This is a genomic window from Limnohabitans sp. Rim47 (genome assembly GCF_001517545.1).
Lineage (GTDB): Bacteria > Pseudomonadota > Gammaproteobacteria > Burkholderiales > Burkholderiaceae_C > Limnohabitans_A.
Map to the genome: position 1 here is coordinate 170,787 of NZ_FBYA01000005.1, position 55,255 is coordinate 226,041.

A 55,255-nucleotide genomic window follows, 5' to 3' on the forward strand; every position below is an offset into this window, starting at 1 on the left:
AGGCAGTGCGCACACGGTTTTCGATGAAGCCATACAAGCTCTCGTCTTTCACAATGCCGCCCTTGCCCACCTGACCGGGCTGCAATTCAAACTGGGGTTTCACCAGCATGAGCAACTGTCCTGTGGGTTTGAGCAAATGCACGACGCCAGGCAATACCAAGGTGAGCGAGATGAACGAGACGTCGCCCACCATCAGGTCAAAACCTTCCAGTGCGTCGGGTACGCGCTCGTCTCCGGGCTCCAGCTCGCGGGCGTTCACACCCTCAATGCACACCACACGTTCGTCTTCGCGAATGCGCGGATGCACCTGGGCATGGCCGACATCAATGCCGACCACCTGCGCAGCGCCTTGCTGCAGCAAGCAATCGGTGAAACCGCCTGTACTTTGCCCCACATCCAGACACCGCAAGCCTTCCACCTGAGCGCCCGTGACCTTCAAAGCCCCTTCCAGCTTGAGACCACCGCGAGAGACGTAGCGCGATTCGGCGTCATCAAGCAACTCCAGAGCAGCACTTTCGGGCACCTCGTCGCGGTTTTTCACAATGGCGCGCCACGTCCCGTCGGGCTGCTGCCACTGGACGCCCCCGGCGATCAGTCGCTGTGCCTGAGAACGAGAAGCGGCCAGGCCGCGCTCGACGAGAAGTTGATCAATGCGCATGAAGTGTGGTTCTGACGATGAGGTTCAAGTGAACAAGAGAAGTGATTGGAGGAAGCAGTTCATTGCGCATGTGGGAGGCCGCCCCTGCAGGCGAATGCTGGCCGGGCTACAGCTGGCATTCGCGAGCGGGGGCTCGTTCCCACAGGAAACACGGCCATTGCTCGCAATGGCATCACACCCATCAATAGCGGTAAGTGTCTGCTTTGTAAGGGCCGTTTTTGGACACGCCAATGTAGGCGGCTTGTTCGTCACTCAACTCGGTCAGCATCGCGCCGACTTTGGTGAGGTGCAAACGGGCCACTTTTTCGTCCAAGTGCTTGGGCAGCACATAGACCTTGCCGGCTTCGTACTGGTCTTGCTTGGTGAACAGTTCGATCTGGGCGATCGTTTGGTTGGCAAACGACGACGACATCACGAAGCTGGGGTGGCCGGTAGCGCAACCCAGGTTCACCAAGCGGCCTTTGGCCAACAAGGTGATCTTTTTGCCATCAGGGAAAATGACGTGGTCAACTTGGGGCTTGATTTCGTCCCACTGGCACTTCTCCAAGGACGCGACGTCGATCTCGTTGTCAAAGTGACCGATGTTGCAAACGATGGCTTCGTCCTTCATGGCGGCCATGTGCTCGTAGCGGATCACGTTTTTGTTGCCGGTGGCCGACACAAAAATGTCGCACTTGTCAGCGGCGTATTCCATGGTCACGACTTTGTAGCCTTCCATCGCGGCTTGCAGCGCGTTGATCGGGTCGATCTCGGTCACCCAGACTTGGGCGCTCAAAGCGCGCAGGGCTTGGGCAGAACCCTTGCCCACGTCGCCGTAACCGGCCACGCACGCCACTTTGCCGGCGATCATCACGTCGGTGGCGCGTTTGATGGAGTCCACCAAGGATTCGCGGCAGCCGTACAGGTTGTCGAACTTGCTCTTGGTCACCGAATCGTTCACGTTGATGGCACGGAACATCAGGCTGCCTTTGGCGGCCATTTCGTTCAGGCGCAGCACGCCGGTGGTGGTCTCTTCGGTCACGCCAATGATCTGAGCGCCCTTGCGGCTGTACCAGGTCGGGTCCACCGCCAGCTTGGCCTTGATGGCGTTGAACAGACAGGTTTCTTCTTCGCTCGTGGGGTTGGCGATCAAAGAAGCGTCGGTTTCAGCGCGCTTGCCCAAGTGCATCAACAAAGTGGCATCGCCGCCGTCGTCCAAAATCATGTTGGGACCTTCGCCTTCGGTATTGGCGGCACCGAAGTCGAAAATACGGTGGGTGTAGTCCCAGTAGTCGGCCAAGGTTTCGCCTTTGATGGCGAACACCGGCGTGCCGGCAGCGGCGATGGCGGCGGCGGCGTGGTCCTGGGTCGAAAAGATGTTGCAAGAAGCCCAGCGCACATTCGCACCCAGCGCTTGCAGGGTTTCAATCAGCACAGCCGTCTGAATGGTCATGTGCAAGGAACCGGTGATGCGGGCGCCTTTCAAGGGCTGGGCCTTATTGAACTCTTGGCGGATGGCCATCAGACCGGGCATTTCAGTTTCAGCGATCTTGATTTCTTTGCGACCCCAATCGGCCAAACCGATGTCGGCAATCACGCAATCGGCGTTGATGGTGGTGTTCAAACGTGCATTCATGTGAAAAGCTCCAAAGCAATGTGAATGAGCCACACGCGTGGATGAAGGCACTGAATGGGAAAAAACAGGCTCACCGCACGTCGAGTGGATGAGCGTCGTTGCTGTTGAAGTGTTCCGAGCCTCACGCCCCGCTGCCGGCTTTGTTCAAAGCCAGGGGGCGCTGCAACGCTCCTCGGAAGAGACGATTATACGAAGAAAGCTCATCCGCACGAAGTCAGCCGGTAAAATCACCCCTCCGCCAGCCCGCCAAGGCTTGGCCACCACGGGGGCAGCTTTGCCACCCGCACGACATCAGGACCCCTTGTGACTTACGCCAACGAGACCCGGCGCCGCCGGACTTTTGCCATCATTTCCCACCCCGATGCGGGTAAAACCACGCTGACCGAAAAACTGCTGTTGTTCTCGGGTGCGATCCAGATCGCCGGCTCGGTCAAGGCCCGCAAGGCCTCGCGCCATGCCACCAGCGACTGGATGGAAATCGAAAAGCAGCGTGGCATCTCGGTGGCCTCGTCGGTCATGCAAATGCTGTACCGCGACCACGTGATCAACCTGCTCGACACGCCCGGCCACAAAGACTTCTCGGAAGACACCTACCGCGTGCTGACCGCCGTGGACTCGGCTCTGATGGTGATCGACGCGGCCAATGGTGTGGAAGCCCAAACCCGCCGCCTGATCGAAGTCTGCCGTCAACGCGACACGCCCATCATCACCTTTGTGAACAAGATGGACCGCGAAGTGCGCGACCCGCTCGACATCCTGGACGAAGTCGAGCGCGAGCTGGGCATGCCCTGCGTGCCCATGACCTGGCCTGTGGGCCAAGGCAAATCGTTTGGCGGCATCATCAACCTGCGCACGCAAGCCATGACGGTGTTCGACTCTGGCTCTGAACGCCTGCCGCAAGACTTCGAAACCATCCCGCTGACCGAACAAGCCCAACTGGCCGAGCGCTTTGGCCTGGAGTGGCAAACCGCCATGGACAGCATGGAGCTGGCCACCGGCGCATCGCCCGCGTTTGACGAAGCGGCCTTTTTGGCGGGCAAGCAAACGCCCGTGTTCTTTGGCTCCGGTGTGAACAACTTCGGCGTGATGGAAGTGCTCGACGCCCTGGTCGATCTGGCACCACCACCGCGCCCCCGCACCAGCAACCTGTTGGTCAACAAGCAGCCCGTCGTCAAAGAAATCCAACCCGAAGACAGCGCGTTTTCCGGCGTGGTGTTCAAGGTGCAAGCCAATATGGACGCCAACCACCGCGATCGCATCGCCTTTGTGCGCATGGCGTCTGGCAAATACACCCCCGGCATGAAACTCAAAGTGCAACGCACAGGCAAAGAGCTGCGCCCCACCAGCGTGGTTACCTTCCTCTCGCAACGGCGCGAGGCGGTGGACGAAGCCTATGCGGGTGACATCATCGGATTCACCACCCATGGCGGCGTGCAGCTGGGTGACACCATCACCGATGGCGCGAATTTGCAATTCACCGGCCTGCCGTTTTTTGCGCCTGAGCTCTTCATGACCGTGATTTTGAAGAATCCGCTGCGCACCAAACAACTGCAAACCGGCCTCGACCAATTGGGCGAAGAAGGCGCGATCCAGGTCTTCAAGCCAGAGATCGGCGGCCCCATGCTGCTGGGCGCGGTCGGACAGCTGCAATTTGAGGTGGTGCAACACCGCCTGAAAGCCGAATACGACTGCGACGTGCGCCTGGAAGGCTGCCAGTACACCGGCGCACGCTGGATCACCGCCGACACCCCAGCCGAGCTGCGCGAGTTCACCAACGCCTACCCCCAACGTATGTCACTCGACGCCGCGGGCACGCTGGCCTACTTGTGCACCAGCCCCTACGACGTGCGCCTGGCGCAAGAGCGCTTCCCCAAAATCCATTTCCATCCGCTGCGCGAGCACGCGGGGCTGGCCTTGGGCAGCGCGGGCTGACCACGGACATGCAGCTGCTGCGCCACTGGTCACCCGGCCACATCGTCGGTGTTTTCACCGATATCGACGACACGTTGACCACAGACGGGGCGATCACTTCTGACGCACTGCAAGCGCTGGCTGATCTGAAAGCGACTGGCCTGCAGGTGGTACCGATCACCGGGCGGCCTGTGGGCTGGAGCGAACCGTTTGCAAAAAGCTGGCCAGTGGATGCCATCGTGGCCGAGAATGGCGCGGTCGGGCTGCGCCATTCAGCCGAACAGGGTTTGCACAAGATTTACCAACAGGATGCGGCCACACGCAGCGCCAACTTCGACCGCATGCAGGCTGTGCTGGCGCACATTGAGCGCACGGTGAGCGGGGCTTGCCGCTCACAAGACAGCGCAGGCCGAGAAACCGACATCGCCATCGACCACAGCGAGTTCACGCACCTGCCACAACACGCCATCGACGAAGTGGTGCGCCTGATGCAAGCCGCAGGCATGACCGCCACGGTGAGCAGCATCCACATCAATGGCTGGTTTGGCACACACAGCAAACTCACCGGGGCACGCTGGATCGTGCGTGAACTCTGGGGCCGTGATCTGGATGCCGAAATCGACCGCTGGGTTTATGTGGGAGACTCGACCAATGACCAAGTGATGTTTGAACACTTTCCACACACTGTGGGCGTGGCCAACATCCGACGCTTTGAAGCGCAACTCACGCACCCGCCGCGCTTCATCACCCCCAGCGAACGCGGTGCAGGCTTTGCCGAACTGGCCCGCCACCTGCTGACGGGTCTGACCTGAACAACCGCACCTTCGTGGCCATTTGCGCGAAACCTAAAAACAAACACCGACTGGACCTGCGCATGAACGCCCCCACCCTTTTGACTTGGTCTGAAAAAGACACCCCACGCTCAGCCCTGTGGCGCTCCGACCAGGTGCTGCCCAAAACCGTGGTGCTGGCCGACGACACCATGACCGCCGACACGGCCTATCGCCTGGCCTGTGCCGGCACCGGTTTGCTCTGGCGCAGTGACTTTCAAAATGCACGGCAAATGCTGCAGGCGCTGACACGGCGCATCGACAAGCCCAAAAAGGTTCGCGCCAAAAAGCAAGACCCGAATGCACCCGTGATCCCGGGTGCGGTGTTCCACACCCACCGCCAGGCACAAGCCCAGCGCACCCGCATCCTGAGCCAGGTCCTGATAGAGCTGAATGGCGACTATGGCATTGACCTGCGCCGTGCACCCGATGCCAAAGCCGCCTGTGTGCAGGCATTTGGCCCAGCCGATGGACAAGCCTCGGTGGTTTCACTGCGCAGCTTGCAAGGCGTCATCGGTGCGTTTGAGTGGCGCAAAAACGGTGTCGAAGTGCCCGCCATGGGCGAGGCCTTGCGCATCTACCCACATTACGGCGTGTTCTCGCCGGTGCGTGGCGAATACGTCGAATTGGTGGCCAACGCACCCATGCCCGAAGCCTTTCAAGCCCACCCGGTGGCCTTTGACATTGGCGTGGGCACAGGCGTCTTGACCGCTGTGTTGGCACGGCGCGGTGCCACCCACGTGGTGGGCACCGACATGTCAGAGCGCGCCTTGGCTTGCGCCCTAGACAACTTGCAGCGCCTGGGTCTGCAAAATCAAGTGGTCTTGCAGCAAACCCATTTGTTCCCGGACGGTCAAGCCTCCGTGGTGGTTTGCAACCCGCCCTGGCTGCCTGCCCGCCCCACCACGCTGCTGGAGCAAGCGGTGTACGACGAAGGCAGCCAGATGCTTAAAGGTTTTTTAAGCGGCCTGCCCGCGCAACTGTGCACGGGCGGCGAAGGCTGGTTGATCTTGTCGGATCTGGCCGAACACCTGGGCCTGCGCACCCGCGAAGCCCTGTTGGGCTGGATCGCAGACGCGGGCCTGGAGGTATTGGGCCGCATGGACGTGAAGCCTGTACATGCCAAAGCCCAAGACGCCAGCGACCCGCTGCACGCCGCCCGCTCAGCCGAAGTGACTTCGCTGTGGCGACTGGGCGTGGCGGGCTGATCACACCCGCGCCAACACAGGCCGCAAGGCCACCCCGGTGTGGGTGCCCAAATGCACCAAGGCCTCTGGCGTCATGGCGGCCACAATGCGGCCTCCGGCGTTACCGCCTTCAGGCCCCAGGTCAATCACCCAGTCGGCCTCGGCGATCACATCCAGATCGTGCTCGATCACGATCACGCTGTGCCCGGCATTGACCAAACGGTGCAGCACGCTGATGAGCTTGTCCACATCGGCCATGTGCAGACCCACGGTGGGTTCGTCCAGCACATACAGGGTGTGCGGCGCTTTGTTGCCGCGCTTGCCCACTTCGTCGCGCACCTTGGTCAGCTCGGTCACCAGCTTGATGCGCTGGGCCTCGCCCCCACTCAAAGTGGGTGATGGCTGGCCCAAGGTGAGGTAGCCCAAGCCCACGTCTTTGAGCAACTGCAAAGGGTGCGCGATGCTGGGCATGGAGGCAAAAAAGTCTACCGCTTCATCGACCTCCATTTGCAGCACATCGCCAATGCTTTTGCCACGCCAAGTCACGGCCAGCGTCTCGGGGTTGAAACGTGCGCCACGGCAGGTTTCGCAAGGCACTTTCACATCGGGCAAAAAGCTCATCTCAATCGTGCGCAGGCCCTGCCCCTCACAGCTCGGGCAGCGGCCTTCGCCGGTGTTGAAGCTGAAACGCCCGGCAGCATAGCCCCGCGCTTTGGCCTCCAGGGTTTCGGCAAACAGTTTGCGAATGGTGTCCCAAAAACCAATGTAGGTGGCCAGGCAAGAGCGCGGCGTTTTGCCAATCGGCGTCTGGTCCACTTCGAGCACGCGGTCAATCGTCTCAAAGCCTTGCACATCGCTGCACGCGGTCAACGCCACACGATGGCCAGCGTCTTGCGCGGTGCGGCCCGCAAAGGTCGAACGCTGGCTGACCAGCGCTTGCACATTGGCCAGCAACACGTCTCGCGCCAGTGTGGACTTGCCAGAGCCACTCACCCCCGTCACGGCCACCAAACGCTTGAGCGGCACTTGCACATCGACTTGGCGCAAGTTGTGCAGATTGGCGCCCGTCAAGGTGAGCCATTGCAAATCCACACCCCCCACAGCTTCTTTGTGGGGTGGTGGCGTGGGCGACGATTTTGGCGTACCCCCGACGTATGAGGAGCCCGCGCCATCGCCCCACAAAGAAGCATCCACCACACGTCGCAACTGCATAGGATGCTTCATCGCATGCAACAAATAACGGCCGGTTTGCGAATCGGCGGCGGCGGTGATGTCGGCCACCGAGCCTTCGGCCACCAATCGGCCTCCGCGCTTGCCCGCGCTAGGGCCGATGTCAATGATGTGGTCAGCCCGGCGGATGGTGTCTTCGTCATGCTCCACCACCACCAAGGTGTTGCCCTTGTCGCCCAGCTTGTGCAAGGCGTTGAGCAAAATCTGGTTATCGCGAGCGTGCAGGCCGATGGTCGGCTCGTCCAGAACGTAGCAAACGCCTTGCAAATTGCTGCCCAACTGCGCGGCCAGACGGATGCGCTGCGCCTCGCCACCCGACAAGGTGGGCGCACCCCGGTCCAGCGTGAGGTAACCCAAGCCCACTTCTTCCAAAAATTCGAGTCGACTCTTGATCTCGGGCACCAGATCGCGAGCGATGTCGGCATCGCGTCCGACAAGCTGCAATTGCCCCACCCAAATCCGCACATCACTGACCGACAAGCTGGCGATGTCGGTGATGCGCCAGCCCTGACCAGGTGCAACGCCCAGGCGCACGGCACGCGCGGTGGCATTCAAGCGAGTACCTTCGCAGCTGGGACAAGCCACATCGGCCAAATCCTCGATTTCCGGCTCTGCAAAGGTTTGCTCTCGGCCTTTGTCTTTGTCGTCACGCACCGAGTCGTCAAACACCTTGCGCTCGTCTTTGCTCAGCTTGACGCCCGTGCCCACACAGTCAGGGCACCAGCCGTGCTTGCTGTTGTACGAAAACAGGCGCGGGTCGAGTTCGGTATACGAGGTGGCGCACGCCGGGCAGGCGCGCAAGGTCGAGAACACGCGGTGCTGGCCGATGCGGGCGGTGGAATGGCCCTCAAACATGGCTTCACGCAAGCCGTCCAGATCGCTCAGTACGTGCACCACGCCTTTGCCATGCTCCAGCGCTTTGCTCAAGGCCTGGCGCAGCGTCGTCTCGTTCGCCGGCAGCACATCCAGGCTGGCCACGGGCAGCTCGATGTTGTGCTCTTTGAAACGGTCAATGCGCGGAAAACCCTGTGTGGGCAAAAAGTCGCCATCGACGCGCAAATGCGTGTAGCCACGCGGACGCGCCCAGTCGGCCAGCTCGGTGTAAACACCTTTGCGGTTGTTGACCAGCGGCGCCAGCAGGCCAATGTGCTGACCACGGAACCGTGTCATCAGCTGCGCAATGATGCTGTCGGGCGTTTGCGGCTGCACCGGGGTGTTGTCGTGCACGCAATGCTGGATGCCCAGCTTCACATACAACAAGCGCAAGAAATGCCAGACCTCGGTGGTGGTGCCGACGGTGGATTTTCGCCCACCGCGCGACAGCCGCTGCTCGATCGCCACGGTGGGCGGGATGCCATAAACCGCGTCCACCTCGGGGCGGCCTGCGGGCTGCACGATGCTGCGCGCATAGGCATTCAGGCTTTCCAGATAGCGGCGCTGGCCTTCGTTGAACAAGATGTCAAACGCCAAGGTGGATTTGCCCGAACCGCTCACACCGGTGACCACGTTGAACTTGCCGCGCGGAATGTTCACGCTGAGGTTTTTGAGGTTGTGTTCTTTCGCGTTGACGATCTGGATGTTGTTGTTCAACACCGGTGCGCGTTTGGCAGGCATTGCGGTAGACCCTGTGCCATCGCGACCCCGAACACTCGCCAGCGAAGTTGGGGTGTCAGAGGGTGACGATTTTGGCGTACCCCCGCCGTATGAGGAAATCGCTGACACCGCAGCCTCGCCCCCACGAACACCCGACCGCCCAGCCAGAACATCGAACTCGCCCCCATCAGAACCCAAACGCTCAGCCACCCCCAACACCTCCCCCATCGACTCGGCGTACTCGCGCAGCGCCAGCCCGGTGTGCGATGTGGCGTGTTGGCGCACCTCTTCTGGCGTGCCTTCGGCCACGACAAGGCCCCCGGCATCACCGCCCTCTGGCCCCAAATCGATCAGCCAATCACTGGCACGAATCACATCCAGGTTGTGCTCGATGACGATGAGCGAATGCCCCGCTTCGAGCAGTTTGCGCAAAGCCCGCATGAGCTTGGCGATGTCGTCAAAGTGCAGCCCCGTGGTCGGCTCGTCGAACAAAAACAGCGTGCCCTTGCGTGCCAGACTTTGGCGGCTTTTGGAAGCACTCTTGGCCGCTTCGGCCAAGAAACCAGCGAGCTTGAGGCGCTGCGCCTCGCCGCCCGACAAGGTGGGCACGGGCTGGCCCAATTTCACATATTCCAAACCCACATCCACGATGGGTTGCAGGGCACGGATCACGTCGCGGTCTTGCGCGAACAAGGCGGCAGCTTCACTCACCGTGAGGTCGAGCACATCGGCCACGTTCAGGTGGCGCGCTTGCGCCTGGCCCAAAGCCTGGCGCTCCACGGTGATCTCCAAAATCTCAGGTCGGTAGCGTTGGCCATCGCAATCGGGGCAGCGCAAATACACATCGCTCAAGAACTGCATCTCGACGTGCTCAAAACCCGAGCCGCCGCAAGTGGGGCAGCGGCCATCGCCGCCGTTGAAGCTGAACTTGCTGGCGGTGTAGCCACGTTGGCGCGACAGCGGTGCGGTGGCAAAAATTTCACGAATCGCGTCCCACGCGCCCACATAGCTCACCGGGTTGGAGCGAGCTGTTTTGCCAATGGGCGACTGGTCCACAAACACCACATCGCTCAGGTGGTCAGCACCCAACAGGCGCTCGTGTGCGCCGGGGGTTTCGGTGGCTTTGCCAAAGTGGCGCATCAGCGCCGGAGCCAGCACATCCTGGATCAAACTCGACTTGCCCGAACCGCTGACGCCCGTGATGGTGACCAAGCGTTGCAGCGGAAAGTCAACGCTGATGTTTTGCAGGTTGTGCTCGCGTGCGCCTTCCAAAATCAAACGCGGTGTGCTGTCAGTCACCATGCGCTTGAAGCCCAGGCCCACTTGTTTGCGCCCGCCCAAATAGGCGCCCGTGAGTGTGTCGGCGTGGCGCAGGTCGGCGGTGGTGCCGTCGAACACGATCTGGCCACCGCGCTCGCCGGGGCCAGGCCCCATGTCGATCATGCGGTCGGCAGCCATCATCACCGCCGGGTCGTGCTCGACCACCACCAAGGTGTTGCCCGCATCGCGCAGGCGGTGCATGGCTTGGGTGATACGGTTCATGTCACGCGGGTGCAGGCCGATGCTGGGCTCATCGAGCACAAACAAGGTGTTGACCAGCGAGGTGCCCAAGGCCGTGGTCAGGTTGATGCGTTGCACCTCGCCGCCACTGAGCGTGCGGCTTTGGCGGTCGAGTGTGAGGTAGCCGATGCCCACGTCGCACAGGTATTTCAGGCGGGTGGTGATTTCTTCAAGCAAGAGTTGCAGGGCTTTTTGTTCTGCGCTTTTGCCTTGGGTTTTGGCCTGGCCGGCTTCGGTGGCCACTTCGGCGTTGCGTTCTGTGTCAGAGCGGGGGGCGGGCTCCTCATGAGGCGGGGGTACGCCAAAATCGTCGCCCGCCCCCCGCTCTGACGCAGACCTTGTCGTGGATCGGGCGCTCAGTGCCCTCTCTGTCGCCGTTGCTGTTGCTGCCTGTGCTTGTGCGCCCCCCACGGCTTCGGCCGGGGATGGGCTGGGTGACGATTTTGGCGTACCCCCGACGTATGAGGAGCCCAGCCCATCCCCGGCCGAAGCCTCATCAGCCGCCGATGACGCATGCCCAGACGCCGACAGCCGGTCAAAAAACAAACGCAGCCGATCGAGCGGCATGATCATCATGTCGTGCAAGCTCAGGCCCGGCAGGGCTTCGAGTTGCGCACGCGTCCACTTCACCCCGGTGGGCATGAAGCGCTTTTCAACAGGCAGCACCCCGTCGGCGTCAGAGTGGTTGCCAATGCGCCACAGCAAGCTCTCGGTCTTCAGCCGTGCGCCTTGGCAACTGGGGCATTCGGTGTAGCTGCGGTATTTCGACAACAGCACACGGATGTGCATCTTGTAGGCCTTGCTTTCCAGGTACTCAAAAAACCGCTTGATGCCATACCACTGCTGGTTCCATTTGCCTTTGTATTCGGGCGAGCCCTTGATGACCCAGTCTTTCTGACTGGCGGTCAACTTGTCCCAGGCTGTGTCACGCGGGATGCCTGCCGTTTCGGCGTGGCGCATCAGGTCGTCTTGGCATTCTTTCCAAGCCGGGGTCTGGATGGTCTTGATCGCACCGGCCCGCAGCGTGAGTTTTTCGTTGGGAATGACCAAACCGTAGTCGACACCGATCACGCGGCCAAAACCCCGGCAAGTCTCGCAGGCCCCCACCGCAGAGTTGAAAGAGAACATCGACGGGATCGGGTCGGTGTAACGCTGATCGCTTTCGGGGCAATGCAAGCCTGTAGAAAAACGCCACAGGTCGAACGTCGCTTCAGAAGTCGCCGAAGACAAGCTGGGGTCTGACCCCGATTTTTTTTCGACGTAAACGTTGAGGCGGCCACCCCGTTTGAGGGCCACCTCAATGGCTTCCACCACACGGGCTTTTTCGGCCTTGCCCAAACGAAAACGGTCAGCGATCACGTCCAGCACTTTGCGCGGGCCGTTGGGTGTGGCCACCTCGCGCTCGGCCTGCACCTTGGTAAAACCGCTGGCCGACAACCACTGTTCGACCTGCTCGGCACTGGTGTTGGCGGGCAACTCGACCGGAAAGGTCAGGTAAAGGCGCGGGTCTTGGGCCTGCGCGGCACGCGCTGCCAGCTCGGCATAAATGGTTTCAGGCGTGTCATGCCGAACGGCTTGTGCAGTGTCCTTGTCAAACAACTGGCCAAGACGTGCAAACAACAACTTGAGGTGGTCGTTCAGCTCGGTCATGGTGCCCACGGTCGAGCGCGAGCTGCGCACCGGGTTGGTCTGGTCAATCGCAATGGCGGGCGGCACGCCTTCGACCTTGTCCACCGCGGGTTTGTCCATCCGATCCAAAAACTGCCGCGCATAGGCGCTGAAGGTCTCTACATAACGTCGCTGGCCTTCGGCATACAAGGTGTCAAAAACCAGACTCGACTTGCCCGAACCGCTGGGTCCGGTGACCACGGTCAATTCACCCGTGCGGATGTCAAGATCGATGTTTTTGAGGTTGTGCTGACGGGCACCACGGATGCGGATGAGACCTTGGGGCATGCTTGGCTTTATTCGGTGAAGGCCAAACATTCTAGGTCGCGGACCGTGACATGTCTGATGCCCAAAAGAAAAGCCACGCGACTGCGTGGCTTTGGGTCTTGGCACCCAACCGAAGTCAAGTGCCTGCAGTCAGCAGTGCTTACTTGGCAGCGCTGGCTTCAGCAGCAGGGGCTGCAGCGGGTGCGGGCGCGGCAGCAGGTGCATCGGCTTTGGCTGGCTCTGAGTGCACTGCGTCAGCGCCGTGCTTTTCGCCACTCATGTCCAACTTGTCACCGCCCTTGCTGATCACGTAAATGCCCAAGGCAGCAAAGATCACGAATCCAACAGCAATTTTCCACATAGTTCAACTCCAATAATGAAAAAGGCCCTCCACAGAGGGAAGGCCCAGAATGTAGCACCCGAGTCACCCCGGGATGCTTACAAGATCGATCAGTCGTCGGCGTAGATGTCGACGTCTTTGGTTTCCTTGATGAACAAGCCACCAATCACGACGGTTGCACCGGCGATGATGATGGGGTACCACAAGCCGTTGTACATGTTACCGGTCTGGGCCACGATCGCGAAAGCAGTCGTAGGCAACAGGCCACCAAACCAGCCGTTACCAATGTGGTAAGGCAAGGACATGGAGGTGTAACGGATGCGGGTTGGGAACATCTCGACCAGCATGGCGGCGATAGGACCGTAGACCATGGTCACCAACAACACCAAGTAAGTGAGGATGATGATGACGGTGACCTTGTCGAACTTGGCCATATCGGCTTTGACGGGGTAGTTCGCGCCTTTCAGTGCGGCACCCAGGTTCGAAGCCAGCAAAGTCGCACCAGCGGTCTTCTCGTTGCTCAGGTCTTTGACAGACTTGTCAGCAGCGGCGATGGCCTTGGCATCTTTGGGTTCAGCAGCATTCAAAGCAGCCAGCTTTTCCTCAGCCTTGGCCTTGGCAGCAGCAACATCTTCAGCTGTGTACTTGACGTTCACCACGGTCTCGCCGACCTTGATGATGGCGGGTGTACCGGCAGGTGCCACTTCGTTGGAGTAGCTCACCGAAGCGCCAGCCAAACGTTGCTTGGCGATGTCGCAAGACGATGTGAACTTCTTGGTGCCTGTGGGGTTGAACTGGAACGAGCACTCGGCTGGATCAGCAATCACCACCACTTGCGATGCGGCTTGAGCAGCATACAGGTCTGGGTTAGCAGCCTTGGTCAATGCCTTGAACACAGGGAAGTAGGTCAAAGCAGCCAACAAGCAACCGGCCAAGATGATCGGCTTGCGGCCAATCTTGTCAGACAGGGCGCCAAAGATGACGAAAAACGGTGTGCCGATGATCAAAGAGATCGCCACCATGATGTTGGCGGTTGCGCCGTCCACTTTCAACGCTTGTGTCAAGAAGAACAAAGCGTAGAACTGACCCGAGTACCAGACCACAGCTTGACCCGCAGTCAAACCGACCAGGGCCAAGATCACGATCTTCAGGTTTTTCCACTGACCGAAAGACTCGGACAGAGGGGCTTTGGAGGTCTTGCCTTCGGCTTTCATTTTCACGAAAGCAGGCGATTCGTTCATGCTCAAGCGAATGAAGACCGAAATGATCAACATGATGATCGAGACGATGAATGGAACGCGCCAGCCCCATTCTGCGAAGGCGTCTTCACCGATGATGGTCCGTGTGCCCAGAATCACCATCAAGGACAGGAACAAGCCCAAAGTCGCTGTGGTCTGGATCCAGGCCGTGTAGGCGCCGCGTTTGCCGTGAGGGGCATGCTCGGCCACGTAAGTGGCAGCACCACCGTACTCACCACCCAAAGCCAGGCCTTGCAGCAAGCGCAGGCAGATCAGGATGACGGGAGCGGCAACGCCAATGCTGGCGTAGTTGGGCAAGATGCCCACGATGAAGGTAGAGGCACCCATGATCAGGATCGTGACCAGGAAGGTGTACTTGCGGCCGATCATGTCGCCCAGACGGCCGAAGAAGATCGCGCCGAAAGGACGCACGATGAAGCCGGCAGCAAACGCCAACAACGCGAAGATGAAGGCAGAACCTTCATCCAAGCCGCTGAAGAACTGCTTGGCAATGATCGCGGCCAACGAGCCGTACAGGTAAAAGTCGTACCACTCAAAAACGGTACCCAGAGAAGAGGCAAAAATTACCTTCTTCTCTTCCGCCGACATCGGACGGGGTTCAGTTGTAGCCATGAAGCTGTCTCCAAAAAAGAGTCCCCGACACGGAGACTTGGTGGCGATTCTTGGGTGCAGCACTTGCCCGCATCTGACAGCGAACCAACACATACTTACAGCACAAGTAGAAACCCTTGGTATTTTTCCCGCAGTGTGAAAACAGGCTGTTTTTCACGGGTAATCCCTAGCGCTTCACCCGCCGATAATGGCCACTCCATTTCTTGATTCCACCGCTCATTACCCGTGGCCACCCCAAAATCCCAGTCTGCACGCCTGAAAATTCGCTTTTTGACAGGCGTTTTGTATCTGGTGTGGGCGTTGGTGGGCTTTGCTTGGGTTTGGTTTGCAAGGGCATTGGACTTCACCATCGGTGACTGGACCCTCAACTTCTGGGTGGCCGCCCAAGGCAGCATTCTGTTTTTTTTGCTGATCACTGTGGTGAACGCATGGTTGGTTAACCGCTGGGAAAAAGTGATTGAAGATGAAGAGGCACAAGCGCCGCCTTCATCGCATTGAACCCATTCAGACGGCGACTTCGGCCAAGCGCTCAAAGGGCAGACTTTGCTTGACCAGAATCACCGTGCAGGGTGCCTGCATGGCCACCTTGATCGGAACCGTGGCCAAAACCCTTTGCATCTGCAAACCATGCGTTGCGGCCCCCATGATGACCATGTTGACCTGATTGCCTTCCGCATAGCGCAGCAAGGCGTCCGCCACATCACCCGACTCGAGCACGTGAAAAGAGGTTTGGTGCCCGCCCAGGTCAAGCGCTTGGGCCCATTGCTGCAAGCGGCTCAAATGCCAGCGGTGCACTTGAGTCTCGCCCTTTTCGGCATCGGTGCTGCTGGTCAAACCCGGCGAAATCACCGTCACGCAAGCCAACCGAGCGCCGGGACGAATACCCATGGAACGGGCCACAGCTTCGCGCAAAGAATACAGCGTGGCATCGCTCACATCGTGGTGCGGCACCGCCACCATGATGATCGGCACTTGCTCAATTTGCTGCGCAGGCACAGGGCTTGGACGGTACGCCATGCCACTGGCACGAACCCAGCGCTTGAAATGCGTCCAAAAGCCAGTGCCCTCTATTTTTCGACCCCGTTCGGTCACGGTAACTTGGTCTGGATGGGTCAGATCAAACGCCAGATGAGATGCCGACGGGTAACGGTCGGCCGCCACGGGCTCCAAACAACGCAAGATCACTTCCTGCAGCCATTCTGGTAAATCCGGGCGGTGTTTTCGTGGCGGGGGCGGGTCCATCCACAAACGCTGGCGCATGCCTGCTGCGGTTGCTGGTTCACCAAAAGGCAGCTCGCCCGTGGCCAATTCATACAGCATGACCCCAATGGCAAAAATGTCGCTGCGTGGATCCCCGCGCACCCCAACCACTTGTTCGGGCGAGATCCAGACAGGCGAGCCCACGGCTTTGCGCAACTCCTCGGCCAGCAAATCCGGGTAGTGCGCGTGGCAAGACAAACCAAAGTCCAACATGACCGCAGAACCATCGGGGCGAATCAGCACATTGGCTGGCTTCAAGTCGAGATGACACACGTTTTGCTGGTGCAGACTGTGGGCCGCACGCGCCGTGGCAGCCCCCAGGCTCGCCATCTCGGGCACCGTCAAAGTCTCGCGATGGTCGAGCCAATGCTGCAGGGTATGGCCGTCGACATATTCCATCACCAGATAAGGCACTCGGGACAAATCTCCGGCGGCCACAAAACGCGGCACATGCGGCCCCTTGAGCTCGGACAAAATTTGCAACTCAATCTCGAAGCTCACAATGTTTTCCGCGCCATCGCCCGCTGTCATGCGTGGAATCTTCATGGCCATTGGAAACTCGGCTGCTCGGTGCGTCCCGGCATCCGAAAGGGCGTAAACCACTTTGTAAATGTGGGCCATGCCACCGGCATGCAAACAGGCCTCGACCTCAAAGCCATCGATCTGGTGTCCGGGATTCAAAAGTTTCAACGTCCACGCTCCAATCGTTGTGAAAAATATGCCGGCAATCCGGCCCGTCGAATCGCAGCCGCGGCTTCGGCATGGTTGTAAGGCACCCGGTGAAACGTCATTTTTTGAAGCGTGCGATCGTAAACCGCGTACATGGCGCGGGCATCGCCATCACGCGGCTGACCGCATGAGCCAACACAGCCCACCATGGGCCGGTGCAAAGGCGTGGGCACAGGCGTGCCAGGTGTCGGGTCAAATCGCATCAAGTTGCGACCAGCCCCTCGGTAATACAGCGTCTGATGGTGCACATGCCCCACCAAAACGTGCGGCCCTTGTTGTTTAGCCAAGGCCTGATCCAGGCATCGCCCTGCAGCAGCCTCGCCATCGACATAGCGCCACGAAGCCGGATGGTCGGCGCTGGCATGAACCAGCAACAAACCATCCTGCGCTACGGTGAGCGGCAAATGCGACAAAAATTCCCGATGTGCCTCGCTCAACTGCGCGGATGTCCACTGCGCACTCTGTGAGCCCAGGGTGGCCTCTGCGCCTTGCGCCGAAGGGGGATTCAAAGCCATTTCATCGTGGTTGCCGAGCAGCACCAGAGCCCCTTGCAAGGCCAAGTTCATCACTTCGTCGAGAACCGCCACAGGGTCTGCGCCATATCCCACCAGATCACCCAAAAAGGCAAATTGATCCACGCCCTGCTGGCGCGCATGCGCCAGGCAAGCCTGCAAGGCTTGACGGTTGGCATGGATGTCAGAAATCAGGGCCAGTTTCATGGGGATCTTCGCTGCCATGATGACAGTCCATTGGTGTGCGGAGCTTGCCTCAGATCAAGTTTGAGGCACATACCCGACTGTATCCAACCGAGCACGCCCAGACGCCAAAACTCAGACTTTGCGCTGAATGCCCACGGGCAATCGGCCCACCCCGGTCCACTCCGGAGACTGGAACCAAGGGTCCTCTTGCAGGTAGGCCCGCAACATAGGCAAGGCATCGTTGCCCCAAAACACCTGCCCATCGACCACAAAACTGGGCACCCCAAACAAGTTCAGCGCGATCGCTTCGTCGGTATTGGCTTTCAGGCGCTGCTTGACTTCGGCGCTGCCCACATCGGCCACAGGAGCCAGATCGGCATTGAGCGCAGCCAGACGAACTGCATCGGCGGCCTCTTGGCCGGTGCACCACACATGCCGAAAAATCTTCTCGCAAACGAAGCGGTTGGGCTCGCCTGCCGGATCGCACGCCGTGGCCAAGCGCAACAAACCCAAAGAATTGAAAGGATGGCTGGCGGGCAGCTGCAAAGGCGTGCCTTGCGCGCGCGCTTGCCACTGCACCTGCCGGTAAGTCCAGTCGCGCTTGGCGGGAATCTCTGCCGGGCCCAACTGGCCATGGTGGTGCAGCATGGCACCAAAGACCACAGGCTTGTGCACCACCCGATGACTGATGCCCTGCAAGGCTTGGGGCAAAGCATCGAAGGCCAGCCACGCATAAGGAGAAATAAAGTCGAGGTAGAAGTGAATGGTTTTCATGGTGTGGTGCCAAGTGCCCCAAAAATCAAACGCGTCAGCGGTCCATCGCTTGGCGCTGGCGCAAACGCTCGGGAATTTGCGCCCAGACCTGGCGCTTTTCTTCGTCGGTGGCCCGGCTCCAGCCACCGATTTCGGGCAGCGTTCGCAAACACCCATCGCACCAGCCCGCGCTGGGGTGCATCAAGCACAGCGAGACACACGGCGATGGCACCGAATTCGGTGCAGGCGGTGTCGCCTCAGCCAGTACTTGCTCGGCGCGTTCACTGAGTTTTTTCCAATAGTGCTGGCTCATGCCCGTACCTTCGTTAAATCAGGTGCATCAGCGGCCTCAGATGCGACTTGCGCCACATCGGCCAGTGGGGCTCCCGTCAGGCGCTTCAGGTCTTCGGGTCGCAAGCGGAACACACCGTGCGGGTGCCCGGCTGCGGCCCAGACTTCAGCAAAGCGCCACAGGTCTTGGTCGAGCAATGTCACGGGCGGGTTCAGGTGCGCAACGGGCGAAACACCGCCGATGGTGAAACCCGTTTGCGCTTTCACGAAGTCGGCATCGGCCCGGCCGATCTTGCCCACCAAGGCCGACACTTTCTTTTCGTCCACCCGGCGGTCGCCGGAAGTGACCACCAGCACGGCCACACCATCTTCCTTGCGCTTGAAGATCACGCTCTTGGCGATCTGGCCCAATTGCACACCCAGGCCATCGGCGGCCTCTTGTGCGGTGCGCGCCGCACCATCGAGCATGACCGGGACATGAGGGTGCGAAGCGTCTTGCAAGGCCTGCGCAACGCGCTGCACGCCTTCGGGCAGCGCATGAAGTTCAGATCCGCACATGCTTTAACCCGCCCGCTTGTTGAGGATGGCCGTGGCCACCCGCGACTGGGTTTTGCGGCCCAGAAAGTCGCTGATGAACGCACCCGCGTCGATCAGCTTGTCAAGATCGATCCCCGTTTCAATGCCCATGCCGTGCAACATGTAAATCACCTCTTCAGTGGCCACGTTGCCCGTGGCCCCTTTGGCATAGGGGCAACCGCCCAAACCGGCCACAGACGATTGGAAATTCCAGACGCCCATTTGCAGCGCCGCCAGCGTGTTGGACAGCGCCTGGCCGTAGGTGTCGTGAAAGTGGCCGCAGACTTGGTCCACGTCGTAATGCTGCAGCGTGGCTTCGATGGCCTTTTGCACTTTGAGTGGCGTCCCCGCCCCAATCGTGTCAGCCACATCCACGCGCTGCACGCCAATTTGCTTCATCAATCCAGCCAGATACGCCACACGCTCAGGGGCCACATCGCCCTCGTAGGGGCAGCCCACGGTGCAGCTCATGGCGCCGCGCACCGCGATGCCAGCGGCCAACGCCGCCTGCACCACGGGCGCAAACCGCTCGATGCTTTCGGCGATTGAGCAATTGATGTTTTTGAGGCTGAAGGCCTCGCTGGCCGCACCAAACACCACGATCTCGTCAGGCTGTGTTTTGAGGGCCGCTTCAAAACCCTGCAGGTTGGGCGTGAGCACCGAATAACGCACACCGCTCTGGCGCTGGATGCCCGCCATCACTTCGGCGTTATCGGCCATTTGCGGCACCCACTTGGGGCTGACAAAACTGGTGACTTCGATCTCTTTCAGGCCTGCGGCCTGCAGGCGGTGCACCAGCTCAATCTTGACGGCAGCTGGCACCGGCTGCTTTTCGTTTTGCAGACCGTCTCGGGGGCCGACATCGATGAGTTGAACGCGTGAAGGCAATGACATGTGGAAAACTTTCAATAACCGCGCTGGGGATCGACCACACCGTTGATCGAATCCCCGCGCTGCAAAGCCTGGATTTTGCCTACGATTTGCGCAATGCTTTCTTCACGCAGGGTGCGCGCTGAGGTGTGGGGCGTGACGTTGATTTTCGGGTGTTGCCAAAAAGCGTGGTCGGCAGGCAGTGGCTCAGTGCGAAACACGTCGAGCGTGGCCCCGGCCAGATGGCCGCTGTCGATCAGGGCGATCAGATCGGCATCGACCAAGTGCCGGCCTCGGGCCACGTTGATGACGTAGCCACCGGGCTGCAATGTCGACAGCGTGGCTTGGTTCAGCATGTTTTCGGTCTCCGGCGTGAGCGGCATCAGATTGACCAAAACCCGCGTGGCCGCCAAAAATTCGGGCAAGCCCTGGGGCCCATTGAAACAGCGGATGCCGGGCAGGTTTTTGGCGCTGCGGCTGTAACCATTGACCGAAAAGTCAAACACCTGCAAGGCTTTGGCCACACGCTCGCCGAGCACGCCAAGACCCATTACACCAACTGCAAAATCGGCACGGTTGCGCGGCTTGCGGTAAGACCATTTGCCTGCTTGGGTGTCAGCGTCGTAGCCGTCGAACTCGCGAAAATGCCGGATCACCGCATGGCACACGTATTCGGCCATCTGCACCGACATCCCCGCGTCGTCCAGACGCACCACCTTCAGGTGGGCAGGCAAACGCAGCTGAAGCAAGGCGTCCACGCCCGCACCGATGTTGAACAAGGTTTTCAGGCCCGCTTGTTCGTCGATGAACTGCTGTGGCGGCGCCCAGACGATGGCGTGGTCGACCTGCGCTGCGCCAGGGGTCCAGGCGGATACGACAGCTTGCGGAAAGGCTTGTTGCAGGCCCTGCACCCAAGGCGTGGGGTCGAGCTTGTCAAAGCAGATGGTGATGTTCATGGGTGGATTTTGTCAGCAAGGCCAACCCCGCTATGTCGCATGGGTTAGCGCATCGCTGGCAGGGCAAGCTCCTGCCAACACCTTGGATCCCGTAGGAGCCAGCCCTGCTGGCAATTGAGGCCCTTGTGGTCTTCAGACCCGCACCTCACACCGCCAGCTTGAGCAGCTCGGCCCCATCGGCCACTTGGTCGCCGGGTGCGTACAGAAGCTCAGCCACCACACCGTCCTTGGGCGCACTGATGGTGTGCTCCATCTTCATGGCTTCCATCACGGCCAGCGGCTGACCGGCCAGAACCCGGTCACCCACCTTGACGGCAAACGACACCACCTTGCCCGGCATCGGCGCCGTCAGCCGGCCGCCTTCTTGTGCGGCCTCACCAGCGTGGGCCAGCGGGTCGAGCACGGTGATGCGGGTCGCACCTTGCGGAGTGAACAGGTGCGCAGTCTCGCCTTGCCAGTCCAGCTGACTGAAGAGGCGGGGCGTGCTGCCCCACTGCACCCACAGGCCTGCGCCATCGGCGGTAAAGCCCAACACGCCTGATGCAGCGTCCTCGCCCTCCAGCGATAAGCTCACAGCACCATCGTGCAAGTAATTCAGCCGAGCCGAGAGGGGCTGGTCTTGCCACAGGAATTCAAAGCGCCGTTGCGCCAGACCGTGCGACTGCCAGCCATCGCGGCGGCTGAAAGGGTCTGTGCCTTGCAAGGATTTTTCGGCATGCAGGGTGTGGGCCACCACGGCGGCCACGGCCGCAGGCAAGCCCACGGTTTCCTGTTTGAACAGGGTGGCCGCTTCACGCTGGATGAGCGCGGTGTCGAGTTGTGCGTTGGCAAAGGCCGACGAGCGCACCACATGACGCAAGAACTGCACATTGGTGTTCAAACCCACGATGTGGGTTTGTGCCAATGCGGTGTCGAGCCGGGCAAGCGCTTGCTCGCGGGTGTCGCCGTGCACGATCAGCTTGGCCACCATCGAGTCGTAAAAAGGGCTGATGGTGTCGCCCTGGCGCACGCCATCGTCGATGCGGACCGCGACGCTTGTGCCGCTCATGTTGGCGAGCTGAAAGCTGCTCGCTTGGGGCTTGCGGTAAACCTGCAGCGTGCCGGTGGCGGGCAGGAAGTTGTTGTCGGGGTTTTCAGCGCAGATGCGCGCTTCGATGGCATGGCCCTGAATGCGCAGCTGGTCTTGCCGCAAAGGCAAGGGCTCGCCATTGGCCACGCGCAACTGCCACTCCACCAAGTCCAGCCCGGTGATGGCCTCGGTGACCGGGTGTTCGACCTGCAAGCGGGTGTTCATCTCCATGAAAAAGAACTTCATCGACTCTGGTTGGTCATAGGCCGCTTGCTCGACGATGAACTCCACCGTGCCCGCGCCCACATAGTTCACAGCCTTGGCAGCGGCCACCGCCGCAGCGCCCATTTGCGCACGCAGGGCGTCGGTCATGCCGGGGGCCGGGGCTTCTTCGAGCACTTTTTGGTGGCGGCGCTGCACCGAGCAATCGCGCTCGAACAAATACACGCATTGGCCGTGCGTGTCGCCAAACACCTGGATCTCAATGTGGCGGGGGCGCTGCACGTATTTTTCGATCAGCACCGCATCGCTGCCAAAGCTGTTGATGGCTTCGCGCTGGCAACTGGCCAAGGCCGCCGCAAAGTCTTCGGACTTTTCCACCACCCGCATGCCTTTGCCACCGCCCCCCGCGCTGGCCTTGATCAGTGCCGGGTAACCGATGCGATCCGCTTCGCGTTGCAGCAAGGCCGGGTCTTGGTTTGCGCCGTGGTAGCCGGGCACCAAAGGCACACCTGCGGCTTCCATCAAGCGCTTGGATTCGGCCTTCAAGCCCATGGCCAAAATGGCCGAGGCCGGTGGGCCAATGAACACCAAGCCCGCTGCGGCGCAGGCCTTGGCGAAGTCTTCGTTCTCGCTCAAGAATCCATAACCGGGGTGCACCGCCTCGGCCCCGGTGGCCTTGGCGGCTTGCAAAATCCGCTCCCAGCGCAGGTAGCTGTCTTTGGGGGCGCTGCCGCCCACATGCACCGCTTCGTCGCAGGCCAGCACATGCTTGGCGCCGGCATCGGCATCCGAATAAACGGCCACGGTCTGGATGCCCATGCGGCGCGCCGTAGCGGCCACACGGCAAGCGATTTCGCCACGGTTGGCGATCAGGATTTTTTTGAACATGTTTGCTTCCTCAAGCCAGCCATTGGGGTTTGCGTTTTTGCAAGAAGGACTGCACGCCCTCTTTGCCTTCAGCGCTTGAACGGATGTCGGCGATGCCCGCCACCGTCTGCGCCACCAGAGCGTCGTTGATCTCGCGCTCGGCCACGTTTTGCACCAGCTTTTTGCACGCCCGCACGGCATGGGGGCTGGCGTTCACCAGCGCTTGCGTCAGCTCAGCCACTTGGGCGTCCAATGCATCGGCGGTCACCACCGCATTCACCAAGCCGATGCGGTGCGCCTCGGCGGCACCAAAGCGCTCAGCGGTCAAAAAGTAGCGGTGCGCCGCACGCGTGCCCATGGCACGGATCACATAGGGGCTGATGGTGGCCGGTATCAAGCCCAGCTTGACCTCGCTGAGACAATAGTTCGCCGTGTCCACACTCACGGCCATGTCACACGCGGCCACCAAGCCCATACCGCCCGCATACACATCGCCCTGCACGCGGGCGATGGTGGGCTGGGGGCATTCGTAGATGGCGCGCAGCATGGCCGCCAGCTCGCCCGCATCGGCCAGGTTTTCTTCGCGGCTGTAATCGGCCATGCGGCGCATCCAGTTCAGGTCTGCGCCTGCGCAAAAAGCGGGGCCTTCGGCGGCCAGCACCACACAGCGCACGGCGCTGTCTTGGGCCACCGCCAGAAAAGCGTTTTTCAGCTCGGCAATGACTTCGTCATTGAAGGCATTGCGCACATCGGGGCGCGACAGCGTGATGGTGTGCACGCTGTTTTGGGTGGAAAGGGTCAGGGCTGTCGTCATGGCAACCCCATCACATCCGGAACAGGCCGAACTTGGTTTCAGGAATCGGCGCATTCAGCGAGGCGCTCAGGCCCAACGCCAGCACGCGGCGCGTGTCGGCGGGGTCGATCACGCCGTCGTCCCAAATGCGGGCGGTGGCGTAATACGGGTGGCCTTGGTCTTCGTACTGTTGCTTGATCGGGGCTTTGAAGGCCTCTTCTTCCTCCATGCTCCAGCAGCCGCCCTTGCCCTCGATGCCGTCGCGCTTGACGGTGGCCAACACGCTGGCCGCTTGCTCGCCGCCCATGACGCTGATGCGGGCGTTGGGCCACATCCACAAAAATCGCGGCCCGAAAGCGCGACCACACATGCCGTAATTGCCTGCACCAAAGCTGCCACCAATGATGATGGTGAACTTGGGCACCGCCGCTGTGGCCACGGCGGTGACCATCTTGGCGCCGTTGCGGGCGATGCCTTCGTTTTCGTATTTGCGCCCAACCATGAAGCCGGTGATGTTTTGCAAAAACACCAGCGGCGTCTTGCGCTGGCAGCACAGCTCGATGAAGTGCGCACCCTTAAGGGCCGACTCGCTGAACAAGATGCCGTTGTTGGCGATGATGCCCACCGGCATGCCTTCGATGCGGGCAAAACCACAAATCAACGTCGTGCCAAAGCGCGACTTGAATTCATCGAAGTCAGAGCCATCCACGATGCGGGCGATGATTTCGCGCACGTCAAACGGCTTGCGCGTGTCGGTCGGGATCACGCCATACAGCTCTTGCGCATCGAATTGGGGCGGCACGGGGGTGTGCGTGGCAATGTTCGGGGCCTTTTGGGCATTGAGGTTTTTCACGGCCTGACGGGCCAGCGCCAGTGCGTGCACATCGTTTTGCGCCAAGTGATCGGCCACACCCGACAGGCGGGTGTGCACATCGCCACCGCCCAAATCTTCGGCTGTGACCACCTCGCCCGTGGCCGCCTTGACCAGCGGTGGGCCACCCAAAAAGATGGTGCCCTGGTTTTTGACGATGATGGTTTCGTCGCTCATGGCAGGCACATAAGCGCCGCCCGCCGTGCAGCTGCCCATGACCACCGCGATCTGCGCGATGCCCAGTGCGCTCATGTTGGCCTGGTTGAAGAAGATGCGGCCAAAGTGGTCGCGGTCAGGAAAGACATCGTCTTGGTTGGGCAAATTGGCCCCGCCCGAGTCCACCAGATAGATGCAAGGCAAGCGGTTTTGCTGGGCGATTTCTTGCGCCCGCAGGTGCTTTTTCACCGTCATCGGGTAATAGGTGCCGCCTTTCACCGTGGCGTCGTTGCACACGATCATGCAGTCCACCCCGCTCACGCGGCCAATGCCCACGATCACGCCCGCGCTGGGCGCATCGTTGTTGTACATATTGAGGGCGGCCAGTGGCGCAACTTCGAGGAAGGGCGTGCCGGGGTCGAGCAGCATCTGCACCCGGTCACGCGGCAGCAACTTGCCGCGAGCGGTGTGCTTGGCACGCGGGGCCTCGCCACCGCCTTGGGCCACGCGTTCCAGGTGGGCGCGCAGCTCGTCGACCAAGCCACGCATGGCAGCGGCATTGGCCTGAAAGTCAGCCGAACGCGGGTTCAATTGGGAGTGCAAAACGGTCATGGTGCTTCCTTGGCTGCGCGACGCTCGGCACCAGCCAGCGTCGCATCGATCGTGCAATGCCCGCCAGCTTAGCGCCTGCAGGCGTCTGGCATGGCGTCAATTGGGTTGCAAATCGTGCCACAATCATCGCCACGATGAGTACCTCGATCAGCGCCCTTCCCAGCCCAAATGCCATTGGCCGTGCCGAGACGCCGATGGCATTTGTACAAGCCATCGTGATGGCTTACACACAACGTGGCCTGGACCCCAGCACAGCCTTGTCGACAGCACAAATTGCGCCAAGCTCACTCAAGCAAACCGAGGCACGCATCACCGCCACACAAATGGAGTGGCTGTCCGCCACCGCCATGCGCGAACTGGACGACGAGGCGCTGGGCTGGTTCAGCCGCCGACTGCCTTGGGGCAGCTACGGCATGCTGGTGCGGGCCTCGTTGACCGCGCCCACCTTGGGCGTGGCACTGAACCGCTGGTGCCGCCACCACGGCCTGCTGACAGACGACATCCATTTGCAGATCAAACAAGAACAGGGCGTGGTCAGTCTTCAATTGCAAGAAAACAGAGACTTGGGGGCGCTACAGGAATTTTGCGTGGTGTCGGTACTGCGCAACGTGCTTGGCGTGGCCTGCTGGCTGACCGACTCGCGCATTTCGCTGCGGCAAACCAACTTGCGATTTGCCGCACCGCAACACGCAGACAGTTACCGCGTGCTGTTTGACGGACCCACCCAATTCAGCACGGCAGAGCACAGCCTGCAGTTCGATGCGGGTTACCTGAGCTTGCCCGTGCGGCGCAACGAGGCCGCATTGCAACGCATGCTGCAACGCGCGCTGTTGCTCACGGTGCGGCCTTATCGGCGTGACCGCCTGCTGGTAGAAAAGGTGCGCCAGGCCCTGGCCGAACACCCTCAAAGCACTCGCAATGCCGATGACCTGGCCGCTTGGCTCAACGTGTCGGCCCGCACCCTGCACCGGCAACTGAAAGAAGAAGGGGCCAGCTTGCAACAACTGAAAGACGCAGTGCGGCGCGACCTGGCCAAGGACCTGCTGCTGCGCACGCCGCGTGCCATCAAACAGATTGCTTCAGAAGTGGGTTTTCAAAACGAAAAAAGCTTCATGCGGGCGTTCAAGACTTGGACGGGGCAAACGCCCGACGAGTTTAGATCGGGGCAGTGACCCGCTCTGCGCGATCAGCCGGCCGGGGATGCAGGCGATTTGTCGTCCGGTATGAGGATCAGGCCAAGTAAAGTGGTCACGCAAAACGCCGCCCCCGCATAGAAGGTGAATGAGGCACCACAGCGGTCCCACAGAAACCCAGCCAAGACGCTGGCCACCAGCATGGCCATGCCGCTGACCAGATTGAAAAAACCAAACGCAGTCCCGCGCAAATCAACGGGCGCAGTGTCTGCCACCATGGCGGCCAACAAGCCTTGGGTTATCCCCATGTGCACGCCCCACAGCATCACCCCCAACAGCACACGAATCCCATGGTGGCCACTGGCTAACACCAGATCGGCAGCCACCAACACAAGCAAGCCCCAGCCCAACAATGCCCGATGGCTCATGCGGTCAGACAGCCAGCCGAAGGGATAGGCCGTGGTCGCGTACACCAAGTTCATGGCCACCATGACCAAAGGGACCCAGGCCAGCGCCATGCCGCTTTGCTCCGCACGCATCACCAAGAAAGCCTCACTGAACCGGGCCAGGGTGAACAGCGCGCCCACGACGACGACCCCCCAATAAGTCCGACTCAAACACTTCAAACTGTCACGCTGGATCGGATTGCGTTTGGCTTTACTTTCATGCCGGACAGGTTCTTGCACACCCCACACCAGCAGGGCCACCGCCAATGCAGCAGGAACCACGGACACCCAGAATACGGCTCGGAAATCGTTGGCCCAAAGCAGCATCAAGCCCACACCCAACAACGGCCCAAGGAAAGCCCCCACAGTGTCCAGCGATTGCCTCAAGCCAAATGCTGCACCGCGCACTTCGGGTGGGGCGATGTCAGCAACCAAGGCATCTCGTGGTGCGCCACGAATGCCTTTGCCGATGCGGTCGACAAACCGCGCCGTCAATACCCAGCCCATGGTCGGCGCCAGGGCGAATAAGGGTTTACTCAAAGCGCCCATCGTGTAGCCTATGACCGCCAAGGCTTTGCGCTTGCCTAGGTAGTCACTGATCACCCCGGAGAAGACCTTGACAATCAGGGCCGTGGCTTCGGCGATGCCCTCGACCAAACCCACCGTCAAGGCACTGGCCCCCAGCACGCCCACCATAAAAAGTGGCAAAAGACTGTGAATCATTTCCGAGGAAATGTCCATCAACAGACTGACAAAACCCAAGGCCCAAACACCTGCTGGAATTTTGCGCAAAGCAGTAGAGGGCTGCTGTGTCAAAGCTTCAGACCAAGCGCAACTCGTGCATGCCGGCGAACACCCGCTGTGCACCCGCCTGCAGCAGCGGTGCATGCTCAGCGGGCGGCTGGGCATACGCCCACACCGTCGCGCCAGCGGCCACCCCCGCCGTGATGCCCACGGTGCTGTCTTCGATCACCAAGCAGCGCGCAGGGTCGATCTGCAAATGTGCGGCCGCGGCCAAGTACACATCGGGGTGCGGTTTGCTGCGGGGCATTTCGTGCCCACTGAATATGCGGCCTTCAAAGAAGTCCATCAAGCCCACTTGTTTGAGCATCATCTCGACCTTGAAGCGGTCTGCGCCCGAGGCCACCGCAATGCGCCCTTGGCAGTGATCGTGCAAATGCGCCACCGCTTCGTGCACGCCTTCGATGGCCGTGATGTTTTGCGTCAACCGCTCGTTGCGCCGGGCAAAGAACTGCTCCAGCCAGACATCGGTCAAAGGCTGACCGGTGTGGGCCTCGATGGTGTCGCGCTGGCTTTTGACGGTGTGGCCGACAAAGCGCTGCATGCACTCGGCCAGGGTCATGCGCCAGCCTTGTTCTTCAAACATATCACGCAGCACACCGCAGGTGATGGCTTCGCTGTCCACCAGCACGCCGTCGCAGTCAAACAAGATGGCTTCAAAGTTCATGCGGCGAATCATAAAGGCTCAGAGCACATCGCCATCGACGTAGTACCAACGCCCGTCTTCGCGCAAGAAGCGACTGCGTTCGTGCTGGCGCACGGCCTTGCCGCCCACACGGAAGCGGGCGACGAATTCGACTTCAGCGGTGTCATGTCCGGTCTGGCGATGCTGCTTGATCTCCAGACCCAGCCATTGCGCCCCCGCTTCAAGCGCCAATTCGGCGGGCCGCTGGCTGCGGTGCCAGGTGGCCAACAGGTAGTCCACATTCCCGCGCACAAAAGCGCTGTAACGCGAACGCATCAGGCTTTCGGCATCGGGGGCGTTTGGCTGGGCGTGGTAAAGGCCGCAGCAAGCATCAAAACGCAGTGCTTGACCTTTGGCGTTGGTGCGGCAGCAAGGACAGTGTGTCAAATTCATAGGCTTGTTTTGCAGGTCAGGGCTGAAGCCGCCAACCTACGAGAATCGGGCATCAAGCGCCTTTTCGAGAAGCGCTTTCGGCCTTGTGCTGCGCCAGCGTGACCATGGGCGCGCAGGCCTTTTTCCAGGCGGCATAACCGCCGTCGATGTGGGCCACATTGGTCATGCCCATGTCTTGCAGGGTTTTGGTGGCCAAGGCGCTGCGCCAGCCAGCCCCACAAAACAAAATGAAGTGCTTGCTTTCGTCGGCAAACACCGGCTTGAAGTACGGCGACGCCGGGTCAACCCAAAATTCCAACATGCCGCGTGGCGCGAGCAATGCGCCGGGCACCGTGCCCTCTCGCTCAAGTTCACGCACATCGCGAATGTCAACGATCTGCACGTTCGGGTCGTTCAGGCGGGCCCGAACTTCGTCCACGTTGTACGTCGTGACTTGGGTCATGGCCTCATCAACGAGCGCCTGGAATCCTTTGGTGATCGGCATATTTTCTCCCGTTATCGATTGGCTTCTTTGCAGGCTTTTGCAAGCATCAAAGCGCGCGCTGGATGATGATTTTTTGCACGTCGCTGGTGCCTTCATAGATCTGGCACACGCGCACATCGCGGTAGATGCGCTCGACCGGGAAGTCGCTCACATACCCATAGCCGCCCAGCGTCTGGATGGCGGCCGAGCAGACTTTTTCGGCCGCTTCGCTGGCGAACAACTTGGCCATGGCGGCTTCTTTCAGGCAAGGGCGACCGGCATCGCGCAGGCTGGCCGCGTGCCAAATGAGTTGACGCGCCGCTTCGAGCTGTGTGGCGCATTCGGCCAAACGAAAACCCACCGCTTGGTGGTTGAAGATGGCGGTGCCAAAGCTTTCGCGCTGCTTGGCGTAATCGATCGCCACATCCAATGCGCTGCGAGCCATACCCAGACTTTGGGCAGCAATGCCAATGCGTCCGCCTTCGAGTGCCGACAGGGCGATCTTGTAGCCCTCGCCCTCTTGACCGATCAGATTTTCAGCCGGGATGCGGCAACTGTCGAAGTTGATCTGCGCGGTGTCGCTGCTGTGTTGGCCCAACTTGTCTTCCAGACGGGCCACCACATAACCCGCGGCGCTAGTAGGGACCAAGAAGGCGCTCAGACCTTTTTTGCCCGCGCCCTTATCCGTGACGGCAATCACAACAGCCACATCGCCATGCTTACCGCTGGTGATGAACTGCTTGACACCGTTGATGACGTAGTCGTTGCCCTCCTTGACGGCGGTGGTGCGCAGGGCTGATGCATCGGACCCCACATGCGGCTCGGTCAGGCAGAACGCGCCCAGCATCTGGCCTTGCGCCAAGGGCGTGAGCCACTGCGTTTTTTGAGCGGCATTGCCGTACATCATCAGGATGGCATTCACCGGACAGTTGGTCACGCTGATGGTGGTGCTCACACCGCCATCTCCGGCCGCGATTTCTTCGAGCACCAGTGCCAGCGTCACATAGTCAAGGCCCGCACCGCCCAGCTCTTCGGGCACACAGATGCCGTAAGCGCCCAGCTCGGCCAGGCCCTTGTGCACCTCTTTGGGGAAATGGTGCTTTTTGTCCCATTCGGCGGCGTGGGGCCACAGCTCACGCTGGGCAAAGTCGCGCACCGCATCGCGGATCATTTCTTGGTCGGGGGTCAGCAGCATGGGGCTCTTTCGTTCAGATCAGTTCCAAGGCCACCGCCGTGCCCTCGCCACCGCCGATGCACAGAGTGGCCAGGCCGCGTTTCAAGCCACGCGCTTTCAACGCGTGGATCAGCGTGACCATGATGCGGGCACCCGATGCGCCGATGGGGTGGCCCAATGCACAGGCTCCACCGTTCACGTTGACTTTGTCGTGCGGCACGTTCAGCTCTTTCATCAGCGCCATGGGCACCACGGCAAAGGCTTCATTGACTTCCCACAGGTCCACGTCTTCGACCTTCCAGCCGGCTTTGGCCAAGGCCTTTTGGGTGGCACCCACGGGCGCGGTGGCAAACCATTCAGGCTCTTGCGCTTGGGTGGCATGGCTGACGATGCGGGCCAAGGGCTTGCAGCCGAGTTGGGCGGCGGTGCTGGCGCGCATCAAGACCATGGCGGCGGCACCGTCGTTGATCGACGAGCTGCTGGCGGCAGTGATGGTGCCGTCTTTTTTGAAGGCGGGTTTGAGGCTGGTGATCTTGTCAAGCTTGACTTTGCCGGGGCCTTCGTCGATGGACACCACGCGCTCGCCGCTGCGGTCTTTCACCGTCACAGGGGTGATCTCTGCCGCAAAGGCACCCGACTCGGTCGCGGCCTTGGCGCGCTGCACACTGGTGGTGGCAAAGTGGTCTTGCTCGGCGCGGGTGAAGCTGTATTTGGCCGCGCAGTCTTCGCCAAATGTGCCCATGCTGCGGCCGGGCTCGTAAGCGTCTTCCAAGCCATCGAGCATCATGTGGTCAAAGATGCGGTCGTGGCCCATGCGGTAGCCGCTGCGGCCCTTGAGCATCAAATAAGGCGCATTGGTCATGCTTTCCATGCCCCCGGCCACCAGCACGTCGTGCGTGCCGGCCACCAGCATGTCGTGCGCAAACATGGCCGCACGCATGCCCGAGCCGCACATTTTGGAGAGCGTCACCGCACCCGCGCTCTTGGGCAAGCCGCCTTTGAACGCGGCTTGGCGGGCGGGCGCTTGACCTTGCCCGGCCATCAGGCAATTGCCAAACAACACTTCGGTGACGAGTTCCGGGCTGAATTGCGAGTTCAGGCCCGCACGCTCGACCGCGGCTTTGATGGCGGCGCCACCCAGATCATGGGCGGCCAAGCTGGCGAAGTCGCTTTGAAAACTGCCCATGGGGGTGCGGGCAGCGCTGACGATGACGATGGGATCGGACATGGGGTTTCTCCAAAAAATTCATAAAGAAGTCAACTTTCGCCGGCTGAAGCCACCGAGGAAAGAGGCCTGAAGGTGTACGCCACACACGCCGGTCATGGGCCTCACATGCCGCCGCGCGGATAGCGCTTGAATGCGCTGCGGAACACATTGACCACCTCGCTGGCGTTGCTCATGGTGACGCCCAGGTCTTTGACCAAGCCGTTGTCCAGGCCATAAATCCAGCCGTGCACGGTGACTTTTTGGCCCCGGCTCCAGGCGTCTTGCATGACGTTGGACAAGGCGACGTTGCCCACTTGCTCGATCACGTTCATCTCGCACATGACCGATTCGAGCTGTTCTTGGGGCAAATGGTTCAGGCGCTGACGGTGGCGCAGGCGAACGTCTTGCACATGGCGCAGCCAGTTGTCGGCCAAGCCCACGCGGGTGCCGCGCGTGGCGGCCAAGACGCCGCCGCAGCCGTAGTGACCGACCACCATGATGTGCTCCACCTTGAGGGCATCGACCGCGTACTGGATGACCGACAGGGCATTGAGGTCGGAATGCACCACCACGTTGGCCACGTTGCGGTGCACAAACACTTCGCCCGGGTCCAGCCCGGTGATCTGGTTGGCAGGCACTCGGCTGTCGGAGCAGCCGATCCACAAATATTTGGGGTTTTGCTGGTTGGCCAGACGCGAGAAGTAGGCTGGGTTCTCCGTGACCATGCGTTCGGCCCAGGCACGGTTGTTGTCAAAAAGGTGTTGCAGTGATGTACTCATGCTGGGATTGTCGCAGTGCCGCCAGACCGTTTCGTGACAGGCGGTTTCAGCAGGTTTCGGCAAACAATTCGCGGCCGATCAACATGCGGCGAATCTCACTGGTGCCCGCGCCGATTTCATACAGCTTGGCATCGCGCCACAGACGGCCCAACGGGTATTCGTTGATGTAGCCGTTGCCACCAAAAATTTGCACGCCCTCTCCCGCCATCCAGGTGGCTTTTTCGGCGGTCCACAAAATGACGCTGGCGCAATCCTTGCGCACTTGACGCACATGCTCAACGCCCAGCAAGTCGAGGTTTTTGGCCACGGTGTAGGCAAACGAGCGGCCCGCTTGCAGCACGGTGTACATGTCGGCCACCTTGCCCTGAATGAGCTGAAATTCACCAATGCTTTGGCCAAACTGCTTGCGGTCGTGGATGTAGGGGATCACGTTGTCCATGACGGCTTGCATGATGCCCAGCGGGCCACCTGTCAGCACCGCGCGTTCGTAGTCCAGGCCGCTCATCAGCACTTTGGCACCATTGTTCAGGCCACCCAAAATATTCGCCTCAGGCACTTCCACATTGTTGAAAACCAGCTCGCCCGTGTGGCTGCCGCGCATGCCGAGTTTGTCCAGCTTTTGCGCGATCGAAAAACCCTTCATGCCCTTCTCGATCAAAAAGGCGGTCACGCCGCGTGCGCCCAGCTCGGGCTCGCTCTTGGCGTAGACCACCAAGGTGTCGGCATCGGGCCCGTTGGTGATCCACATCTTGGAACCGTTGAGCAGGTAATAACCGCCTTTGTCTTCGGCCTTGAGTTTCATGCTCAGCACATCCGAGCCCGCGCCGGGTTCGGACATGGCCAATGCGCCCACGTGCTCGCCACTGATCAGCTTGGGCAGGTATTTGGCGCGTTGCTCGGGCGTGCCGTTGCGCTTGATTTGGTTCACGCACAGGTTGGAGTGCGCGCCGTAGCTCAGGCCCACAGAGGCGCTGGCTCGCGAGATTTCTTCCATGGCGATCATGTGCGCCAAATACCCCATGTTCGCGCCGCCGTACTCCTCACCCACGGTGATGCCCAACACGCCCAAGTCGCCCATCTTGCGCCACAGGTCCATGGGGAATTGATCGTCACGGTCGATCTGCGCCGCACGCGGGGCAATTTCGGCTTGCGCAAAATCACGCACCGCGTCGCGCAGAGCATCGATGTCTTCACCGAGTTGGAAATTCAGGCCGGGCAGGTTGTTCATGGGAGGGCTCCTAGGGGCTGTGGGGCTTGAGCGCGATGCGCTGTGATTCAAAAAAATAGAGGTCAGTACGTTTGGGCAACGGGTGCCACGGTCTGCTGCATCACCGCGCAGGGCGATGTTTTGCCATCGGCATCGATGTGCACCACCTCGGCCGATGTGACGATGACACGGCGTCCGGCTTTGAGCACTTTGCCAATGGCGCGGATTTCACCGCCTTGGAAACTGTTTAAAAAATTGATTTTGTATTCGACGGTGACCACTTCCATGCCCTCTGGGGCCACGGTGAGGGCCGCGTAGCCTCCGGCAATGTCGGCCAGTGCGCCAATGGCACCGCCATGAAAGCCGCCTTGCTGTTGGGTGAGCTTGTCGCTGTAGGGCAAGGCCAGCTCCACCTGGCCGGGCGTGGCCGACAGCAAGCGCACCCCCAAATGGGTCATCAAGCCCTGACGGGCCAGACTGAGGGCAACACGCTCGTGAGGAAAAGAGGCTGTGGTCACATGAATCCTGTGGTCAAGTCAAGCCGGGACTTTAATTGACGTTTACGTCAACGTCAATTGAAAAAATGGGCGGATCACTGCCCAGAAAATGCCCCTGACTCAAACCTGGCCTGAAGCTTTGCTTGTCTTGTTCAGCAAACTGCGGGTTTCTTTTTCGTGGGTTTTGACTTCGTCCAGCGTCGCCTCCAGGTCCGCCAGTTGCGATTCCAATTGGCGACGGTGTTCGGCCAGCACGACCAAAAACTTTTTCAACTGGGGGCCGGTGTCACGTGGGCTGTCGTACATGTCGATCAGGTCCTTGGCCTCGGTGAGCGACAGGCCCAGGCGCTTGGCCCGCAAGGTCAGTTTTAGGCGGGTGCGGTCGCGGGCCGAATACACCCGGTTGCGCCCGCCCGGCCCAGAACGCTCGGGCTCCAACAAGCCCATGTCTTCGTAAAAACGGATGGCGCGGGTGGTCAGGTCAAATTCCTGGGCCAAATCGCTGATCGTGTAAATATTCGCCATGGCGTACAGGGTCCTTCGCTGGATTGCACAAGAGAGACAGCAGGGTCAAAACCCGCCCCCTAGAATGCAAATTCATGTTTGACGTTACGTTAACGTCAATGATTCGAATGCTAACCCAAACTACCTGACGCATGTCCACCTTGCCCACAGCGCCCGTGATGCAAATTCCTGCGACACGCGCCGAGCCCGTCTCCATGGCTGCCCCCTTGAAATACCCACTCGATGAACAGTTGCCCGCATTGGGCGCGGCCATCGAGGTAGCGCCGGGCATTTTCTGGTTGCGCATGGGCTTGCCTTTTGCGCTGAACCACATCAACTTGTGGCTTTTGCGTGACCGCATGCCGCACCCCACGCAAGCGGGCGTGGTGCAAGAGGGCTGGACTGCGGTGGACTGCGGCATCGACAACCCCGCCACCCGCACGGCTTGGCTGCAAATAGAAGCATCGGTGCTGCAAGGCTTGCCGATCCTGCGCGTGCTGGTAACCCACATGCACCCAGACCACATGGGCCTGGCGCACTGGCTGTGTGATCGTTGGCAAGCCCCGTTGTGGATGAGCACCAGCGAATACCAATCGGCTTTGCTGGCCTGCACGGGGGTGTCCAATTTCGGGGGTGATGCCACGGTGCAGTTTTTTGCCGCTCACGGCTGGAACAAGGCCGAAGAGTTGGCCGTGGTCAAGTCACGGGTGGGCTACTACACCAGCATGGTGCCGCAGGTACCACGCAGCTATGTCCGCTTGATGGCCGGTGCTTCAGTCCAGATTGGCGAGCATGCGTTTGAATGCATCAGCGGCTTTGGCCATTCGCCCGAGCACATGGCTTTGCACGATGCGCAGCATGGGGTGCTGATCAGCGGCGACATGTTGCTGCCCTCGATTTCCACCAACGTCAGCGTGTACGCCATGGAGCCCGACAGCAATCCGCTGCAGCTGTTTCTGGACTCGCTCGACAAGATGGCGCATCTGCCGGACGACACCTTGGTGCTGCCCTCGCATGGCCGCCCCTTCAAGGGCGCGGCTGCACGCATGGCGCAGTTGCATACCCACCACCAAGAACGGCTGGACGAATTGCTGGCAGCCTGCAGCCCACAAGCGCTCAGTGCCCACGATGTGCTGCCCTTGATTTTCAAACGAGCGCTGGATGTGCACCAAACCACTTTTGCCATGGGTGAGGCCGTGGCCCACCTGAACTTGCTGTGCCTGGCAGGCAGGCTGCTGCGCCAGCGCGGCACGGACGGCATTTACCGTTTCAGCACCGCTCAATCCTGAGACAGGTCCACGGGTGCTTGCCGCAGGGCTTTGCGCCGCTGGGCATAGTCGGGCATGACCTCACCCACGGTTTCCCAAAAGCGGGGGCTGTGGTTCATCTCGCGCAAATGCGCCAACTCGTGCACCACCACATAGTCGATCTGGCTGATGGGCAAGTGGATGAGCCGCCAGTTCAAGCGAATGTGGCCATCGTTGCGCGCACTGCCCCACCGGGTGCTGGCACTCGACAAACTGAGCTTGAGCCAGCGCACCCCCAACAGCGGCGCAAAGTGCTGCAAGCGCTGCTCAAACAAGGCCTTGGCCTGCCTCTTGAGCCAGACCTGCGCGGCATCGCGCACTTGCGTGACCGATGCACCTGGCGGCACCGTGACCGGCAAAATTTGATCGGGCGCGATGTCTTGCCCGTGCACGCGGCCCACGCCGCGCTCGAGCACACACAACTGCACGGTGCGCCCCAAAAATGGCACTTCAGCACCATGACGCCACTCGATGGCTTTTTGAAATTGTTCGGTTTGCCGCTCTTTGAACTGCTGCAACTTGGCCACGATCCAGGGGCCTTTTTCCTGCACAGCGGCGTCCACCTCGCGCAACGTCACCCAGTTGGGCGCGCGCACCACCAAACCATCGGCCCCCACCATGAAGCCAATGCTCTTGCGACGCGAGCGCTCAAAACGGTAAGACACCACGACATCTTGCAACTGCGCATGACGGTTGGCTGCGGGGTGGGTGAACCCGATGGGGGCGGGCACCTGCGCATCACCGGGCAAGCACTGATCGACAGCTGGCGAAGAACGGTCAGTTGAACGGTCAGTTGGCGAAGCACTCAGCCCGCTGGGCTGTGCGGTAGGCGTGACGGGCTTGGCCTGCACGGGATCGCCACCCGTGAAAAAATCCAGCACAAACTGCAAAGGCGCTCGCATGGTTCGCCCCGTGCCGGCTCAGAGGCCTGTGGCGACGGGATAAGCCTCGGGATCGAGGCGGTGCATTTCAGACTCGATCCAGGTCTCGACTTCGAGCATCAGCTCTTCGGCACTGCGGCCTTCGCTGGCGATCGCTTTGCCGATCGAGATGTCCACCACGCCCGGGGTCTTGACGAACGCGCGGGTCGGCCAGCAACGCGCCGACGTGACCGCAATCGGAATGATCGGCACGCCCGCTGCAATGGCCAAGCGGGCACCGCCGCTTTTGTATTCGCCCTTTTGGCCACGTGGAATGCGCGTGCCTTCCGGGAACATGATCACCCACACCCCCTCTTCCATCAGGCGACGGCCTTGCTGCACCACCTTGGCAAAAGCGCGCGATCGCTGCTTGCGGTCAATGTGAATCATGTCCAAACGGCCCATAGCCCAGCCGAAAAACGGCACACTGAGCAGCTCTTTTTTGAACACATAGGCCAGCGGGTGCGGCATGATCGCGGGCATCACAAAGGTCTCCCAGGTGGACTGGTGCTTGACCAACAACACCGCCGGATCTTTGCTGCCTTGGGGCAAGTTTTCCATGCCCTGAATGCGGTTTTCAATGCCCAGAATCCAGGTGCCGCTGTTCACCGCCAGACGCAGCCAGCCAGCACAAATCCAATACAGGCGGGTGCTGCTGACAAAGTAAGAGACCACGACCACGAACAGCGCCCAAGGGATGACCGTGATGGCCATCCACACAAGGTGAGCGATGGAGCGAATTAGTTTCATGGACAGGGGCGATTCAAGTCGGCGTCGTGGAAGAAGCGTCACCCAAGAGGTGATCGACAAAGGCAGCCAGATCGGCGTGCACCCGGGTATGAGCCGGGAAACTGGGCGGCAATGTCTGGCCTTGAACATCAGAAGATCGCCCGGTCAGCACCAGATGCGGCACGCATCCGGCAATCTGCGCCGCTTGCATGTCGCGCAGGCTGTCGCCGACATAAGGCACCCCCGCCAGATCGATGCCGTAACGCTCTGAGATCTGCTGCAACAAACCAGGAGCGGGTTTGCGACAGGCGCAAGCCTCGTCTGGGGCATGAGGACAGTAAAAAATGGCATCAATGCGGCCGCCCGCTGCGGCCAAGGTCTTGAGCATGTGGCTGTGCACCGCGTTGAGTGCGGCCATGTCAAACAAGCCACGGCCCAAGCCCGACTGGTTCGTGGCCAGCACCACATGAAAGCCCGCGTGGTTTAGACGACTGATCGCGTCCAAGGAGCCGTGCAAAGGATGCCACTCTTCGGGTGATTTGACGAACTCGTCACTGGCCCGGTTGATGGTGCCATCGCGGTCCAGAATGACGAGTTTGATTTGCATGGCCGTGGTTTGATCAGGCAGCCAAGCGCGACAAATCGGCGACGCGATTCATCGCCACATGCAGCGACTTGAGCAGGCCCTGGCGGTTCAGGCGCAGGTCCATTTCTTCCGCATTGACCATCACATCGTCAAAGAAGGCATCGACCGGGGCGCGCAGCGCAGCCAAGGTCTGCAGGCTGGCGGTGTAGTCGCCCGCCTTGAATTGCGCCTCGGATTCAGGCAGCAACTTTTGCATGACGGCGTAGAGGTTTTTCTCGGCGTCTTCTTGCAGCAATGCGGTGTTCACATGGGCGTCCACCTCACCGGCTTTTTTCAGGATATTGCCAATCCGTTTGTTGGCTGCGGCCAAGGCTGGGCTCTCAGGCAAGGCGGCAAAGGCCCGCACCGCGGACAAAAACTGGCCAATCTGACCCAGACGAGCGGGACGCAGCGCCATCACCGCATCCACCTCTTGGGCACTAAAGCCCTGCTCGCGCAAGCTGCCGGCCAAGCGGTCATAGATGAAGTCAATCAGCGCGCCCGAAGCATTGGTGATCTTGTCGCCAAACACGGGGATGGCCAGCGACAGCAACTCGGGCAAGCCCAAAGCCACATCTTTTTCGATCAGCATACGGATCACGCCCAGTGCATGACGGCGCAGCGCGAACGGGTCTTTGTCGCCCGTGGGCACATTGCCGATGCCGAACATGCCCACCAAGGTTTCGAGCTTGTCGGCCAGCGCCACCACCAAGCCCACGCTGTTGCGTGGCAACTCGTCGCCCGCAAAACGGGGTTTGTAGTGGTCTTCGATCGCCTCGGCCACCTCGGTGCTCAGACCATCGTGGCGGGCGTAGTAACCGCCCATGATGCCTTGCAACTCAGGGAACTCGCCGACCATATCGGTCAGCAAATCGGTCTTGGCCAGGCGGGCTGCCTGCTCGGCTTGCTGCGCCAAGGCATCACCGCCCACTTGCAGGCCAATGGCCTTGGCAATGGCGCAAACCCGAGCCATGCGCTCGCCCTGCGTGCCCAGCTTGTTGTGATAAACCACCTTGGACAGGCCTTCGACGCGCGACTCCAGTGTTTTCTTGCGGTCTTGGTCAAAGAAGAATTTGGCGTCGGCCAAGCGCGGGCGCACCACGCGCTCATTACCACCGATCACCGCCGAGGCATCCGAGGGGCTGATGTTGCTCACCACCAAAAACTGGTGCGTCAACTTGCCAGCGGCGTCGAGCAGCGGGAAGTATTTTTGATTGGCCTTCATCGTGAGGATCAGGCACTCTTGCGGGACGCCCAAAAACTCGGTCTCAAACTGGCAAGTCAGCACGTTCGGACGCTCAACCAAGGCGGTCACTTCGTCCAGCAAGGCGTCGTCTTCGATGGGCTTCGCACCCCCACCCACCTGGGCAGCCGCCGCGTTCAGCTGGCGCACGATCTCGGCACGGCGTTCGGCAAAGCTGGCAATGACCGCGCCATCGCGCTTGAGCACTTCGTCGTACTGGTCGGCGTGCGGTAAGACCACGGGCGAGACCTTGGCTTCAAAGCGATGACCTTGTGTGCTGTTGCCTGCGCTCAAGCCCAAGGCCTTGACCGGCACCACGGCGGCACCGTGCATGGCGATCAAACTGTGCGCCGGACGCACAAAGTTGACGCTGGTCCAGCCGGGCAAAAAGTTCTCGATGCCGCAATCGGTTTCCAGCTGGTACTGCATGACTTTGGGAATAGGCAGTTTGGCCAGCGCTTCTTCCAGCGCCTTTTGCAAGCCCACTTGCAGCGAAGCGCCTTTGACCACGCTGTCGTAAAAAAGGGCTTCGGCACCCGCTTTGCCAGACGCGTCGGGGGCGCGCTTGAGCGCGGCCACAGCGGCAGCCGGATCGCTCAGGTCAGCGCCCAGGGCTTGCAGCTTTTTGAGCAAGGCGGGTGTGGCGTTTCCAGCAGCATCCAGACCCACGGCCACAGGCATCAGCTTTTGCTGCACGGCCTTGTCGGCAGCTTGCGCGGCCACAGCCGTCACATGCGCGGCCAAGCGGCGGGGCGATGCAAACGCGGTCACCACGGCATCAGCACCCGCCAGGCCCTGGGCCTTGAGTTGCTCGGCCAGCACACCCGAAAAGGCCAAGCCCAACTTATTGAGCACCTTGGGCGGCAGCTCTTCGACAAACAGTTCAACCAGCAAGTTTTGTATCGTCATGTCGTTCTCCCTCACGCGGCTTTCTTGGGCATTTGGGCAACCCATTCACGCGGGGCCATCGGGAAGTCCAGACGTTCGCGGCTTTCGTAATAACTCTGCGCCACACTGCGGGCCAGGTTGCGGATGCGGCCAATGTAGGCGGCGCGCTCAGTTACGCTGATCGCGCCGCGCGCGTCCAGCAGGTTGAAGGTGTGTGCGGCCTTGAGCACCTGCTCGTAGGCGGGCAGTGCCAGCTGCTTGACGATCAGGTTTTGTGCCTGCTTTTCGTGAGCGCTGAAAGCCACAAACAAGAAGTCGGCGTCCGAATGCTCGAAGTTGTAGGCGGATTGTTCCTGCTCGTTTTGCAGGTACACGTCGCCATAACTCATGGTGTCGGTCCACTTCAGGTTGTAAACGTTGTCCACGCCCTGCAAATACATGGCCAGTCGCTCCAGCCCGTAGGTGATCTCGCCGGTGATCGGCTTGCAGTCGATGCCGCCGACTTGCTGGAAGTAGGTGAACTGCGTCACTTCCATGCCGTTGAGCCAGACCTCCCAGCCCAAACCCCAGGCACCCAAAGTGGGGTTTTCCCAGTCGTCTTCGACAAAACGGATGTCATTTTTCTTCAGATCAAAGCCCAGCGCTTCGAGCGAACCCAGGTAAAGCTCCAAGATGTTGCTGGGCGCTGGCTTGAGCACAACCTGAAACTGGTAGTAGTGCTGCAGGCGGTTGGGGKTTTCACCATAGCGGCCATCTTTGGGGCGGCGGCTGGGCTGCACGTAAGCGGCTTTCCAAGGCTCAGGGCCGATGGCGCGCAAAAACGTAGCGGTGTGGCTGGTGCCCGCGCCGACTTCCATGTCGTAGGGCTGGAGCAAGGCGCAGCCCTGGGCATCCCAGTATTGCTGCAATTTGAGAATGATTTGCTGGAAGGTCAACATGGCCTGAGCAGGCCAGCAGCGAGCTGGCGGAGGTTGGATGGGCGCAAACTTTGCGCGAACCCTTGATTTTACGGTCTTTGTCGCCTCAAAAACGCCCACCCCAGGACGGCACAACACAAGCCCCAAAGCGGCCACAAACCCCAAGCCGAAGCCCAGCGGGCAAAGGGTGTGAGGCCATGACGCCCCTCGTAATGGCCCACCAGGCTCCCCCGGGTAAAACGTGGCAATTGGTCCGTCACACGGCCCTGATGGTCAATGATGGCCGTGGCCCCCGTGTTGGTGGCGCGCAGCATGGGTCTGCCCAACTCCATGGCACGCAGGCGCGAAATGTTCAGGTGCTGGTCAACCGCCAAGGTGTCGCCAAACCAGGCGATGTTGCTCACGTTCACCAAGGCGGTAGGTGCCGTGGCCGGGTCTTTGAAGCGGATGGCCAACTCTTCGCCAAACAGGTCTTCGTAACAAATGTTGGGCGCCAAGCGCTGGCCTTGCCATTCGATGGCGGGCTGCTCGGGGCCCGCAGAGCGGAAGTCACCCAACGGAATCTGCATTTGACGCACAAACCAGACAAAGCCGGGCGGAATGAATTCGCCAAAAGGCACCAGATGGGATTTGTCGTAACGGTAAGCGCCCGGCCCTTGCAGCGCCTGCGGCCCCAGCGCCAGCACCGAGTTGGTGTAACCCTCGGACAAAGAGCCCAAAGGCAAGCCCACCAGCGCCAGCGGTCGACCGGCTTGCGCGAAATGCTGCTGCAAACCCGCCCAATACCCTTCGGGCAAATGCCGGGGCAGCAAGGGGATGGCGGTTTCTGGTGTCACCACCAAAGGCTGCTGGCTTTCTCGCAGCCGCGCGTCGTACCAATGCAAGGCATCGCGGATGCCACTGCCTGCATCAAACTTGGTGTTTTGCGAAATATTGGCTTGCAGCAGCTCCACCTGCCCCACCCCCGCCGAGGTCGTGAAAGCAGGCACCCAGGCTTGCAAGGCCCAAGACAAGGCACCCACGCCCATCAGGGTTTTGGCAGCGCGCCAGCCCACGCCAGCCAGTGCCAGCCGCATGGCCAGCGCAGCAGCGATGGCCCCCATGCCATACACGCCCACCCACGGGGCCCAGACGGCCAACACGCCATCCACATGGGCATAACCGCCCGCCCCCCAAGGAAAGCCGGTGAACCACTGGCCGCGCATGAGTTCGGCCAGCGTCCAAGCGGCCGCGAACAACACACTGAGCCCCCAAGGCCGATCGAACCACACACGATGACGCGCCAGCCCCACCCAAACCGCACAGGCCAGGGCATAAAACAGCGACATCGCCGCCGCCAGAGCCACAACCGCCAGCACCGCCAAAGGCGCAGGCAAACCGCCCACGTCGTGCATGGACACATACAACCACCAAAAGCAGCCCGCCAACCAAACGGTAGCAAACACGCTGCCTTGCCAGGCGGCGCGCTTGAGGGTGATGGATTTAGCGGGGTCGTCATGGGACCGTGCGGTGCGAGACAAACCCGCGGCCAGGACCGCGAGGCTCAGCACCTGTAGCCAACCCTGCGCCTGGCCACTGCCGGGCATGGCGATGGACGCAGCCTGTGCGGCACCGGCCAAAGCGGGCCACACGGTCTGCAGGCCGCGCGCTCGCTCAGGGCCGAAATTCATGCCTTGGGCTCGGCGGTGGATAACGCGGAAACAGGCGACACCTTGAACCAGCGCACAGCGCCAGCCCGGGTGTGCAAGACCACAAACTGCAGGCCCGCCAAAATGTATTTTTCACCCCGGCGCGGCACATGGCCCATTTCGTGGGCGATCAGCCCCCCGATGGTGTCGAAATCCGGACCTTCGGCATCTTCGCGGGCCTCTTGCAAGTTCACGCCAAAGGCCTCGCTGACCCGGTCAAGCGAGGTGTCACCACTCACGCGGAAACTGCGGTCAGGCAAGCCAAAAATATCACCCTCGTCATCGGCGATGTCGAACTCGTCCTCGATTTCGCCCACAATTTGCTCCAGCACATCCTCGATGGTGATGAGCCCCGCAGTGCGGCCAAACTCGTCAATGACGATCGCCAAATGGTTGCGGTTGTCGCGGAACTGGCGCAACAAATCGTTCAGGCCTTTGCTCTCGGGCACAAAAACCGCTGGGCGCAGCAAGGCACGGATGTTCAACTCCGGGGCCCGCTGCAGTTTGAGCAGGTCTTTGGCCAGCAAGATGCCGATGATGTTTTCTTTTTCGCCCTCAAAAACCGGAAAACGCGAGTGCGCGGTCTCAATCACCTGGTGCAGCAACTGGTCAAACGGGTCTTCAATGTCCAGCAAATCCATCCGGGGGGCGGCCACCATCACATCGCCCGCCGTCATGTCGGCCATGCGAATCACGCCTTCGAGCATCAAACGGCTCTCGGCATTGATGATGTGGTTGACCTCGGCCTCGGCCAAGGTTTCGATCAACTCGTCGGTAGAGTCAGGGCCGGGATGGATGAATTCGGCCAGCTTTTGCAGAAAACTGCGCTTGTCTTCGCGCTCGGGGTGGCGCGCAGGATGGGGGTCGGACACAGTCAGGGAGTGCAGGACATGCGGTTATGACGAAGTCTCTAGGATAGCGGATTCAAATGACAAACCACCAAACTATGGCTTGTTTGGACTGTGCCGTGCTTGACGCACCCCCTGGCGAATCTCTTGCACGGTGGCCAACCACTCGCGAAATTGATGGGCCTGGTTTTTCAATTGGTAGTCCAGCTCAGCCATCTGTTCTTGCATCAGGCCGCTCAACTGACTGTCGAGCGTGGCCTCGGGCAAGCTCAGGTAAGCCTCGCTCTCGCTGCCATCGCGCTGCACCCTGGCGCCGGCGTGGCGTGCGATTTTGAGCATGGCCACGTTTTCACTCAAGGCGTGGATAAAGATCATGCTCACGCCCTGGTTGCGGGCTTGCATCACGGCATGGTTAAAAAGACGCACACCCAGCCCTTTGCCGCGCTGATGCGAGGCCACAGACACACCAAACTCGGCACAAGTGGCCCACTGAGGATCGACCGAAAAGGCCAAATGAGCCATCGCTACCAAGTCCAATCGGCGGTTGAACACCCCAAAAATCTCATCACGGTCAAAGTTCAAACCCAACACATAGCGCTCTATTTGCTCATCGGTCGCGGGGTAACCAAAACGCAAATAACGGTCTTCGGGTGCCAATGACAACAAATGCTTGAGGATGCGCGGCTTGTGGCGTGGCGACAAGGACCGGATGGGAATCCAGCCCCCAAAAGATCGCGCAGAACCGCGTCCAACATGTGTACCGGTATCGACACACGCCACCCAACGTCGCCAAAGTCGGCGCCAAAGTCCTGGACGGGGGTTTGAAGGTGACATGGCGCAACTATACGGGTTTTCCCTTAATCCCTGCCCAATCACTCGGATTTGTCTGCGCCCCATGTTTGTCGCCTTTGAGACGTTGAAGGGCCTCACTCAGGAATTGCCCGATCACACATTGACTCTGAGATGGCCACAATGGGGCGATCTAGGAGATCAAGCGATGGAACGTATCTGGTTAAAGAATTACCCACCCGGTGTCCCACACGACATCGACCCCAACCAATACAGCAGCTTGACGGACTTGCTGGAGACGGCTTTCCGTGAGCACAGCAACAGCCCTTTTTCGGTCTGCATGGACCGCTGGATGAGCTTCAAAGAGCTGGACGAACTCTCAAAAGCCCTGGGCGCTTGGTTGCAAGACAAAGGCTTGGCTCCAGGCAGCCGGGTGGCCATCATGCTGCCCAATTTGCCTCAGTTTGCCGTGACCATGGCAGCGATCCTGCGCGCCGGCTATACCTGCGTGAACGTCAACCCGCTTTACACAGCCAGAGAGCTGCAACACCAACTGAAAGACTCGGGTGCCACGACCATTGTCATTCTGGAAAACTTTGCTGCGACCTTGCAGGAAGTGATTGAGCACTCCGATATTCAACATGTGGTGGTCGCCTCGATTGGCGATTTGCTCGGGGCTTGGTATGGCCGCTGGATGACGTTTGCCGTGCGCCATTTGGCCAAAATGGTGCCCGAGTTCGAGTTGCCACTCGACGGCGGCCGCACGGTCACAACCTTCAAAAAAGCGATTGCAAAGGGCCGTCACCTGAACCTGAAAGCCACGCCGCAAACGCTGGATGACATTGCGTTCTTGCAATACACCGGGGGAACCACGGGTTTGTCCAAGGGGGCTGTGCTGACCCACCGCAACATTGTGGCGGCCATTTTGCAAGCCGAAGGCTGGTTCACCCCGGCGCTGGCCAGCCTTGGTGATCTGCGCAAAGTCAACAGCATCGCCGCCTTGCCGCTGTACCACATCTTCGCTTTGACACTGTGCTTGCTGGCCATCCGCCAAGGCTCTCACCTGACCTTGGTGCCCAATCCACGGGACTTTGGCAAGTTCATTGACGTGCTCAAGCAGCGGCCGTTTCACATGCTGCCTGGCGTGAACACCTTGTTCAACGCCTTGATGCAACACCCGATGTTCAAGACGATCGATTTTTCTTCGCTGCGATTGACACAGGCAGGCGGCATGGCCGCCTCTGAAGGCACTGCACGCCATTGGCAAGCCGCCACAGGCAGCGCCATGATCGAAGGCTGGGGCATGAGCGAAACCTGCGCCATCGGCACCAACAACCCCGTCACGCAAACTCACTTCAGCGGCAACATCGGTTTGCCGCTGCCCAGCATCGACATCGCCATCAAAGACGATGCCGGACAAAGCCTGCCCGTTGGCAGCTCGGGGGAGATTTGCATTCGCGGTCCGAACGTGATGACGGGCTACTACAACCAGCCCGAAGAAAATGTCAAAACCTTCACGGCCGATGGTTTCATGCGCACGGGCGACGTCGGCATCATGGACCAAGAGGGCTTCACACGCATCGTCGACCGCAAGAAGGACATGATCATCGTGAGCGGCTTCAATGTCTTCCCGAGCGAGCTGGAGAACGTCATCTCGACTTGCCCAGGCGTCGTGGAGTGTGCTGTGGTGGGCATTGCCGACACCATGCAAGGCGAAACCATCAAGGTGTTTGTGGTGCGCAATGACCCCTTGCTCACCGAAGAAGCCGTGTCACGCTTCTGCCAAGAAAACCTGACCGGCTACAAACGCCCGAAATACATCGAATTCCGCGATGAATTGCCCAAATCCAACGTCGGAAAAATCCTGCGCCGGGAATTGCGCAGCAACAAATAAAGTGCCAACACGCGCATGACCGCCTTTGTTTCTTTGCCTGCAGGCGTGACCGTGTTGGAACGCGGCTGGCTATCGGCCAACAACGTGCTGCTGTGCGACGCGAACAGTGCCACGCTGGTGGACAGCGGCTACGTCACGCACCAAGCCCAAACGCTGGCACTGGTCGAGCATGCTCTGCAGGGCAGAGCACTGGACCAACTGGCCAACACCCACCTGCACAGTGACCACTGCGGCGGCAACCAGGCCCTGCAAACACGCTACCCAGCGCTGCAAACCTGGATACCGCCCGGCTCTGCACCTGATGTCAGAACCTGGTGTGAAGACGCACTGAGCTACAAACCGACAGGGCAAAACTGCCCCCCATTTCAATTCACAGGCTTGCTCCAGCCCGGCAGCAGCCACCACTGGGCCAACACAACGTGGGAAGTCCATGCAGCACCGGGGCACGATCCACACTCGGTCATTTTGTTCGCACCTGAACACCGCTTGCTGATGTCGGCCGATGCGCTTTGGCAAAACGGTTTTGGCGTGGTGTTCCCCGAACTGGTGGGGATTGATGCATTTGATGAAGTGGGACAAACACTCGATTTGATCGAGCAACTGAACCCGGTCACCATCATTCCTGGGCATGGGGCTGTGTTCACCGAAGTCGCCCAGGCCTTGGCGCTGGCCCGTAGCAAGCTCGAAGGTTTTGCCAAAAACCCAGAGCGCCATGCGCGTTATGGCGCAAAAGTGCTGCTCAAGTTCAAATTGCTGGAATGGGGTCGTATTTCCAAAGTCGAGTTCAGCGCCTGGGCCTTGCAAGTGCCCTACGTAAATGACCTGCACAAACGTTTTGGCCAAAGCCACACCTTAAGCACCTGGATTGACATGATGCTGGCCGAACTGGAACGCAGCGGGGCGCTCGAAGTGCGAGATGGCATCTTGCACGATGCTTGAGTCGAGTGCGAAGGGTGAAAAAAAAACCGCCCGAGGGCGGTTTGAATCAGGTAGACACCCCGAAAGGCACCGTGACTGATCAGGCCTTTTTGGCCCAAGCAGAGCACCATGCTTTGGCACTCACTTGCTTGCCTGCAAACAAGGGGCAAGCACCTGCTGCAGCGCCTGCCTTGCCTTGGAACAACGCACAATTGGCGCAGTTGGATCCAGCGGCGAATTTCGGATTTTTGGCCTTGTCCACCTTGGTGGCATCGGCTTTGTAGGACAAGCCGGCGGCTTGAGGATCCTTTTCGTCGACCATGGCCTGGGCCGAGGCCTCACCCATCACCATCACAGCGCTGGCAGCAGTAGCCACTTGCATCATGAAGACACGGCGGCTGGAATTGAAAGACATGCAAGGTGAAAGCATCGGAGACTCCTGAGCAAAATGGGCCAGAACATACTGGCAGCCAGATTGTCTCCTATGAAGAACTCCTTGTCTGCAACAGGACCTTAGCGCGCCCCAACCACAGCACACGGTTATTCGGGCTGCTTTGCCTACATAAAACCATTAGAAGTAAAAAAATTGACCGATATATTTTTCGGAAATATAATACCGATGCACTCGGGTCTATCCGTCGCTTTGCCCGAGACAAGCGCTTTCAATTCAGGCATTGGCGCTTACATCCCGAAACGCTCTGCGTCTGAAAGCTGGGTTTTGAAACAAGCGCCCTTTTGGCTCGAGCATCCCTTCACCCGACAAGAAGCTGATCGCGTGATTGACATAACCACTCGCGACTGGCTGCAAAGCCCTGTCACACCCCAACAAATGTGCTGACGCCATCAGGCGGCGCACTTTTCCCGGCGGAATCCTTCAAGAAACCGCCATTTTCTGCATGCAGGCTTTACCTCAAAACCTGCACGCCACCTCTCTGAAAGGCTCAACCATGAGCAGCAAAATTTACGTGGGCAATTTGCCTTACACCATCGACGACGCCAGCTTGCGTCAAAATTTCTCTGAATTTGGCGGCGTTCTGTCAGCCAAAGTCATGATGGACCGCGATACAGGTCGCTCCAAAGGTTTTGCCTTTGTTGAAATGTCCAGCGCCGAAGAAGCACAAGCGGCCATCACTGGCTTGAATGGCATGTCCGTCAGTGGTCGTTCGATCGTTGTGAACATCTCCAAGCCCAAAGAGCCAAGCACCGGCTACGGCAGCGGTTACCGCGACAACCGCAACTGATCATTTCAGTTGTTCCAAAAAAAGCCGCTTCACAGCGGCTTTTTTTTGGGTACTTTGACCCCTTCTGCCAGAGGTTGGCCACTTTTCTTGAAATTTGCGTCACCTACTCACAACCCAAGTCTGAATCGCTTATACCCTCGCCTGAATGTAAATCAGCAGACCTGCAACCGCAGATTCTTGCCACACGCTTGTACGTAGCGGCGCAGCGTGGCGACCGATGGTGAATGTTTCCCCGTTGCCAGAGATTTCTCCAGCCGCGCCACCGATGGCGCTTGCGTGCCCATCCGTGCAGCGAGCTCCGCCTGCGTCAAGCCGGCTTCCTGCCTGGCCTTGAGCAAGGCGTCGAGCAGCTCACCTTCTTCTCGTTCGATGCGTTCAACCTCGGCTTTCACGCCAGAGCGGCTCATCAGTGCCTTGACCACTTCGTCATGCGTTTTCATGCTTCACCTCTTTCAAGCGACTCATCGCCGTATCCAACTCGCGCGGGGGCGTGCGATTGGTCTTCTTCACGAAACTGTGCAACATCACGATCCGTCGGCCCACCTGCGTGCAATAAAACACCCGAGCAATGCCTTCAGCACCTTTGAGCCGAAGTTCGAACAAGCCGCTCTTCATGGCCTTGGTGTGAGGCTCGCCCAGATTGGGTCCCAGCGCCACCATGCGCCGAGTCAGCACCACATAGCGCGCAGCCAGCGTGTCAGGCAAGTCCAAGATCTCATCTTGTAAGGCTTCGCTGTAGTAGCGGATCTCGTATTCCATCGCCCGCATAGTAACAAATATGTTAATTACCGTCAAACCCGCCTGTGACCATCGCCTTGCTGCTCAAAAGGGCTCCGCTGCGCATCACAGCCACAGCACTTTTCCGACATCGCCCTCGGGCTTGGCTTTTCGCGAAAACTCGACCTGAATACATGCTCCCGTCAACCACCAGGAGCACTGACATGCAGCAAATTGCCATCAATGAGAACGAACTTGCCACACGCTGGGGCGTCAGCCCCAAGACATTGCAGCGTTGGCGATCAGAAGGCCGAGGTCCGCGTTACCTCAAGCTTTCAAAGCGCGTGACGTACCCGCTGGACGAGATCTTCCTTTTTGAAGAACAGGCACTACACGAAGCAACGTGGGAGCGTGGGAGCGATGTCGCCGTTACGTCGAATGTGAGGCTTTACTCCGCCCGGGAGATGGCCGCCGCCACCAGTCTTCCCCTGTATTTGTTTACGCACCCGAATATGCGCAGGACTTTGGAGATCCCTTGCATTCGCGTCGGCAAGCTCGTGCGCTTCAAACTCGACGAGGTCATGGCGTGGGCCAAGCGCACCCACGCCGAAATGAGTGGGTTCGGTGTCCAGGATACCTCAGACCCGATCGAAAACAGAAAGACTCTGATGCATGCCATCGGCAACCTGATCGCATAGCTCTTGAACGACCAGGACGTGGGCGAGGTTAGGGGGCAAAAAACGAAAGCCGCCGACTCCCCACCGCTCACCGGATCATCCTGATGCCAGCAGCACCATCCTGAACGCCGTCAAGTCTGGCCAGTGGCCTTGAGATAGAAGTTGAGCATCAACTCCCATTTTGATTTGGATTCGCCCCGCCTGACTCCTGTAATTTCTGCACAGGAGTATCCACCCTATTTCGGAAGAGATATTTAGCAATCAGCGCAAAGAGCAATACCAACAATGTCACCTTCCAATGCTGAAACATTGCAGACAAGACAGCAATCCCCAAGAAAAATCCAACTATTTGCCGAGGCTGAGTAATCAGCATATAAATTAGAAATATGACCAAAGCAATGTACAGCGCAGTTGCACCTACAGAAATTGCAACTAGTGCATAGGTGAGATAAATCCACAACGGGATAGGAACTACAAATCTCATTTACGCCACCCCACCCGAGACAAATACATCGAAGCGGCAGGCTTTCCGAATATGGATGCCAACGTAAGTGATATGGACATATTCCCTCTTCCGGATCAAGTGCCAGCGTTTGTAACGACTTTCGTGACGACAATTATGACTGCTGTCACGAAACTCGTGACGTGCAAGATGAAAAAAATCTACCTACCTCCATCGTCGGTCGCCGCATGCGCGAACGCCGTGAAGCTTTGGGTCTTGCTCAGGAAAAGGTGGGGGTGGCCATCGGCCTAGATGAATCCAGTGCCAGAGCTCGGATCAGCCGGTACGAGCTTGGTGTCCATGAGCCACCGTTTGCCACGGTGAAGCTGCTGTCCAATGTTTTGGACGTACCTCCGCCCTACATGTACTGCGAGGAACAGGACATTGCCGACCTATTGCTGGCTCTGCACAAGATCCCCAGCAAGGTACGGAAACAAAAAGTGGGCGTGCTGATGGCCCACATGGCAGAAGCCTGAATCCGGTCAGCGGACCAGTTCTGCCGGACTGAGCACCAAGGCGGTCCTGACGGTCACGCCATCCACCCGGCCACGAATCTCGATCTCGCTGCCGGTTTGCAGTTTCAGCAAGGCCTGGACATCCTGCTCATCCCTTGGGGTCACAAAGGCCACCACAGTGAATTTGCCAAAGGCTCCAGGCTCTGTTCCGTCCATCAACTCGGACGTGACGCGATAGCGTCCATCTTCTTTCGCAATGTCGTACACCTTGAAGCGCCACACCACCGTGGCACCGACCAGCTTGGCGGTCATGGCCTCACGTTGCAGGTCTGTTCTGGTTCCGCCGAGCACATAGGTGTCCACCACCTCTTGCAAGGCAATGGACATCACGGGCGTGTCTTTCCACGCTTGGACAGCCTGGGCAGGTTCGGTAGGCGTGTTCGCTGGAGTGGCTTCGCCGCATGCCACCAAAGCCATGCTCAGCATCACCATGGCCCATTTACTGGGCAATCCGGTCTTCATGTGTCACTTCTCCGGGCAAAGGTAAGGCACCGCAACTGCAGCACATGACGCCTTGGTCATTTCTTCGCGGGTTGGCAAGCGAACATCGGGCACGGCCACTTTAAAAGCCTTCGCGTCATCCGTGACACGCTGAACACTACTCCGCCACTCCGCCTTGGTCGAAGCCAGCACCTGATCCACCGTTGGCACCTTTTGCCCACACAGATCTGGCTTTTCTTCGCCCTGGCCCATCATCCGAAGAAGGTCATTGAAATCCTTCATGGTCTGGCAAGCATCGTAGATGTCCAAAGACGTCACCGCCAATGTCACGCCCAGCCCAAGGTATGGAATGGACTCGCTTGGCAAGGCCGCCACATTCCTGGAAACACCTTTGACCAACCTTTGATGGACTGCCGCCACGGTGGCCTTGGCTTGTTTGCCGTTCGTATCCAACTGCTGAGCCAGTTTCCGATTCTTGACATGGACGTCTTCCAGTTCCTTGGCCTGGAGCCTGTTTTTCGAATCCAGATCAGCCGTTTTTACCTTAACCGTCTCATCCAGTTTTGCCTTTGGACTGTTCGCCAAAGCCCGGTCTGCAACAGCCTGACCGCCGATGGAGAGAACACGCCACAAAGCGTTGTGCATCCAGTCATGGGCACCGGCACTCACCAGACTGGCCACATTACTTGCCAGCAAGCCCACCAGGGAGAAGGACACCAACAACGTCTTGAAGGCCACGAATCGGCGCCATAGGCTGGGCTGCTGGGGTATCGAGGGGTCACGGGTCATTAGCTCTCCTGTCCTGCCTAAAGGGCTGAGAAGAATTGTGGCATGCGTTATTCAGCCACCCAGAAAGCAGAAAACCCCCACCAGCTTGCACTGATGAGGGTTTCAATTTTGGTGGCCTGGGTCGGAATCGAACCAACGACACGCGGATTTTCAAAACGCTAATGAACCATAAGAGATGTTTTAGCCCAAGCATCTGCAGCGTTCTAAAAGTGGGGTGTGCGTGTTTTTGCTGCGTTTCGTAAAACGCTGCTGTCAATGTATCTCGCACCATTTTTACTATACCTCTCATCCGTGTTGCCGAGATTTTTTAATCACTACATTTCGCCGTCATAACCAGCGTTTTCACGCCGTTTTGCAACATTTCAGCGTTGCACTACGCTGTCAAGCACAGCACTACGCAGCGTTAGAAGCGTTGCTGTTGTTGCTTGCGTTTGCGTTCTGCTTCACGCTGTTGTCGTTGTCGCTCGCGTTCTGCGTGTAGTTGCTCTCTACTACGCTCAACGCCTTGCTTGAGCGAGTTGATGCGGGCTTGGGCTGGCGTCATTGGAGGCTTGGGCTTGATGGTGCTGTCAAGCAATGTGCTGTCATCTTCTGCTTCATCCACACGCACAGGACTGACAGCAATGCTGTTCATCCCATACTTGTATTGACACAGCAGTCTTGCGTGGATAGTGCTGTCAGCAAAGACTACTGTTTTCACCAACTTCCCACCTACACGCACGGTCACCAAATATTTGTTCATCAAGTATTTAGTGCCCACATATTGCTGCATCAACAGCCCCTGTTTATCCATAAGCACGGTTTTTCACCCTACCCAAGCAGCGTGGCAAAAACCGTGCTTTTCAATAAACCATACCCTCTACCCCCAATCCTTACCCTCCAAAGCCCTCACGCAATTTGTTGGACGCTGCCTCAATCTGTGCATCCAACTCACCACCCAATACCGCACCCTTCAGCAGTTCAAGCGTGGGCACCAAATCCTTGTCGCTACCTACCTCAACTGCCCACTTGCCCTTTGCCAACTCAAGCACTTTGGTGCCGTATCTCACGCTCAAAACCAACTTACCGTTGTCAGCAACAAACCACCAAGCCTTGACCCGTTTGCTCGTTTCCACTTGCTTGCGTTCGCCAGTGTTCGCATCTGTAATCGAGCGGAACTTTTTGGGTGCGAATGTTCCACCCGTTTGCTGTGCCTTTGCCAACTCCATCTGTTCCCACAAGCGTTTCGCCAACTTGTTTCGGCGTTGCTGGATTGGCGACATTTGCGTGGGCTTCTGTGCTGCTGTCAGTTTCAGTCCGTTCAATGCAGTCATTTCATTTCCTTTCTTTGTTGCACTGAACTAACTTTATTTTCATCACCAACATCTGGACAACCTCTTTCTGCCGTCCAGTGTCAAAGTGCCACACGCACCAAACAATCATTCACTTTTTAGTTGGCATTGTTTGGTCGCTGCTAAATAGATGTATGCAGAAACACGAACTACAACACCAAATCCGCAAATACGAAACAGCAGACACCATCAAAGCCAACGAGTGGCTGGCAGACGCTGGTTTCAACGCTCAAACATTTGGCACTACGCACATCCGATTACTACAGGCACAACAACAGGCATACGCTCTACTCACACATCACAGCAACCTACTGACTCAATCACAACGAACGACACTGGAACAGTTTCAGCAAGCAATGAGCAACAAGCGAACACGCTGCCGTCTCAAGCCTGCATCTGCCAATCCCATTCTCAACATCAGCAGCAAGATCAACAGGCAACTATTCAAACAGCACAGACATCTGACACAGGCACAACACTAAACATTTAGGCACTTCTACAGCAGATACTCCACTGCTCAAACAAAGGGAACAAACGCGGGTTGTAATATGACGGCTAATGACCCCGCACTCGCAACAGGTTGGATTGAAGGCTTGTTGCACTGAGTGAGCCGCAGAGTTGCTGCGATGCAAATCAATGCAGAAGCAGTTTGCAAGTTCCAATACATTCGTCTTGCGTCAAACTCTTCCAATCTCGTCCTGCGATGGGCTTTGCACTGACCAGAACGACACGGCGGCTTCTGTTCATCTACGCGATGACATAGCCGTCGTTTGCTCAAAACTTTCCCAAACCAGTCAATACCAAACATCTAAAGCGAAGCAAGTGGTGCCGAGTAATGCGATGGAGCGAAGCGACTTGAGCATTACGACTGCACAGCGAACGCCAGTTCGCTCATTACATCTCACACACATAGACGCACAACATCTGGCAATACTTTCGTATGACCACTTGCTTGTTCATTGGTGGTGTTAGAGCAAATCACCAGGCGAATGATTTTCAGCACCACGCAGAAAACTGCAGCACAGATTTTTGTTGCAGCAATGGGATTTCGGGCACAGACACGCAGCAACACCTCAAATCAGCCCTACACGCGGTGATCTTTTCGTCCTTGCTCGCTGCGATGCTGGCGGCATTCAAAACGCCGTTGTAGGGCTTTTTATGCGTTCTGTGCGTTTTGTAGTCCGCACCCCACGCACAGATGTAAATACTTGAGACATAACAGAATACACAAACTACTTGGACGGCAACGCAACCTCTTGTTTTAGAACAGATCACTATCAACCCGCCAAAGCATCGGGTTTCTCTTGTTCTCAACACCGATAAGAACGCACACTTATTTCACGCACATTATTTGGAGCAACATATGGCAACAGCAAAATCACTTATGTTGCCGCCGACCGAAAACTGACCATCTAAACCTAGGAGTGCCGACTCAAAATTGACCAGGGTGTTCAACTGGCCTGCTGAAATATTCAGCAGGAGAGCAAGAAGGTGATCACCATGGAAATGATAGGCAAGGTCAGGCGCATGAAGT

At 59.3% G+C, this 55,255-nt stretch carries 54 protein-coding genes and 1 riboswitch (1 of these 55 running past the window's edge); of the genes, 12 read left to right on the top strand and 42 right to left on the bottom strand.

Annotated elements, in window-relative coordinates; translation table 11 throughout:
- Positions 1–658: the 5' portion of a TlyA family RNA methyltransferase gene (locus tag BN3544_RS12570; RefSeq protein ID WP_019431006.1), read on the bottom strand. It extends 191 nt beyond the left edge of the window; 658 of the gene's 849 nt are visible here — the first part of the coding sequence; it begins with the start codon at positions 656–658; its stop codon lies off the left edge, out of view.
- 181 nt (positions 659–839) lie between these two features.
- Complete coding sequence (ahcY, locus tag BN3544_RS12575) at positions 840–2,273, bottom strand: adenosylhomocysteinase (protein ID WP_019431005.1); 1,434 nt, start codon at positions 2,271–2,273, stop codon at positions 840–842.
- 83 nt (positions 2,274–2,356) lie between these two features.
- Positions 2,357–2,453: riboswitch (S-adenosyl-L-homocysteine riboswitch) on the bottom strand.
- Positions 2,454–2,576: 123 nt separating this feature from the next.
- On the opposite strand from ahcY, the gene BN3544_RS12580 reads away from it, so the two are divergent.
- The 3 genes from BN3544_RS12580 (at position 2,577) to BN3544_RS12590 (ending at position 6,222) form a co-directional block, all read left to right on the top strand.
- The gene (locus BN3544_RS12580) at positions 2,577–4,205 is read left to right on the top strand and encodes a peptide chain release factor 3 (RefSeq protein ID WP_019431004.1); all 1,629 of its coding nucleotides are present in this window, start codon (positions 2,577–2,579) and stop codon (positions 4,203–4,205) included.
- An 8-nt stretch (positions 4,206–4,213) separates the two neighbouring features.
- Complete coding sequence (locus BN3544_RS12585; RefSeq protein ID WP_019431003.1) at positions 4,214–4,996, top strand: HAD-IIB family hydrolase; 783 nt, start codon at positions 4,214–4,216, stop codon at positions 4,994–4,996.
- Positions 4,997–5,058: 62 nt separating this feature from the next.
- A complete protein-coding gene (locus tag BN3544_RS12590; RefSeq protein WP_026036837.1) occupies positions 5,059–6,222 on the top strand; it encodes a N5-glutamine methyltransferase family protein in 1,164 nt (387 codons plus the stop codon).
- Here BN3544_RS12590 and BN3544_RS14485 read toward each other — a convergent pair whose 3' ends face one another.
- From BN3544_RS14485 to BN3544_RS12605, 3 genes are all read right to left on the bottom strand, one after another.
- Positions 6,223–12,540 (bottom strand): excinuclease ABC subunit UvrA, encoded by a 6,318-nt coding sequence (locus BN3544_RS14485; RefSeq protein ID WP_019431001.1) that lies wholly within the window; start codon positions 12,538–12,540, stop codon positions 6,223–6,225.
- Between the two features lie 139 nt (positions 12,541–12,679).
- A complete protein-coding gene (locus tag BN3544_RS12600) occupies positions 12,680–12,880 on the bottom strand; it encodes a hypothetical protein (protein WP_019431000.1) in 201 nt (66 codons plus the stop codon).
- An 89-nt stretch (positions 12,881–12,969) separates the two neighbouring features.
- On the bottom strand, positions 12,970–14,730 hold the full coding sequence (locus BN3544_RS12605; RefSeq protein WP_026036836.1) for an MFS transporter: 1,761 nt from the start codon (positions 14,728–14,730) through the stop codon (positions 12,970–12,972).
- Positions 14,731–14,955: 225 nt separating this feature from the next.
- On the opposite strand from BN3544_RS12605, the gene BN3544_RS12610 reads away from it, so the two are divergent.
- Complete coding sequence (locus BN3544_RS12610) at positions 14,956–15,228, top strand: DUF4212 domain-containing protein (RefSeq protein WP_019430998.1); 273 nt, start codon at positions 14,956–14,958, stop codon at positions 15,226–15,228.
- A gap of 6 nt (positions 15,229–15,234) precedes the next feature.
- Here BN3544_RS12610 and BN3544_RS12615 read toward each other — a convergent pair whose 3' ends face one another.
- The 10 genes from BN3544_RS12615 to BN3544_RS12660 form a co-directional block, all read right to left on the bottom strand.
- Positions 15,235–16,680, bottom strand: a complete 1,446-nt coding sequence (locus BN3544_RS12615; RefSeq protein WP_019430997.1) for a serine/threonine protein kinase — start codon at positions 16,678–16,680, stop codon at positions 15,235–15,237.
- Positions 16,677–17,438 carry a metallophosphoesterase family protein gene (locus tag BN3544_RS12620; RefSeq protein ID WP_026036835.1) on the bottom strand — a complete coding sequence of 254 codons (762 nt, stop codon included), beginning with the start codon at positions 17,436–17,438 and terminating at the stop codon, positions 16,677–16,679. The genes BN3544_RS12615 and BN3544_RS12620 overlap by 4 nt, the downstream gene beginning before the upstream one ends.
- Before the next feature lie 111 nt (positions 17,439–17,549).
- Complete coding sequence (locus BN3544_RS12625) at positions 17,550–18,191, bottom strand: 2-hydroxychromene-2-carboxylate isomerase (protein WP_019430995.1); 642 nt, start codon at positions 18,189–18,191, stop codon at positions 17,550–17,552.
- Between the two features lie 34 nt (positions 18,192–18,225).
- The gene (locus BN3544_RS12630) at positions 18,226–18,483 is read right to left on the bottom strand and encodes a DUF1289 domain-containing protein (RefSeq protein ID WP_019430994.1); all 258 of its coding nucleotides are present in this window, start codon (positions 18,481–18,483) and stop codon (positions 18,226–18,228) included.
- Positions 18,480–19,019, bottom strand: coding sequence for a YbaK/EbsC family protein (locus BN3544_RS12635; RefSeq protein ID WP_019430993.1), 540 nt, complete (start codon positions 19,017–19,019; stop codon positions 18,480–18,482). The genes BN3544_RS12630 and BN3544_RS12635 overlap by 4 nt, the downstream gene beginning before the upstream one ends.
- A 3-nt stretch (positions 19,020–19,022) precedes the next feature.
- Positions 19,023–19,931 (bottom strand): hydroxymethylglutaryl-CoA lyase, encoded by a 909-nt coding sequence (locus BN3544_RS12640; protein ID WP_019430992.1) that lies wholly within the window; start codon positions 19,929–19,931, stop codon positions 19,023–19,025.
- Between the two features lie 11 nt (positions 19,932–19,942).
- On the bottom strand, positions 19,943–20,863 hold the full coding sequence (locus BN3544_RS12645; protein ID WP_019430991.1) for a 2-hydroxyacid dehydrogenase: 921 nt from the start codon (positions 20,861–20,863) through the stop codon (positions 19,943–19,945).
- A gap of 145 nt (positions 20,864–21,008) precedes the next feature.
- Positions 21,009–23,042 (bottom strand): acetyl-CoA carboxylase biotin carboxylase subunit, encoded by a 2,034-nt coding sequence (locus BN3544_RS12650; RefSeq protein WP_019430990.1) that lies wholly within the window; start codon positions 23,040–23,042, stop codon positions 21,009–21,011.
- A gap of 10 nt (positions 23,043–23,052) precedes the next feature.
- Complete coding sequence (locus tag BN3544_RS12655; RefSeq protein WP_019430989.1) at positions 23,053–23,835, bottom strand: enoyl-CoA hydratase/isomerase family protein; 783 nt, start codon at positions 23,833–23,835, stop codon at positions 23,053–23,055.
- A gap of 10 nt (positions 23,836–23,845) precedes the next feature.
- Entirely contained in the window at positions 23,846–25,453 is a 1,608-nt protein-coding gene (locus BN3544_RS12660) for a carboxyl transferase domain-containing protein (protein ID WP_026036834.1), read from the bottom strand.
- 134 nt (positions 25,454–25,587) lie between these two features.
- Between BN3544_RS12660 and BN3544_RS12665 the strand changes: the two genes are divergently transcribed.
- A complete protein-coding gene (locus BN3544_RS12665) occupies positions 25,588–26,625 on the top strand; it encodes an AraC family transcriptional regulator (RefSeq protein ID WP_019430987.1) in 1,038 nt (345 codons plus the stop codon).
- A 14-nt stretch (positions 26,626–26,639) separates the two neighbouring features.
- On the opposite strand, the gene BN3544_RS12670 is transcribed toward BN3544_RS12665, so the two are convergent.
- From BN3544_RS12670 to BN3544_RS12715, 10 genes are all read right to left on the bottom strand, one after another.
- A complete protein-coding gene (locus BN3544_RS12670) occupies positions 26,640–27,815 on the bottom strand; it encodes an MFS transporter (protein WP_369814615.1) in 1,176 nt (391 codons plus the stop codon).
- Between the two features lie 37 nt (positions 27,816–27,852).
- Entirely contained in the window at positions 27,853–28,500 is a 648-nt protein-coding gene (locus BN3544_RS12675; RefSeq protein WP_019430985.1) for an HAD family hydrolase, read from the bottom strand.
- A gap of 18 nt (positions 28,501–28,518) precedes the next feature.
- Positions 28,519–28,911: a YchJ family protein gene (locus BN3544_RS12680; protein WP_019430984.1), complete on the bottom strand. Its 393-nt coding sequence runs from the start codon at positions 28,909–28,911 to the stop codon at positions 28,519–28,521.
- A gap of 52 nt (positions 28,912–28,963) precedes the next feature.
- Complete coding sequence (locus tag BN3544_RS12685; RefSeq protein WP_019430983.1) at positions 28,964–29,395, bottom strand: rhodanese-like domain-containing protein; 432 nt, start codon at positions 29,393–29,395, stop codon at positions 28,964–28,966.
- 46 nt (positions 29,396–29,441) lie between these two features.
- Positions 29,442–30,569 carry an acyl-CoA dehydrogenase family protein gene (locus BN3544_RS12690; RefSeq protein WP_019430982.1) on the bottom strand — a complete coding sequence of 376 codons (1,128 nt, stop codon included), beginning with the start codon at positions 30,567–30,569 and terminating at the stop codon, positions 29,442–29,444.
- A gap of 13 nt (positions 30,570–30,582) precedes the next feature.
- Entirely contained in the window at positions 30,583–31,776 is a 1,194-nt protein-coding gene (locus tag BN3544_RS12695) for an acetyl-CoA C-acyltransferase (RefSeq protein WP_019430981.1), read from the bottom strand.
- A gap of 101 nt (positions 31,777–31,877) precedes the next feature.
- The gene (can, locus tag BN3544_RS12700; protein WP_036075513.1) at positions 31,878–32,534 is read right to left on the bottom strand and encodes a carbonate dehydratase; all 657 of its coding nucleotides are present in this window, start codon (positions 32,532–32,534) and stop codon (positions 31,878–31,880) included.
- A 46-nt stretch (positions 32,535–32,580) separates the two neighbouring features.
- Positions 32,581–33,762, bottom strand: a complete 1,182-nt coding sequence (locus BN3544_RS12705) for an isovaleryl-CoA dehydrogenase (protein ID WP_019430979.1) — start codon at positions 33,760–33,762, stop codon at positions 32,581–32,583.
- A gap of 62 nt (positions 33,763–33,824) precedes the next feature.
- The gene (locus tag BN3544_RS12710) at positions 33,825–34,259 is read right to left on the bottom strand and encodes a PaaI family thioesterase (RefSeq protein ID WP_019430978.1); all 435 of its coding nucleotides are present in this window, start codon (positions 34,257–34,259) and stop codon (positions 33,825–33,827) included.
- A 99-nt stretch (positions 34,260–34,358) separates the two neighbouring features.
- Positions 34,359–34,763, bottom strand: coding sequence for a MerR family transcriptional regulator (locus BN3544_RS12715; RefSeq protein WP_019430977.1), 405 nt, complete (start codon positions 34,761–34,763; stop codon positions 34,359–34,361).
- Positions 34,764–34,894: 131 nt separating this feature from the next.
- Here BN3544_RS12715 and BN3544_RS12720 point away from each other — a divergent pair, with 131 nt between their 5' ends.
- Positions 34,895–36,031, top strand: coding sequence for an MBL fold metallo-hydrolase (locus BN3544_RS12720; RefSeq protein ID WP_019430976.1), 1,137 nt, complete (start codon positions 34,895–34,897; stop codon positions 36,029–36,031).
- On the opposite strand, the gene BN3544_RS12725 is transcribed toward BN3544_RS12720, so the two are convergent.
- The 8 genes from BN3544_RS12725 to BN3544_RS12760 form a co-directional block, all read right to left on the bottom strand.
- Entirely contained in the window at positions 36,022–36,951 is a 930-nt protein-coding gene (locus BN3544_RS12725; RefSeq protein ID WP_019430975.1) for a M48 family metallopeptidase, read from the bottom strand. The two genes, BN3544_RS12720 and BN3544_RS12725, sit on opposite strands and share 10 nt — an antisense overlap.
- An 18-nt stretch (positions 36,952–36,969) precedes the next feature.
- A complete protein-coding gene (locus BN3544_RS12730; protein WP_026036831.1) occupies positions 36,970–37,719 on the bottom strand; it encodes a lysophospholipid acyltransferase family protein in 750 nt (249 codons plus the stop codon).
- Between the two features lie 13 nt (positions 37,720–37,732).
- Positions 37,733–38,305, bottom strand: coding sequence for a D-glycero-beta-D-manno-heptose 1,7-bisphosphate 7-phosphatase (gmhB, locus tag BN3544_RS12735; protein ID WP_019430973.1), 573 nt, complete (start codon positions 38,303–38,305; stop codon positions 37,733–37,735).
- Positions 38,306–38,318: 13 nt separating this feature from the next.
- Positions 38,319–40,475 (bottom strand): glycine--tRNA ligase subunit beta, encoded by a 2,157-nt coding sequence (gene glyS / locus BN3544_RS12740; RefSeq protein WP_026036829.1) that lies wholly within the window; start codon positions 40,473–40,475, stop codon positions 38,319–38,321.
- 11 nt (positions 40,476–40,486) lie between these two features.
- Positions 40,487–41,392, bottom strand: coding sequence for a glycine--tRNA ligase subunit alpha (glyQ, locus tag BN3544_RS12745; protein WP_059356000.1), 906 nt, complete (start codon positions 41,390–41,392; stop codon positions 40,487–40,489).
- Between the two features lie 68 nt (positions 41,393–41,460).
- Positions 41,461–43,041: an apolipoprotein N-acyltransferase gene (lnt, locus tag BN3544_RS12750; protein ID WP_019430970.1), complete on the bottom strand. Its 1,581-nt coding sequence runs from the start codon at positions 43,039–43,041 to the stop codon at positions 41,461–41,463.
- A complete protein-coding gene (locus BN3544_RS12755) occupies positions 43,038–43,931 on the bottom strand; it encodes an HlyC/CorC family transporter (RefSeq protein ID WP_019430969.1) in 894 nt (297 codons plus the stop codon). Before BN3544_RS12755 ends, lnt begins: the two co-directional genes overlap by 4 nt.
- A 72-nt stretch (positions 43,932–44,003) precedes the next feature.
- Positions 44,004–44,741, bottom strand: a complete 738-nt coding sequence (locus tag BN3544_RS12760) for a GNAT family N-acetyltransferase (RefSeq protein WP_081499404.1) — start codon at positions 44,739–44,741, stop codon at positions 44,004–44,006.
- A 163-nt stretch (positions 44,742–44,904) separates the two neighbouring features.
- Here BN3544_RS12760 and BN3544_RS12765 point away from each other — a divergent pair, with 163 nt between their 5' ends.
- Positions 44,905–46,590 (top strand): AMP-binding protein, encoded by a 1,686-nt coding sequence (locus BN3544_RS12765; protein WP_026036828.1) that lies wholly within the window; start codon positions 44,905–44,907, stop codon positions 46,588–46,590.
- Between the two features lie 15 nt (positions 46,591–46,605).
- A complete protein-coding gene (locus BN3544_RS12770) occupies positions 46,606–47,529 on the top strand; it encodes an MBL fold metallo-hydrolase (protein WP_019430966.1) in 924 nt (307 codons plus the stop codon).
- A 79-nt stretch (positions 47,530–47,608) separates the two neighbouring features.
- Here BN3544_RS12770 and BN3544_RS12775 read toward each other — a convergent pair whose 3' ends face one another.
- Positions 47,609–47,923, bottom strand: coding sequence for a high-potential iron-sulfur protein (locus tag BN3544_RS12775; protein WP_019430965.1), 315 nt, complete (start codon positions 47,921–47,923; stop codon positions 47,609–47,611).
- Positions 47,924–48,455: 532 nt separating this feature from the next.
- Between BN3544_RS12775 and BN3544_RS12785 the strand changes: the two genes are divergently transcribed.
- The gene (locus BN3544_RS12785; RefSeq protein ID WP_036075510.1) at positions 48,456–48,749 is read left to right on the top strand and encodes an RNA recognition motif domain-containing protein; all 294 of its coding nucleotides are present in this window, start codon (positions 48,456–48,458) and stop codon (positions 48,747–48,749) included.
- 152 nt (positions 48,750–48,901) lie between these two features.
- Here BN3544_RS12785 and BN3544_RS12790 read toward each other — a convergent pair whose 3' ends face one another.
- Positions 48,902–49,189 carry a helix-turn-helix domain-containing protein gene (locus tag BN3544_RS12790; protein ID WP_019430962.1) on the bottom strand — a complete coding sequence of 96 codons (288 nt, stop codon included), beginning with the start codon at positions 49,187–49,189 and terminating at the stop codon, positions 48,902–48,904.
- Complete coding sequence (locus tag BN3544_RS12795) at positions 49,176–49,508, bottom strand: type II toxin-antitoxin system RelE/ParE family toxin (RefSeq protein ID WP_019430961.1); 333 nt, start codon at positions 49,506–49,508, stop codon at positions 49,176–49,178. Before BN3544_RS12795 ends, BN3544_RS12790 begins: the two co-directional genes overlap by 14 nt.
- A gap of 182 nt (positions 49,509–49,690) precedes the next feature.
- Between BN3544_RS12795 and BN3544_RS14565 the strand changes: the two genes are divergently transcribed.
- Positions 49,691–50,164: a helix-turn-helix transcriptional regulator gene (locus BN3544_RS14565; RefSeq protein WP_306459982.1), complete on the top strand. Its 474-nt coding sequence runs from the start codon at positions 49,691–49,693 to the stop codon at positions 50,162–50,164.
- 148 nt (positions 50,165–50,312) lie between these two features.
- Here the strand turns inward: BN3544_RS14565 and BN3544_RS12805 are convergent, their stop codons facing one another.
- Entirely contained in the window at positions 50,313–50,627 is a 315-nt protein-coding gene (locus BN3544_RS12805) for a hypothetical protein (protein ID WP_019430959.1), read from the bottom strand.
- 161 nt (positions 50,628–50,788) lie between these two features.
- On the opposite strand from BN3544_RS12805, the gene BN3544_RS12810 reads away from it, so the two are divergent.
- The gene (locus BN3544_RS12810) at positions 50,789–51,121 is read left to right on the top strand and encodes a helix-turn-helix domain-containing protein (protein WP_019430958.1); all 333 of its coding nucleotides are present in this window, start codon (positions 50,789–50,791) and stop codon (positions 51,119–51,121) included.
- A gap of 6 nt (positions 51,122–51,127) precedes the next feature.
- On the opposite strand, the gene BN3544_RS12815 is transcribed toward BN3544_RS12810, so the two are convergent.
- From BN3544_RS12815 to BN3544_RS12830, 4 genes are all read right to left on the bottom strand, one after another.
- Positions 51,128–51,622: a hypothetical protein gene (locus BN3544_RS12815; RefSeq protein ID WP_019430957.1), complete on the bottom strand. Its 495-nt coding sequence runs from the start codon at positions 51,620–51,622 to the stop codon at positions 51,128–51,130.
- A gap of 3 nt (positions 51,623–51,625) precedes the next feature.
- Complete coding sequence (locus tag BN3544_RS12820; RefSeq protein WP_019430956.1) at positions 51,626–52,390, bottom strand: thioredoxin domain-containing protein; 765 nt, start codon at positions 52,388–52,390, stop codon at positions 51,626–51,628.
- 403 nt (positions 52,391–52,793) lie between these two features.
- A complete protein-coding gene (locus BN3544_RS12825; RefSeq protein WP_019430955.1) occupies positions 52,794–53,183 on the bottom strand; it encodes a hypothetical protein in 390 nt (129 codons plus the stop codon).
- A 79-nt stretch (positions 53,184–53,262) separates the two neighbouring features.
- Positions 53,263–53,703 (bottom strand): DUF6641 family protein, encoded by a 441-nt coding sequence (locus BN3544_RS12830; RefSeq protein WP_019430954.1) that lies wholly within the window; start codon positions 53,701–53,703, stop codon positions 53,263–53,265.
- A gap of 152 nt (positions 53,704–53,855) precedes the next feature.
- On the opposite strand from BN3544_RS12830, the gene BN3544_RS12835 reads away from it, so the two are divergent.
- Positions 53,856–54,203 carry a hypothetical protein gene (locus BN3544_RS12835; RefSeq protein ID WP_019430952.1) on the top strand — a complete coding sequence of 116 codons (348 nt, stop codon included), beginning with the start codon at positions 53,856–53,858 and terminating at the stop codon, positions 54,201–54,203.
- A gap of 865 nt (positions 54,204–55,068) precedes the next feature.
- Here BN3544_RS12835 and BN3544_RS14490 read toward each other — a convergent pair.
- Positions 55,069–55,255, bottom strand: a 187-nt coding sequence (locus tag BN3544_RS14490) for a hypothetical protein (protein WP_231733986.1), incomplete at its 5' end; no start/stop codon positions are given.

Coding starts and splice junctions, on each gene's coding strand:
- BN3544_RS12830 (WP_019430954.1), bottom strand. CDS start 53,703: ATGACTGCATTGAACGGACTGAAACTGACAGCAGCACAGAAGCCCACG.
- BN3544_RS12660 (WP_026036834.1), bottom strand. CDS start 25,453: ATGACCGTTTTGCACTCCCAATTGAACCCGCGTTCGGCTGACTTTCAG.
- BN3544_RS12675 (WP_019430985.1), bottom strand. CDS start 28,500: ATGAACTTTGAAGCCATCTTGTTTGACTGCGACGGCGTGCTGGTGGAC.
- BN3544_RS12590 (WP_026036837.1), top strand. CDS start 5,059: ATGAACGCCCCCACCCTTTTGACTTGGTCTGAAAAAGACACCCCACGC.
- BN3544_RS12715 (WP_019430977.1), bottom strand. CDS start 34,763: ATGGCGAATATTTACACGATCAGCGATTTGGCCCAGGAATTTGACCTG.
- BN3544_RS12785 (WP_036075510.1), top strand. CDS start 48,456: ATGAGCAGCAAAATTTACGTGGGCAATTTGCCTTACACCATCGACGAC.
- BN3544_RS12795 (WP_019430961.1), bottom strand. CDS start 49,508: ATGGAATACGAGATCCGCTACTACAGCGAAGCCTTACAAGATGAGATC.
- BN3544_RS12680 (WP_019430984.1), bottom strand. CDS start 28,911: ATGAATTTGACACACTGTCCTTGCTGCCGCACCAACGCCAAAGGTCAA.
- BN3544_RS12730 (WP_026036831.1), bottom strand. CDS start 37,719: ATGAAACTAATTCGCTCCATCGCTCACCTTGTGTGGATGGCCATCACG.
- BN3544_RS12775 (WP_019430965.1), bottom strand. CDS start 47,923: ATGTCTTTCAATTCCAGCCGCCGTGTCTTCATGATGCAAGTGGCTACT.
- BN3544_RS14565 (WP_306459982.1), top strand. CDS start 49,691: ATGCAGCAAATTGCCATCAATGAGAACGAACTTGCCACACGCTGGGGC.
- BN3544_RS12625 (WP_019430995.1), bottom strand. CDS start 18,191: ATGAAAACCATTCACTTCTACCTCGACTTTATTTCTCCTTATGCGTGG.
- ahcY (WP_019431005.1), bottom strand. CDS start 2,273: ATGAATGCACGTTTGAACACCACCATCAACGCCGATTGCGTGATTGCC.
- BN3544_RS12805 (WP_019430959.1), bottom strand. CDS start 50,627: ATGAGATTTGTAGTTCCTATCCCGTTGTGGATTTATCTCACCTATGCA.
- BN3544_RS12665 (WP_019430987.1), top strand. CDS start 25,588: ATGAGTACCTCGATCAGCGCCCTTCCCAGCCCAAATGCCATTGGCCGT.
- BN3544_RS12760 (WP_081499404.1), bottom strand. CDS start 44,741: ATGTCACCTTCAAACCCCCGTCCAGGACTTTGGCGCCGACTTTGGCGA.
- BN3544_RS12720 (WP_019430976.1), top strand. CDS start 34,895: ATGTCCACCTTGCCCACAGCGCCCGTGATGCAAATTCCTGCGACACGC.
- BN3544_RS12815 (WP_019430957.1), bottom strand. CDS start 51,622: ATGAAGACCGGATTGCCCAGTAAATGGGCCATGGTGATGCTGAGCATG.
- gmhB (WP_019430973.1), bottom strand. CDS start 38,305: ATGCAAATCAAACTCGTCATTCTGGACCGCGATGGCACCATCAACCGG.
- lnt (WP_019430970.1), bottom strand. CDS start 43,041: ATGAATTTCGGCCCTGAGCGAGCGCGCGGCCTGCAGACCGTGTGGCCC.
- BN3544_RS12765 (WP_026036828.1), top strand. CDS start 44,905: ATGGAACGTATCTGGTTAAAGAATTACCCACCCGGTGTCCCACACGAC.
- BN3544_RS12690 (WP_019430982.1), bottom strand. CDS start 30,569: ATGCTGCTGACCCCCGACCAAGAAATGATCCGCGATGCGGTGCGCGAC.
- BN3544_RS12825 (WP_019430955.1), bottom strand. CDS start 53,183: ATGGATAAACAGGGGCTGTTGATGCAGCAATATGTGGGCACTAAATAC.
- BN3544_RS12645 (WP_019430991.1), bottom strand. CDS start 20,863: ATGAACATCACCATCTGCTTTGACAAGCTCGACCCCACGCCTTGGGTG.
- BN3544_RS14485 (WP_019431001.1), bottom strand. CDS start 12,540: ATGCCCCAAGGTCTCATCCGCATCCGTGGTGCCCGTCAGCACAACCTC.
- BN3544_RS12620 (WP_026036835.1), bottom strand. CDS start 17,438: ATGAAACTGGCCCTGATTTCTGACATCCATGCCAACCGTCAAGCCTTG.
- BN3544_RS12725 (WP_019430975.1), bottom strand. CDS start 36,951: ATGCGAGCGCCTTTGCAGTTTGTGCTGGATTTTTTCACGGGTGGCGAT.
- BN3544_RS12835 (WP_019430952.1), top strand. CDS start 53,856: ATGCAGAAACACGAACTACAACACCAAATCCGCAAATACGAAACAGCA.
- can (WP_036075513.1), bottom strand. CDS start 32,534: ATGAGTACATCACTGCAACACCTTTTTGACAACAACCGTGCCTGGGCC.
- BN3544_RS12685 (WP_019430983.1), bottom strand. CDS start 29,395: ATGCCGATCACCAAAGGATTCCAGGCGCTCGTTGATGAGGCCATGACC.
- BN3544_RS12640 (WP_019430992.1), bottom strand. CDS start 19,931: ATGTCATTGCCTTCACGCGTTCAACTCATCGATGTCGGCCCCCGAGAC.
- BN3544_RS12630 (WP_019430994.1), bottom strand. CDS start 18,483: ATGAGCCAGCACTATTGGAAAAAACTCAGTGAACGCGCCGAGCAAGTA.
- BN3544_RS12605 (WP_026036836.1), bottom strand. CDS start 14,730: ATGGCTACAACTGAACCCCGTCCGATGTCGGCGGAAGAGAAGAAGGTA.
- BN3544_RS12635 (WP_019430993.1), bottom strand. CDS start 19,019: ATGTGCGGATCTGAACTTCATGCGCTGCCCGAAGGCGTGCAGCGCGTT.
- BN3544_RS12695 (WP_019430981.1), bottom strand. CDS start 31,776: ATGTCCGATCCCATCGTCATCGTCAGCGCTGCCCGCACCCCCATGGGC.
- glyS (WP_026036829.1), bottom strand. CDS start 40,475: ATGACGATACAAAACTTGCTGGTTGAACTGTTTGTCGAAGAGCTGCCG.
- BN3544_RS12770 (WP_019430966.1), top strand. CDS start 46,606: ATGACCGCCTTTGTTTCTTTGCCTGCAGGCGTGACCGTGTTGGAACGC.
- BN3544_RS12650 (WP_019430990.1), bottom strand. CDS start 23,042: ATGTTCAAAAAAATCCTGATCGCCAACCGTGGCGAAATCGCTTGCCGT.
- BN3544_RS12790 (WP_019430962.1), bottom strand. CDS start 49,189: ATGAAAACGCATGACGAAGTGGTCAAGGCACTGATGAGCCGCTCTGGC.
- BN3544_RS12585 (WP_019431003.1), top strand. CDS start 4,214: ATGCAGCTGCTGCGCCACTGGTCACCCGGCCACATCGTCGGTGTTTTC.
- BN3544_RS12600 (WP_019431000.1), bottom strand. CDS start 12,880: ATGTGGAAAATTGCTGTTGGATTCGTGATCTTTGCTGCCTTGGGCATT.
- BN3544_RS12820 (WP_019430956.1), bottom strand. CDS start 52,390: ATGACCCGTGACCCCTCGATACCCCAGCAGCCCAGCCTATGGCGCCGA.
- BN3544_RS12705 (WP_019430979.1), bottom strand. CDS start 33,762: ATGAACAACCTGCCCGGCCTGAATTTCCAACTCGGTGAAGACATCGAT.
- BN3544_RS12655 (WP_019430989.1), bottom strand. CDS start 23,835: ATGACGACAGCCCTGACCCTTTCCACCCAAAACAGCGTGCACACCATC.